Here is a 50,035-nt window from a genome sequence, read left to right on the forward strand (position 1 = left end):
CCGCCGCGGTCCCGCAGACCGTCGACAACGCGACGGCCCTGCGGCGGCGAACAGCCCGCCGCCGAGCCCGAGGGGCCTTCCTCCTGACTCTCGTGCTCCTGCTCGCCGTGCTGGCGGGCGGCGTCGGCTGGTGGTTCGGCTCCGGGCCGGGGTCTCTCGTGGCCGTGCCCGGCGTCGCGGGCCTGACTTACGCCGAGGCGGCGGACACGCTCACCGCCGAGGGCTTCGCGCCGCAGCAGGAGGACCGCTATGCGGTCGACGTCGAACCGGGCACGGTGATCGAGACCGACCCCGGTGAAGGGCAGCGGCTCGACAAGGGCGCCGCCGTGACGGTCATCGTCTCGGCGGGTCCCGCGCCGCACACGGTCGAGGCGCTGAACGGCAGGACCGAGGACGAGGCGCGCGAGTACCTCGAGGGGCTCAACGTGACCGTTGCGGATGCCTCCCCCACGCTCTTCTCGGACGCTCCCGAGGGCGCCGTCATCAACGCCTACGTCACCCCGCGCAGCGGCGGCGAGGTCTACGAATGCGGCGAGGGGTGCGACCTGTTCGAGGCGGATGCCGTGGAGCTGTACGTCTCCGCCGGAGCCTTCCCCGATGTCTCGGGCATGTCGGTGAGCGAGGCGATGACGACCCTCACCGACAAGGGTCTCGTGGTGACCAACGATCACTCCTACGTCTTCAGCTCCGACGTGCCCAAGGACGAGGTGATCGGCGTGAGCGACCGCGCCGAGGCCGGCAACTGGCGACCCGGCGACTCGGTGCAGCTCATCGTCTCGAAGGGGCCCGAGCTGTTCCCCGTCCCGGACGTCACCGGGCTCACCCGCGACGCCGCCGCTCAGGCGATCCGGGACGCCGGCTTCGAGCCGACGTGGAACGGCATCTGGAACGCCTTCCCCAACGACTTCACCGAGGTCTCGGGCTCCGATCCGGGCGCCGACGCCCAGCGCCCCAAGGGCACGAAGATCACGCTGCAGATCCGCAGCAGCGCTCTCTGATCCGTCCGCACGCAGAGAGGCCGCACCTCCGGCATCCGGGGTGCGGCCTCTGCGTGCAGCCGACGTCGACGGCTCAGCGCTTCTCGAGCTCCTCGGCCACGAGGAACGCGAGCTCCAGGGACTGCATGTGGTTCAGGCGCGGGTCGCACAGGCTTTCGTACCGGGTCGCGAGCGCGGCTTCGTCGATCTGCTCCGAACCGCCCAAGCACTCGGTGACGTCGTCGCCCGTGAGCTCGACGTGGATGCCGCCCGGGAACGTGCCGACGGCGCGGTGCGCCTCGAAGAACCCGCGCACCTCGTCGACCACGTCGTCGAAGCGACGCGTCTTGTAGCCGGTGGGCGTGGTGATGCCGTTGCCGTGCATCGGGTCGGTCACCCACAGCGGCGTGGCGCCCGCATCGCGGACGGCTTCGAGCAGCGGCGGCAGGGCGTCGCGGATCTTGCCCGCGCCCATCCGCGTGATGAACGTGAGCCGGCCCGGCTCGCGGTTCGGGTCGAGCTTGTCGATCAGCGCCAGCGCGGTCTCGGGTGTCGTCGTGGGGCCGAGCTTCACGCCGATCGGGTTGCGGATCTTCGAGAAGTAGTCGACGTGCGCGCCGTCGAGGTCCCGCGTGCGCTCACCGATCCACAGGAAGTGGGCCGAGGTGTTGTACGGGGTGTCCGTGCGCGAGTCGATGCGGGTCATCGGGCGCTCGTAGTCCATGAGCAGGCCCTCGTGGCCCGTGAAGAACTCCACGCGCTTGAGCTCGTCGAAGTCCGCGCCCGCGGCCTCCATGAACTTGATCGCCCGATCGATGTCGGCGGCCATGCGCTCGTAGCGCTGGTTGGCCGGGTTCTGCGCGAAGCCCTTGTTCCACGAGTGCACCTCGCGGAGGTCGGCGAAACCGCCCTGAGTGAACGCCCGGATGAGGTTCAGCGTGGACGCCGCGGTGTGGTAGCCCTGCAGGAGGCGCCCGGGATCCGCCTGCCGCGAGCCCTCGGTGAAGTCGTAGCCGTTGACGATGTCGCCGCGGTACGCGGGGAGCGTGACGTCGCCGCGCGTCTCGTGGTCGCTCGAGCGCGGCTTCGCGAACTGCCCGGCCATGCGGCCCATCTTGACGACGGGCATCGAGGCGCCGTAGGTCAGCACCACGGCCATCTGGAGGACGGTCTTGATCCGGTTGCGGATCTGATCGGCCGTCGCACCGGCGAAGGTCTCGGCGCAGTCGCCGCCCTGCAGGAGGAAGGCGCGCCCCGAGGCCGCGCGAGCCAGGCGGTCGCGGAGGTTGTCGACCTCACCGGCGAAGACCAGGGGCGGGAGAGCGGCGATCTGGCGCGAGACGTCCGCGACGCGGTCGCTGTCCGGCCACTGCGGCTGCTGCTTGATGGGAAGTGATCGCCATGCGTCCAGGGCGTCGATCTCGTGCGGGAGCATCCCCCCAGCCTAGCGGGCGGGAACCGGCGTCCCGGCGTCAGGAGCGTCGTGTGACGCGCGCGGGCAGGCGGTCCTTGACGGTCGACGCGTAGACGTCCTCGTACTCCTGCTGGCCGAGCCGCTGGAGGGCCACCATGATCTCGTCGGTGACGGAGCGCAGGATGTAGCGGTCGTTCTCCATGCCCTCGTAGCGCGAGAAGTCGAGCGGTTCGCCGATCACGATCCCGACCCTCTCCACGCGCGGGATGCGCTGGCCGATCGGCATGGCGGTGTCGGTGTCGACCATGATCACGGGGATCACCGGCACCTTCGCCTCGAGGGCCATCCGGGCGATGCCGGTGCGCCCGCGGTAGAGCTTGCCGTCGGGGCTGCGGGTGCCCTCGGGATAGATGCCGAGGAGGTCTCCCCCGCCCAGCACCTGCAGGCCGGTGTTCAAGGAGGCCTCCGACGCCTTGCCCCCCGAGCGGTCGATCGGGATCTGCCCCGTCGCCTTCATGAAGAACTTGGTCGCCCAGCCCTTGATGCCGCGTCCCGTGAAGTAGTCGCTCTTGGCGAGGAACGACATCGGTCGGTCGATGACGAGGGGCAGGAAGATGGAGTCCGCGAACGACAGGTGGTTGCTCGCCAGGATCGCCGCACCGCTCGCGGGCACGTTGTTGCGCCCCACGATCCAGGGACGGAAGATCGCCTTGACCGCGGGGCCGATCACGACGTACTTCATCAGCCAGTAGAACATCGTGGCGAGTCTAGCGCCGCCCGCGGCATCCGCCCCCGACGGGAGGAGACGACCCGCCAGATAGCGACCGAGTCTCACCCGCTGTGCGACTCGGTGTCATGCCCTAGACTCGCAGGAAACCCGTGCCCGACCGGTACCGAAGGAGCTGCCGTGGTCCAGTTTGAAGTTCCCGCGATCGTCCCCGCCGACCCGGACGCGAACGTCGCCGACCTCCTCGTCGAACGCGTCCGCGCCACCCCCGAACGCGCCCTGTTCGCCGTGCCCGACGGCGACGGCTGGCGGGACATCTCCGCCGCCGACTTCGAGGCCGCCGTGGTCGCCCTGGCCAAGGGCTTCGCGTCGGCCGGCGTGCAGCCCGGCGACAAGGTGGGCTTCCTCGCCCGCACCACCTACGAGTGGACGCTGGTCGACTTCGCGTTGTTCTACGCCGGCGCGGTCATGGTGCCGATCTACGAGACGAGCTCCCCCTCGCAGATCCAGTGGATCATGGAGGACTCCGGCGCCGTGGCGCTCATCGTCGAGTCGCCCGAGCACTTCTCCCGGGTCGACGAGGTGCGCGGCGACCTCCCCCTCGTCCGGGACGTCTGGCAGCTGCACCTCGGCGCCATCGACTCCCTCACCGCCCAGGGCGCCTCCGTCGACGACGCCGAGATCGCGCGTCGCCGGTCGCTGGCGGTCGGCTCCGACATCGCCACCCTCATCTACACGTCCGGGTCGACCGGACGCCCCAAGGGATGCGTGCTCACCCACAGCAACTTCGTCGAGCTCGCCCGCAACTCGGCGAAGGCGCTGAACGAGGTCGTGCAGACGCCCGGCGCCTCGACGCTCCTGTTCATCACGACGGCGCACGTCTTCGCCCGCTTCATCTCGATCCTCGACATCCACGCGGGCGTGCGCACGGGTCACCAGCCCGACACCCGCCAGCTGCTCCCCGCGCTGGGCAGCTTCAAGCCGACCTTCCTCCTCGCCGTGCCGCGCGTGTTCGAGAAGGTCTACAACTCGGCCGAGCAGAAGGCGGAGGCCGGCGGCAAGGGCAAGATCTTCCGCGCGGCGGCCGACGTCGCCATCGAGCACTCGCGCCTCCTGGAGGAGGGCAAGAAGATCCCCGTCGGGATGCGTCTCAAGTTCGCCCTCTTCAACAAGCTCGTCTACAGCAAGCTGCGCGACGCGATGGGCGGCAACGTCGCCTATGCGGTGTCGGGCTCCGCTCCGCTGGGAGCGCGTCTCGGCCACTTCTTCCACAGCCTCGGCGTCGTGATCCTCGAGGGCTACGGCCTGACCGAGACGACGGCTCCCGCGACCGTGAACCTCGCCGACAAGTCCAAGATCGGCACGGTCGGCCCCGCTCTCCCGGGAGTCGGCGTCCGGCTCGCCGACGACGGCGAGATCGAGGTGCGCGGTGTGAACGTCTTCAAGGAGTACTGGAACAACCCCGAGGCGACGGCGGAGGCCTTCAGCGACGGCGGCTGGTTCCGCACCGGCGACATCGGCAGCTTCGACTCCGAGGGCTTCCTCACCATCACCGGCCGCAAGAAGGAGATCATCGTGACGGCCGGCGGCAAGAACGTCGCCCCCGCCGCCCTGGAGGACCCGATCCGGGCAAACCCGATCATCGGCCAGGTCGTCGTCGTCGGCGACCAGCGTCCCTTCATCTCCGCACTGATCACGCTCGACTCCGAGATGCTCCCGACCTGGCTCGCGAACAACGGGCTGCCTGCCGACCTGTCGCTCGCGGATGCGTCGAAGAACGAGGCCGTGCGCGCCGAGATCCAGAAGGCGGTGGATGCCGCGAACAGCCACGTCTCCCGGGCGGAGTCGATCCGGAAGTTCACGATCCTCGAGACGGAGTGGACCGAGGCCTCCGGGCACCTGACGCCCAAGCTCTCGATCAAGCGGAACGTCATCATGAAGGACTTCGCCGACGAGATCTCCGCGATCTACGACGAGCCGGTCACGACCACGAACGTCGCCATCGGCGGCTGACGCCCCCGGGGCGCACGCCCCCTGACCCGGACGACCCCGTGCGCGAGTGCCGCACGGGGTCTTCCGCGTCGCGGGGTCGTCCGGCGGGCGGCGTGTCCGCCGATCAGAACCAGGTGCTCTCGCGCACCTCGCGCATCGCGAGGCGCCGGGTGTCCGGGTCGAGGCGCGAGAGGTAGAGCGTCCCGTCCAGGTGGTCGGTCTCGTGCTGCAGAGCCTGAGCCAGCAGACCCTCCCCCTCGAGCACGACCGGCTTCCCGTCGATGTCGATGCCCTCGACGCGCGCCCACGGGTGGCGGAGGGCGTCGTGCCAGAGCCCGGGGACCGAGAGGCAGCCCTCCCCCGTCGGCACCGGCTCCCCGCGCACCTCGGTGAGGACCGGATTGATCACGTAGCCGATGTCCCCGTCGATGTTGTAGCTGAACGCGCGCAGCGCCACCCCGATCTGCGGAGCGGCGACGCCGGCACGGCCGGGCAGCTCCACCGTGTCGAGCAGGTCCTGCACCAGCGCCCGCACGCCGTCGTCGATCTCCTCGATCGGCGCGCATCGGGTGCGCAGCACCGGGTCGCCGAAGATGCGGATCTCGCGCACGGTCATGCTGCCGCCTCCGCCCGCAGTCCCTCGACCAGCACGGCGGCCAGCTCACGCGCGGCCGCCCGGGTTCCCGGCTGCAGTCCGGCGAACACGATCGTGCCGCCCGCGGCGATCTGCGGGTCGTACGGCATCCGCACCACCCGGCGCCCACGCGTCGCGAAATGCGTCTCCAGCTCGCCGACCCGCACCAGCGGCGTGCCCGGGGTCGACTGGTTCAGGACCACCACGGCATCGCGGGCCTGAGCGGCGTAGCCGTTGGTCTCGAGCCAGGTGAGCGTCTCGGACGCCAGACGCGCCTCGTCGACGCTCAGACCGGAGACGACCACGATCTGATCGGCGAGGTCGAGGGTCGCCGACATGACCGAATGGACGATGCCGGTGCCGGTGTCGGTCAGCACGAGCGAGTAGTAGTGGGCGGCGATGTCGGCCACCTCGCGGTAGTCGCTGTCGCTGAACGCCTCGGCCGCCCGGGGATCGGCGTCGGAAGCGAGCACGTCCAGACGGGTCGCGTCGCGGGCGACCAGCGCGGACATGTCGCGGTAGCCGTCGATCTCTCCACGGCGGCGCACGAGGTCGCGCACCGAACGGGCCTCCTGCGGCCGGGCGACGCGATCGGCGAGGGTGCCGCGGTCGGGGTTCGCGTCGACCGCGATCACCCGGTCGTCGCGGGCATCCGCCAGCGCCATCCCGAGCAGCGCCGTCACGGTCGTCTTCCCGACGCCGCCCTTGCGGGAGAGCACGGGCACGAAGCGCGCGCCGCCGGGAATCGGGGCGCCGATGCGGGCGGTCAGCGCCTTGCGCTCGCGGGCGCGTCGACCGTCGCCGAGGTTGAGGCGGCGCCCGGTGAGCCTGTAGACGAGGTGGCTCCAGGTCCCCTCCGGCTCCGGCCGTGACCGACGGCCGGGGTCGAGCAGACGGTCCGGGGTCAGGAGGTCCGCCGACTCGCGAGCCGACTCGCTCAGGTCGCCGATCCGCTTCGCGGCCGGGACCTCCGGGCGGGCGGGACGCGGGGCAGCGGCGTCCGCCGCCGCACTCCGGGCCTCGACCTCCGGACGGACGGCGCTCGGGCGCAGGGATGCCGCGGGCACGGCATCCTCCTCGAGCTCGCCGTCGATCACGGCGTCGTCGCCGGCGAGGTCGTCCTCGTCGGCGGGCGGGAGCACGACGCTGATCTGCGCCGTCCCGTCGAGCGCGCCGATGCCGGCGGTGGCGACGGAGGCGGTGTCGTCGAGGACGCCCCTCGACTCGTCGTCCAGAGGATCGGCGGTGGTGTTCGGGTTCACGATGATGACACTCCAAGCTTGCACAGGCGAGGACGCGGAGATGTCCGCGTCCTCGCCGGTCAAGGTTAGTGCGCGGGGCGGATGACGAGCAAAAGGTCGCCGGCATCCACCTGCTGCGTCGCCGCGATCGCGTGCCTCTCGACCACCCCGTCGACGGGGGCGGTGATCGCGGCCTCCATCTTCATCGCCTCGATCGACGCGACCGGCTCACCCGCGCGGACCGTGGCGCCGACCTCCGCCTTGAGCGTGACGACGCCGGAGAACGGCGCGGCCACCTGACCGGGCACGGCCGTGTCGGCCTTCTCCGCCTCGTGCGCGTCGACGCTCACCGAGCGGTCCCGCACGAACACCGGGCGCAGCTGGCCGTTCAGGGTCGTCATCACCGTGCGGATGCCCTTGTCGTCGGCATCCCCGATCGCCTCGAGCCCCACGTAGAGCTGCACGCCCCGGTCGATCTCGACCAGGTGCTCCTGACCCGTGACCAGCCCGTACAGGTAGTCGCCCGTGTCGAGCACCGAGAGGTCGCCGAACAACTCCCGCCGCTGCGCGAACTCGCGCGTCGGGGCCGGGAAGAGGAGCGTGTTGAGGCGCGCGCGCCGGCTCGCGCTGTCGCCGGCCAGCGCCGCCTCGTCCTCCGCCGTGATCTCGGTGAGGCCGGTGCGCACCTCGCGACCCGCGAGCACCTTGGACCGGAAGGGCTCGGGCCACCCGCCCGGCAGATCGCCGAGTTCGCCAGCCATGAAGCCCACCACGGAGTCGGGGACGTCGTACTTCTCGGGGTTCGCCTCGAAGTCCGCGGGATCCGCCTTCACGGCCGCGAGGTGGAGCGCCAGGTCTCCGACCACCTTGGAGGACGGCGTCACCTTGGGCACGCGGCCGAGGATGCGGTCCGCCGCGGCGTACATGTCCTCGATGAGCTCGAAGTCGTCGGCGAGGCCGAGCGCCTTCGCCTGCTGCCGCAGGTTCGAGAGCTGACCGCCGGGGATCTCGTGGTGGTACACGCGTCCGGTGGGTCCGGGCAGGCCGGACTCGAACGGGGCGTACTGGTGCCGGACGGCCTCCCAGTACGGCTCGAGGTCGGAGACGCCCGCCAGCTCGATGCCGCTGTCGCGCTCGGTGTGCGCGAGCGCCGCGACGAGGGCCGAGAGGGAGGGCTGGCTCGTCGTGCCGGAGAGCGGCGCCGACGCGGCGTCCACCGCATCCACGCCCGCCGCGCTGGCGGCGAGGAGCGTCGCCAGCTGACCGCCCGGGGTGTCGTGCGTGTGCAGGTGGACGGGGATGTCGAAGCGCTCCCGCAGCGCGGTCACCAGCTTCGCCGCCGCGGCGGGACGCAGCAGGCCCGCCATGTCCTTGATGGCGATGATGTGCGCTCCTGCTTCGACGATCTGGTCGGCGAGACGCAGGTAATAGTCGAGGGTGTAGAGGTCCTCCGCCGGGTCCAGCAGGTCGCCCGTGTAGCAGAGCGCCACTTCGGCGATCGCGGTGCCCGTGCGCCGCACCGCCTCGATCGCGGGACGCATCTGCTCGACGTCGTTCAGGGCGTCGAAGATGCGGAAGATGTCGACTCCGCTCGCGGCGGCCTCGGCGACGAACGCATCGGTCACGGCGGTCGGATAGGGGGTGTACCCGACGGTGTTGCGCCCGCGCAGCAGCATCTGGATCGCGACGTTCGGGAGCGCCGCCCGCAGCTTGTCGAGGCGTTCCCACGGGTCCTCCCCCAGGAAGCGCAGCGCCACGTCGTAGGTCGCGCCGCCCCACGCCTCGACCGAGAGCAGGCCCGGGGTGAGGCGGGCGAGGTACGGGGCGGCCGCGACGAGGTCCTTCGTGCGCACGCGCGTCGCCAGGAGCGACTGGTGGGCGTCGCGGAAGGTCGTGTCGGTGATCGCGAGCGCGGTCTGCGCGCGGAGCTCCGCGGCGAAGCGCTCGGGCCCGAGCTCCTGCAGACGCTGACGGGATCCCGGCAGCGGCGCGGTGTCGAGATCGATCGCCGGGAGCTTGGTCCGGGGGTCGGCCGTTCCCGGGTGGGCGCCGTTCGGCTTGTTGACCGTGACGTCGACCAGCCAGTTCAGGATCTTCGTGCCGCGGTCCTTCGAGACGCGACCGCGCAGCAGCGCGGGACGCTCGTCGATGAAGGAGGTGCTCAGGTCGCCCGACACGAAGGCGTCGTCCTCGAGCAGCGCCTGCAGGAAGGGGATGTTGGTGGACACCCCGCGGATGCGGAACTCCGCCAGCGCGCGGCGCGCACGGGCGACGGCGGCGGGGAAGTCCCGGCCGCGGCACGTGAGCTTCGCGAGCATCGAGTCGAAGTGCGGGCTGATCTGGGCGCCCTGGTGGACCGTGCCTCCGTCGAGACGGATGCCGGCGCCGCCGGGCGAGCGGTAGGTGGTGATCTTGCCCGTGTCGGGACGGAATCCCTGGGTCGGATCCTCGGTCGTGATCCGGCACTGGAGAGCCGCTCCGCGCAGGTGCAGCTCGTGCTGCCGGAGGCCGAGGTCCGCGAGGGACTGCCCCGAGGCGATCCGCATCTGGCTCTGGACGAGGTCGACGTCGGTGACCTCCTCGGTCACGGTGTGCTCGACCTGGATGCGAGGATTCATCTCGATGAAGACGACCTCGCCCGCGCGCTCCCCCGCCGTCTCGAGGAGGAACTCGACGGTGCCCGCGTTCTCGTATCCGATGGAGCGGGCGAAGGCGACCGCGTGGGCGTGGAGCGCGGAGCGCGTGCCCTCGTCGAGGTTCGGCGCCGGGGCGATCTCGACGACCTTCTGGTGGCGGCGCTGCACCGAGCAGTCGCGTTCGAACAGGTGCACCGTCTCACCGGTCTTGTCGGCGAGGATCTGCACCTCGATGTGCCGCGGCCGGACGACGGCCTGCTCGAGGAACATCCGCGGGTCGCCGAAGGCGCTGGAGGCCTCGCGCATGGCCTCGGCGAGAGCAGGGGCGAGCTCGTCGGCGGTCTCCACCCGGCGCATGCCGCGTCCGCCGCCTCCCGCGACCGCCTTGGCGAACAGGGGGAAGCCGATCTCCGGCGCCTGGGCGACCAGCTCCTCGATGTCGTCGGACGCCTCCGTCGAACGGAGCACCGGGACACCCGCCTCGACGGCGTGGCGCTTCGCCTCGACCTTGTTGCCGGCCATCTCGAGCACGGCGGCCGGCGGGCCGATGAAGACGATGCCGTGGGCCGCGGCCTTCTCGGCGAGCTCCGGGTTCTCCGACAGGAAGCCGTATCCGGGGTAGATCGCATCGGCACCCGACTCGAGCGCCACGCGGATGATCTCGTCGACGTCGAGGTAGGCGCGCACGGGATGACCGCGTTCGCCGATCTCGTACGCCTCGTCCGCCTTGAGCCGGTGCACGGAGCCCCGGTCCTCATGCGGGAAGACCGCGACGGTCCTGGCTCCCACTTCGTACGCCGCACGGAAGGCGCGGATCGCGATCTCGCCGCGGTTCGCCACAAGGATCTTCTGGAACATGCACACCTCTGAGAGCTCGATGCGCGAGCGGGGGCACGCACATGGGGCGGGGCTGAGTGTCCCCCCAGACTAGGGCAAGGTAACGTGGAGGTCGTGCACGTACTCAGCGTCAGCTCTCTCAAGGGAGGCGTCGGCAAGACGACCGTGACCCTCGGCCTGGCCTCCGCGGCCTTCGCCCGGGGCGTCCGGACTCTGGTCGTCGACCTCGACCCCCAGTCCGATGTGTCCACCGGCATGGACATCCAGGTCGCGGGACGACTCAACATCGCCGACGTTCTGGCGAACCCGAAGGAGAAGGTGGTCCGTCAGGCGATCACCTCGAGCGGCTGGGCCAAGGTCCACCCGGGAACGATCGACGTGCTGATCGGCAGCCCCTCGGCGATCAACTTCGACGGCCCGCACCCGAGCGTGCGCGACGTCTGGAAGCTCGAAGAGGCCCTCGCGGCCGTCGAGTCGGACTACGACCTCGTGCTGATCGACTGCGCCCCGTCGTTGAACGCCCTCACCCGCACCGCGTGGGCGGCCAGCGACCGCGTCATGGTGGTCACCGAGCCGGGCCTCTTCTCCGTCGCGGCCGCCGACCGTGCCCTGCGCGCCATCGAGGAGATCCGACGCGGCCTCTCCCCGCGTCTGCAGCCGCTCGGCATCGTCGTGAACCGCGTGCGCCCGCAGTCCATCGAGCACCAGTTCCGCATCAAGGAGCTGCGCGACATGTTCGGCCCGCTCGTCCTCTCGCCCCAGCTCCCCGAGCGCACCTCGCTGCAGCAGGCGCAGGGTGCGGCGAAGCCCCTGCACATCTGGCCCGGCGACTCCGCGCAGGAGCTCGCCGCCGACTTCGACCAGCTGCTCGACCGCATCATCCGCACCGGGCGCATCCCCGTCGCGGAGAGCAGCGCGCAGGCCTGAGCACCGCCGAACGGAGACGGCCATCCTCGATCGAGGATGGCCGTTCGTCGTCGGTGCCGGGGGACCGGCCGGGGATCAGGCGGAGCGCTTGGATCGACGGGCCGCCAGCTCGTCGACCGGGTCGGGGGCGGTGGGGTCGAACTCGACCAGCGTCGACTCGACCTCGCGGAGCACCTTGCCGACCGCGATGCCGAACACGCCCTGCCCGCGGCTGACGAGGTCGATCACCTCGTCGTTCGACGTGCAGAGGTAGACGGAGGCGCCGTCGCTCATCAGGGTGGTCCCGGCGAGATCGCGGATGCCGGCGCGCCGCAGCTCGTCGACCGCCGTGCGGATCTGCTGCAGGGAGATGCCGGTGTCGAGCAGGCTCTTGACGAGCTTGAGGACGAGGATGTCGCGGAAGCCGTAGAGACGCTGCGACCCGGAGCCGCTCGCGCCGCGCACGGTCGGCTCGACCAGCTCGGTGCGCGCCCAGTAGTCGAGCTGACGGTACGTGATGCCGGCGGCGCGTGCGGCCACCGCGCCCCGGTAGCCGACCTCGTCGTCCATGGCGGGGAGACCGTCGGTGAAGAGGAGTTCGTTCACGAACCGCGGGTCGCCGGTGCGCTCGTCCGCATTCATCTGAATTCCTCTCTGGAACGGGTTATGTCCACGGTAGAGCAGCACCCCCGCACCGGCAACGACATCCGTGCCGCGCGTCAGGTGTGTCGCAACCAGTTCGTTACGAAAGCACGCGGGCCAGCGCGTCCTTGACGAAGATCCCGCGGACCTCGTCGATCTTGGCCGCCAGCTCGGGCGCCAGTTCCGCCGCCTTGCCGCGCGAGGCCGTGTCGGTGCGGCGCAGCAGCGTCGACAGGGCGGACTCGATCAGGGCGACCTCGCGCTCGGCCCCCTGGCGCAGGGAGCGCAGGTGGCGGGGCTCGATGCCGTGACGGTCGAGGGCGACGAGTCCGCGCAGCAGGGCGACGGCCGATTCGGGATACGTCTCCTGAGCGGTGACGACCCCGGTGCTGATCGCGTCGTTGAGCAGCTGCGGTCCGGCGCCCGCCGCGGCGAGCAGCTCCTCGCGGCGGTAGCGCCGCGGCGTCTGCACGATCGACGGCGGAGGCGCGAGTGCGGCGCCCGCGCCGCCGGCCTGGTCGAGCTGCTCCCGGATGACGCTGAGGGGCAGGTAGTGGTCGCGCTGGAGGGTGAGGCCGAGACGGAGGCGCTCGATGTCGGCCTGGGAGAACTTGCGGTACCCCGACTCGGTGCGCGAGGGGGTGACGATGCCCTGCACCTCGAGGAAGCGGAGCTTGCTGGAGGTGAGATCGGGGAACTCGGGGGTGAGTCGCGCCAGCACCTGACCGATGCTGAGAAGGCCCGCGGACGTGGAGCGTTCGCGGGCGTGGGACGCCGCCATCAGCCGTTCGCCGCGGCGCGGTCGACGGGTGACGCGAAGAAGTTCAGGCGGAACTTGCCGACACGGACCTCGGCGCCGTCCGCGAGCGGGCTGCGGTCGACACGCTCGCCGTTGACGTACGTGCCGTTGAGCGAGCGCTGGTCGATGATCTCGAACGCGGCTCCGTTGCGGGTGACCTCGGCGTGACGTCGGGAGACGGTCACGTCGTCGAAGAAGATGTCGGCCTCCGGGTGACGGCCGACCGTGGTGACGTCGGTGTCGAGAAGGTAACGGGCCCCGGCCAGGGCGCCGGACCGCACGAGCAGAAGGGCGGACCCCGACGGCAGGGCCGCAATGGCGGCCTGCTCCACGTCGGTGAGCTCGGCGCCGAACGGCACGAAGGACAGATCGGAATCGTGCCCGAACGTCTGTGTCACGTCGTGCTTCTGCTCGCCGGAGCGGTGGATCGCCGCGTCTCCGGCGGATCGGCTCTCGCTGTCTGTCACTTTGGCCTCCTGGTCGTCCAGACTAACGGATGCACCGGGCCAGACGGGAGCCGCATTCGCGCTCAGGCGGCCCACACCGGAATTTCCTAGGCTGGAGGGGTGAAGACCACCGCCGCACGCCGCCCTGTCGCCCCCCTCGCCCTCGCCGCGAGCCTCCTCGCCGCCTTCCTCGTGCTGTTCGCCCCGCTCCCGGCGTCGGCGCACGACGCCCTCATCTCCTCGTCCCCCGAGGCCGATGCGACCGTCGACACCCTCCCCGGCGAGATCACCCTGACCTTCAGCGCCGACCTCATCGCCGGCGAGGGCGCGACCGAGGTGGTCGTCACTGACGCCGACGGCGCCTCCGTCATCGACGGCCCCGCCGTGACCGAGGGCGCCGTCGTCACCCAGCCCCTCGTCGCCGAGGCCGCGGCGGGCAGTTACCACGTCGTGTGGAAGGTCGTCTCCAGCGACGGGCATCCGACGTCCGGCGAGTACTTCTTCACCGTCTCGCAGGGCTCGTCGGCGACCACGACGCCGTCGCCCGAGCCGACCCCGACCGTGACCGCGGCGGCACCCTCGGAGGAGCCCACGACCACCCCCGCTCCGGCGGAGACCGGCGACGACACGTCCGCGTCGGCCGCCTGGATCTGGGTGCTCGCAATCGTGGGCGTCATCGTGATCGCGGCCGCCGTCACGACCGCCGCGGTGCTCGCCCGGCGGGGCCGCCGGAACACCCCGCCGACCGATTCCGACCTCCCTGCGGCGCGATAGGCTGGACGCATGCCTCATTACGACGTCGTCATCCTCGGTGCAGGTCCTGGTGGATACGTCGCTGCGGTTCGCAGCGCGCAGCTCGGCCTGTCCACCGCCATCATCGAGGAGAAGTACTGGGGTGGTGTCTGCCTCAACGTCGGCTGCATCCCCTCCAAGGCCCTCCTGAAGAACGCCGAGCTCGCGCACACGCTGAAGCACAAGGCCGACTTCTTCGGCATCTCGGGTGAGTTCTCCCTCGACTACGGCAAGGCGTTCGACCGCAGCCGCGTCGTGGCCGAAGGCCGCGTCAAGGGCATCCACTTCCTGATGAAGAAGAACAAGGTCACCGAGTACGACGGCCGCGGCACCTTCACCGGCCCGAAGGCCATCTCGGTCGCCAAGTCCGACGGCACGACCGAAGAGGTCACGTTCGACAACGTGATCATCGCGACCGGCTCGACCGTCCGCCTGCTCCCGGGCGTGACCCTCAGCGAGAACGTCGTGACGTACGAGGAGCAGATCCTCTCGCGCGAGCTCCCCGAGTCGATCGTGATCGTCGGCGCGGGCGCCATCGGCATGGAGTTCGCCTATGTCATGACGAACTACGGCGTGAAGGTCACGATCATCGAGTTCCTCGACCGCGCCCTCCCCAACGAGGACCCGGACGTGTCGAAGGAGATCGCGAAGCAGTACAAGAACTACGGCGTCGACATCCTCACCTCCACCAAGGTCGAGACCGTCGTCGACAACGGCTCCTCGGTCACCGTGACCTACACCGGCAAGGACGGCCAGCAGGGCTCGATCGACGCCTCGAAGGTGCTCATGTCGATCGGGTTCGCCCCTCGCGTCGAGGGCTTCGGCCTCGAGAAGACCGGCGTCGAGCTCACCGAGCGCGGCGCGATCGCGATCGACGACTACATGCGCACGAACGTCGAGGGCATCTACGCCATCGGTGACGTGACCGCCAAGCTGCAGCTCGCCCACGTGGCCGAGGCGCAGGGCGTCGTCGCCGCCGAGACGATCGGCAAGGCCGAGACCATGCCGCTCGGCGACTACCGGATGATGCCGCGCGCGACGTTCTGCTCGCCGCAGGTGGCCTCGTTCGGCCTGACCGAGCAGCAGGCCAAGGCCGAGGGGCACGACATCAAGGTCGTCAGCTTCCCGTTCATGGCGAACGGCAAGGCGCACGGCCTCGGCGAGCCCGTCGGCTTCGTGAAGATGATCGCGGATGCCGAGCACCTCGAGCTCCTCGGCGCCCACATGATCGGCCCGGACGTCTCGGAGCTTCTGCCCGAGATGACCCTCGCCCAGAAGTGGGACCTGACCGCCCTCGAGCTGGCCCGCAACGTCCACACGCACCCGACCCTGTCGGAGGCGCTGCAGGAGGGCTTCCACGGCCTCGCCGGTCACATGATCAACTTCTGATCCTCGGATCACCCGACGAAGGCCCGGCCCGCTTCCCGCGGAGCCGGGCCTTCGCGCGTCAGAGCCCGCGCATGGTGATGAGACCGGCGGTCGCGCGACGCAGCGGGCGCGCGCCGAGCGTGCGGATGAGCGATTCGCGCGCCCGCGCCGCCGCCGGCGGCACCGGAGCCCCCATCGCCATGTAGAACAGGGACCGCCGTTGCGCCGCTCCGGCGGAGCGGCGGGCGCGCCGGTCCCAGCCGGCCAGCTCCGGCATCCGTCCCGGACGCGTCGACAGGATCTCGGCGGCGAGGCGGACGGCGTCCAGCCACCCCAGGTTCATGCCCTGCCCGCCGATCGGGCTGGTCTCGTGCGCCGCGTCGCCGAGCAGCACGATCCGACCGCGGACGAACGAGCGCGCCGCGTGCTGCGCGACCGTGAACGATGTCGGGTCCTCCCCCGGGGCGAGCCGGGGCCGGACGCCCGTGCGGGTCTCGATCGCGTGGCGGAACCGGTCGGCGGTCACCGTCCCGTCCATTCCGGGCGCATCCGTCCGCACGACCCAGCGGCGACGACCGCCCGGCAGCGGGAAGGACTCGACCAGACCGCCCGGCTCGCAGAAGAGCGTGGCGCGCCTCCCCGCCTCCGCGTCGTCGATGTCGGCCATCGCGTAGGCGCCGCTCCCGGGCCGGCGCCGCCAGCGGATGCCGAGCGACGCACGGAGCGGGCTGTGCACCCCGTCCGCCACGACCACCATGCCGGCGGTCTGCCGGGTCGGCGCCTCGGGTCCATCCGCGACGACCGTGACCTCGTCTCCCGCGTCCCGGAGACCGGTGACCGTGCGTCCTTCGAGGATGCCCCCGCCCGGCAGCTCCTCGAGCCGTCGACGCAGCAGGGCGTCGGTGCGGTGCTGCGGGAGCACGAGCACGGGCCGGTCCTCCGAGAAGGTGAGCGAGGCGAGCGTGCGGCCGCGGCTCACGACGTCGCCGCCGTCCAGCACGAGCGCCTCGGCGCGCACGGCCTGCCCGAGGCCCGCCGCGTCGAGCGCGTCGAGGCCGGGACGGTGGATGCCGATGGCCCGGGTGCGCGCGTCGGCGTCCACCCGTCGCTCGAGGATCGCGACGTTCACGCCGTCCTGCCGGAGGAGGCACGCCAGCAGCATGCCGACAGGACCGGCGCCGACGATCAGGACGTCATGGTCGGGCATCCGGATGCTCCCATCGAAGCTCCAGGCGGTACGGCACTCCCGAGCGGACGGACCACCGCTCGGGGGCGAGCGCCGACAGCTCGGCCGCGGTGAAGGACCGACGGATGCTGGTGAGCCCGTCGGCTCGGATGAAGGAGCCGGCCAGGACGTTCCGCGCGAACGGCGCCGTCCCCGCGGCGAACAGCGCGTACGCCGCGGCGCTGCGGGCGATGTCGTGGTGTCCGGCGACGCCGCCCGGGGCGACGAGCTTCTCGGAGTCCCCGAGGACCGCGGTCAGCTGCTCCGCGGTGAGATGGTGCAGCAGATGGTTCGAGACGACGATGTCGAAGAGCTCGCCGTCCGCCGCCAGCTCGGCGCTCGAGGCGCAGCGGTAGCGCACGCCCGCGCCGCCGTCGTGCGCCGCAGCCCAGCGCATCGCCCGTTCGTCGGGGTCGAGCGCCGTGATGTCGGCGGACAGCCCGTCGCGCCGCAGGCGCGCCGCCAGCGACCGGCACAGATCCGCCCCGCCCGCGCCGACGTCGAGGATCCGCACGCGCCCGCGACGCGCGCGCGGCAGGACGTCTCGCCGGTAGAGCAGACCGGGGCGCGACACCACGGCGTTGACCTGTCGGAAGCGCAGATAGGTGCGCTCCAGCATCCACAGGTCCGCGGCCGGGTCGTCCATGAGCTCGCGCGCGTCGACCGCGCGGGCCGAGAGGTCAGGAATCGTCGCTCCTGGGCGCTTCGACCGTCAGCAGCGCGCTCTCGGCGGTCAGCCCGGGCCCGAAGGCCATGGCCGCCACGCGGTCGCCGCGCTGCGAATCCTCCCTCTCGAGGATGTGCTTGAGCACGAAGAGGATGGTGGCGCTGGACATGTTGCCGTTCTCGCGCAGCACCTCGCGGGCCGGACGCAGCTGGTCGTCGCTGAGGTGCAGCCGCTCCTGCACCCGGTCGAGGATGCTGCGTCCGCCGGGGTGGATGGCCCAGTGCTCGACGCGCTCCCCGATGCGTCCCTCCTCGAACGCCATCGACATGTCGTGCTCGTGCACGTAGAGCGGCCGGATCGCGCCGATGATGGTCTCGCCGATGATCTGCGGCACGGCGGTCGAGAGGATCATCTCGAAGCCCGAGTCGCCGATGGTCCACGCCATGTCCTTCTCGCCCTCGGCGGCGATCGCGGTGTGGAAGCGGTCGAGGGTGAAGCCGCGCACCGGCGACGGCAGGTCCCGCGCCGTGACGATGCCTGCGGCGGCGCCGTCGGCGAAGAGGGAGGAGGCGACGATCGTGTCGGGGTCTTCGGACGAGCGCAGGTGGAGCGTGCACAGCTCCACGCTCACCACGAGCACCACGGCGTCGGGGTCGGCGGCGCAGAACTGGCTCGCGGCGCGGAGGGCGGGCATCGAGGCGTAGCAGCCCATGAAGCCGAGGTGGTAGCGGTGCGCGCTGTCGGGAATGCCCAGCGCCCGCACGATCTCGTACTCGGGGCCGGGCGCGTGGAAGCCGGTGCAGGAGACGGTGATGACGTGGGTGACGTCGGAGGCCCGCAGGTCGGGGTCCGCCTCGAGCGCCCGCTGGGCGGCGGTGACGAACAGCCGGGTGGCTTCGCGGACGTAGATGTCGTTGCGCACCTTGGTGCCCGGGGCCAGCAGCTGACGCGTCTCGAGATCGAAGAAGATCGGCGACTCCGACGGCTCGGTGAGCGACAGCTCCTCGATGACGGTGTGGCGGGTGTCGATCCCCGATCCGTTGAAGGATGCCGTGACGATCCGCTGCGCGAGGCGGCCGATGTCGGGCTGCTGTGCGAACACGTCGCGCACCGCGTCCTGCTCGAGGAGGGTGTCGGGGACGATGGTCTGCAGGGAGCGCAGCACAGCAGGACGACTCATGCGGTCACTCAATCATCCGCGCGCGGGTCCGGATAGGGGGTTGCGTCGGGGATCGCGCTCTGCGAAGACGCCGTCAGAAGCCGAGCGCACGGGCGAGCTTCGACCCCGACGCCGCGTCGCGACCGCCGGCGGCCTGGACCGCGCGCTCGACCGCCGCGAAGAACGCGGCCCGGCCCTCGGCGGTCGCCGGACCGGCGGGACCGAGCTCCATCTCCCACTCGCGCCATTCCCGCTCCACGCCCTGACGCAGGTCGGTGGCGCGGACGTGGTCGTCCACGAACTCCGCGACCACTCCCCCCGCCCCGGTGAGGAGGTACGCCGTGCGGTCGTTGCGGATGCGGGCGAGCGGGGCGAGCGGATCCGTGGTCCATCGTGCGATCGTCGCCGCGACGGCATCCGGCAGTCCTTCGCCCTCGCCGAGCGGCCAGCCGAGCTCGACCCGGCCGTCTCCTTCGCGCGGACCCTTCACGTGCCAGCCCTCGTCCGGTCCGCCGGTCCGTCGGCGCAGCGCGACGCCGGCGCGGGCGAGTGCCGCATCGGCCGTGTCGAAGTACCGGGCGTCCAGCGTCCGCGGCTCCCCGTCGCTGACCGCGTCGACGCCGGGGATCGCCTCCCAGACGGGCAACGGGGTCGTGACGTCGACGTCGAACTTGCGCTCGACCTCGACCGAGCGGCTGGGGTCAGTCATCGTCCGCGGTCGTCGTGAGGTTCTCGAGCGCCTCGTCGAACCAGTAGTCGATCTCGGTGGGTCCGTCGTCGGTGCCGGTGTTCTGCGGCTCGCCCCGGCGGTTGTACACCACCTGGGTCTCGCTGTAGGGGACGATCAGCTTGTCGTCCGCGTCGCCGAGGGGGATGATCTGCCCGTCCAGCGGGCCGCCGTGAAGTCGTGCGAGTGCCATGCCCTCACCCTATCCCCGCTCGACGGCGTCGGCACGGAGTGCGTCTCAGCCGACGCCCACGCCGATCACCGCGCCCAGGATCATCCACGGGCCGAAGGCGATGCGCGTGGTGCGATCGGCGCGCCGCAGGGCGAGCAGGACCAGGGCGTGCACGGCGCCGAGCACGAAGGCGGATGCCGCGCCCACGGCGAGCGCCGTCCACCCGTGCCAGGCGAGCACGAGGCCGATGACGGCCGCCAGTTTGACGTCGCCGCCGCCCAGCCCGTCGCGGCTGAGGAGGCGGAGCGCGACGTAGAAGCCGCCGAGGATCAGCATGCCGATCAGGGCGCGGATCAGGGCCACGCCCTCCCCCGTCGAGACGGCGTCGACGGCGGCGAGCACGAGCAGCGCGGCGAGGGTGGGCAGCACGATGCGATCGGGGAGGCGATGGGTGCGGGCGTCGATGACGACCAGCCAGCCCCCGATGCCGATCAGGGCGAGGTGGACGAGGACGACGAGGCTCTGACGCGGATCCATGCGCGAAGGCTAGAAGACCCCCGACGGGTCGGCGAGGACGCCTGTGGATAAGCGGTTCCGGGGCCGTTCTCCGGGCCGTTCCGGCAATGTCCCATGTACGACATAGCGTCGGAACATCACTTGATATATTAGAACATAACTTCGAGGATGGTGACATGGGGATCGGGCTCGATGCGGTGGCTGCGCTCTCTCCGGCCAGCGACTCCCGCGCCGGAGAGGTGCTTCGACTGCGCCGCGAGATCAGCCGGATGCAGCGGCGGCGCAGCGACCAGACGCTGCTCCCCCTGGACCCCGCGCTGGAGTCCCTCCTGCCCGACGGGGGCCTCGCGACCGGGACGTCGTACACCCTCTCCCCCTCGCCGAGCCTGGTGCTCGCCCTGCTGAGCGCCGCCTCGCAGAAGGGGCACTGGTGCGCGGTCATCGGCATGCCCACTCTGGGCGTGGAGGCGGCCGCCGGCTTCGGCATCGACCTGAGCCGTCTGATCCTCGTCCCCGATCCGGGCGATCGCTGGTTCGCCGCGACGTCCGCCCTCGCCGAGGTCGTGCCCCTGATCGCCGTGCACCCCGGCACCCGCCTGCGCGACGCCGACGTCTCGCGCCTGAGCGCGCGGCTGCGCGACCGCGGCAGCACCCTGCTCGTCACCGGCGTGTGGCCCCAGGCCGAGGGCTCCATCCGGGTCCACGATCCGCAGTGGAACGGACTCGGCGCCGGATGGGGCCTCCTCTCCGATCGCACCGTGACCGTGACCGCGCACACCCGGAACCGCCCGCTCCCGGCGAGCGTCCGCGTGCGCCTGCCCGGCCGCAACGGCGCCCTCGAGCCGGCGACCACCGAGCTCACCGCCCTTCCCGGGCTTCCCGCTCGTCCGGTCGTCGAGCCCGCTCCCGACCTCCTGCGCTGGGCGGAGGCAGGATGACCGAGCCCCTCCGCGTCCTCGTGCTGTGGTTCCCCGACTGGCCGCTGCGCGCCGCCCTCGGTGCGCCCCCGCATCCGCCCACCGCTCTGCTGCACGCCAACACGGTCGTCGCGTGCACGGCATCCGCGCGGGAGCACGGCGTGCGCAGCGGGCAGCGCCGCCGGGAGGCGCAGGGACGACTCTCCTCCCTGCAGGTGCTCCCGCAGGACACCGCGCGGGACGAACGCGTCTTCCTGCCGGTCCTGCAGCTGATCGAGAAGCACGCCCCCGGCGCGACCCTGCTGCGCCCGGGACTCGCCGTGCTCCGCGCCCGCGGCATCGCCCGCTACCACGGGAGCGAGGCCGCCGCGGCGGAGGCGCTCGCCGCCGTGCTCGCCGACGCCGGTTTCCCCGAGGTGCGCATCGGCGTGGCCGACGGCCCGTTCACCGCCGAGATCGCCGCACGCGGACCCCGCCCCTGCACGGTCGTGCCCGCCGGCGCCGCGAAGGAGTTCCTCGCCCCGTTCCCCGTGCAGGTCCTCCGCGACGACGAGATCACCGGCCTCCTGCTGCGGCTCGGCGTCCGCACGCTCGGCGACTTCACCGCCCTGCCGACGGCCGACGTGCGCAGCCGCTTCGGCGAGCGCGGCGCCCGGTTGCACGCGCTCGCCGCCGGTGCCGACTCCCGCCCCCTGACGCCCCGCCCTCCCGATCCGGAGCTGGCGCGGAGCATCGAGTTCGAGACGGCCCTGGGCGGGGCCGATCAGGTCGCCTTCGCCGTGCGGCAGACGGCGGATGCCGTGCTGCTGGCGCTCGGCGAGGCGTCGACGGTGTGCACCGAGGTGCGCATCGACCTCACCGACGACAACGGGCAGGTGTACTCGCGCACCTGGCTGCACCCGACCTGCTTCGACGCCTCGGATCTCGTCGACCGGGTGCGCTGGCAGCTGGAGTCGGTCGCCGCCGAGAACGCGACCGAGCCCGTCGACGAGGCCCGGGCGTTCGGCGGCATCGTCGCGGTCCGGATCCTCCCCGTGGCGGTGGACGACGCGGCGCACCATCAGCCGGGGCTGTTCGGCTCGGGCACCGATGAGCGCCTGCACCACGCGGTCTCCCGGGTGCAGACCATGCTGGGACATCAGGGCGTGGTGACCGCGGCCGTGTCGGGCGGGCGGTGGCTCGTCGACCGGCAGGTGCTGACGCCCTGGGGAGAGCGCAGCGTCGCACCCCGGGATCCCGTCTCCCCCTGGCCGGGCAGTCTGCCCGATCCCCTCCCGGCCGAGGTCTTCCGCCCGCCGCGCCCGCTGGGGGTGAAGGCGGCGGATGGCGACAGCATCCGCATCGACGAGCGCGGCGCCCTGTCGGCCGACCCCGCCTTCATCCACGGCGACCGGGTGCTCGCCTGGGCCGGCCCCTGGCCCGTGCACGAGCGGCGCTGGGCGAGCGACGGCGGGAAGCATGGGCATCGCTTCCAGATCGTGGACGACCAGGACCGCGCCTGGCTCGTGTTCTGCACGGGCGACCGGTGGTGGGCCGAGGGGAGGTATCGCTGATGGGCTGGCACAACCCTCCCCAGAAGTGGCAGGAGCTGGAGCGCACGCTCAGCGCCCTGGATCCGCCGACCGGACGCCCCGATCCCGGGCCGGTCAGCACGCGCCGTCGGCTCACCCCGCCGACCGAGATCGCCCGCCCGGAGGACGCGGTCCCCTACGCCGAGCTGCATGCGCACTCCTCGTACTCGTTCCTCGACGGCGCCTCCTCCCCCGAAGCACTGCTCGCCGAGGCCGAGCGCCTGGGCCTCACCGCCCTCGCGCTGACCGACCACGACGGCTTCTACGGCGCCGCCCGCTTCGCCGAGGTGGCGGAGCTCATGGAGCTGCGCCTGCAGACCGTGTTCGGCGCGGAGCTGTCTCTCGACCTCCCCGCCCCGCAGCGCGGCTCTCCCGACCCGGCGGGCGAGCACCTCCTCGTCCTCGCCCGGGGCATGGAGGGCTACCACCGGCTCTCCGGGGCGATCACCACGGCGCAGCTGCGCGGCGGCGAGAAGGGGCGGCCCGTCTACGACCTCGACGAGCTCGCGGCGAGCGCGGACGGCCACTGGACGATCCTCACCGGCTGTCGCAAGGGAGCCGTCCGGCAGGGGCTGGAACGAGGGGATGCCGCGACGCCGCTGCGCCGTCTCGTCGATCTCTTCGGCGCCGACCACGTGGCGGTCGAGCTCTTCGATCACGGGGACCCGCAGGACACCCGTCGCAACGATGCGCTCGCCGACCTGGCCCGGCGCCTGCGCCTGCCCGTCGTGGCCACGAACAACGTGCACTATGCGACGCCGCAGCAGGCCCCGCTCGCCGAGGCGGTCGCGGCCGTCCGCGCGGTGCGCAGCATGGACGAGCTCGACGGCTGGCTGCCCGCGCACGACGGCGCCCACCTGCGCAGCGGAGCGGAGATGGCCGCGAGGTTCCGGCGGTACCCCGGGGCGATATCGACCGGGCTCGAGCTGGCCGCGGCATCCGCCTTCCCCCTGCGTCGCGCCCGCCCCGCCCTGCCGCAGCAGAAGGTGCCGGAGGGGCACACGCCGATGAGCTGGCTGCGGCGCCTCGTGTGGGAGGCCGTGCCCGCCAAGTACCCCCGCCTCGATGCCGACGGTCGGAGCCGGATCGAACGCGAGCTGAACGTCATCGAGGAGAAGGACTTCCCCGGCTACTTCCTGATCGTGCACAGCATCGTCTCCGAGGCGCGTCGGCGCGGCATCCTCTGCCAGGGGCGCGGATCCGCCGCGGCGAGCGCGGTCTGCTACCTGCTGGGGATCACGGCCGTCGACCCGATCCTCTACGGCCTCCCCTTCGAGCGTTTCCTCGCCACCACGCGCACGGAGGAGCCCGACATCGACGTCGACTTCGACTCCCGGCGGCGCGAGGAGATCATCCAGTGGGTGTACGCCGAGTACGGTCGGGAGCGGGCGGCGCAGGTGGCGAACGTGATCCAGTACCGTCCGAAGAACGCCGTGCGCGACATGGCGCGGGCGCTCGGCCACTCGCCCGGGCAGCAGGACTCGTGGTCGCGGCAGGTGGACGGCTGGAGCTCGGGGGTGAAGCCCGCCGAGGGGCACGACATCCCCGAGAACGTGCTCGCCTACGCCGGCGAGCTGATGAAGGCGCCCCGCCACCTCGGCATCCACTCCGGCGGCATGGTGCTCACCGCGCGCCCCGTCGGCGAGGTCGTGCCCGTGGAGCATGCGCGCATGGAGGATCGCACCGTCATCCAGTGGGACAAGGACGATTCGGCGTGGATGGGGCTGGTGAAGTTCGACCTGCTGGGCCTGGGGATGCTCGCCGCCCTGCAGCACTCCTTCGACCTGATCCGGGAGGCGACGGGCGAGGAGTGGACGCTCGAGAGCATCCCCAAGGAGGAGCCGGGGGTCTACGACATGCTGTGCCGCGCCGACTCCATCGGGATCTTCCAGGTCGAGTCGCGCGCGCAGATGGGCCTGCTCCCCCGACTGCAGCCCCGCTGCTTCTACGATCTGGCGATCCAGATCGCCCTCATCCGCCCCGGGCCCATCCAGGGCGGTGCGGTGCATCCCTTCGTGCGGCGCAAGATGGAGAAGGACCGGGTCGACGAGGAGAACCGGGAGCGGGCGGCGCGGGGCGAGGCGCCGGTGGACTTCCCCATCCCCTACCCGCACAGCGATCTGGAGCCGATCCTGCGTCGCACTCTCGGTATTCCGATCTTCCAAGAGCAGCTGATCCAGATGGCGACGGCCGTCGGCGACTGCACGGCCGACGAGGCCGACCTGCTTCGTCGCGCCATGGGATCCAAGCGCGGCCTGGAGAAGATCGAGAAGGTGAAGGCGAAGCTGTACGCGGGGATGGCGCGCCGCGGACTCGACGACGCCACCTCCGACCGCATCTACGCCCAGATCCAGGCGTTCTCGAACTTCGGCTTCGCCGAGTCGCACTCCCTGTCCTTCGCCCTCCTCGTCTACGCCAGCTCCTGGCTCAAGCTGCACTACCCCGCCGCCTTCCTCGCCGGGCTCCTGCGCTCGCAGCCGATGGGCTTCTACTCGGCCGCCTCCCTGACGGCCGACGCCCGTCGCCACGGCGTAGAGGTGCGTCGCCCCGACCTGCAGGCCTCCGGCGCCACCGAGACCCTGGAACCCCTGGGCGACCGGGCGGAGAAGCGCCCGACCGGGCTCGACTCCTGCGCGGTCTCCCCGCAGCCGCCGACCCTGCGCTTCGATCGGGATGCTCCGGACGAGTCGGCCTCCCACCGACGCGACGGCGCCTACGCCGTGCGCCTGGGACTCAGCGGCGTCCGCGGGATCGGCGTGCCCCTGGCCGAGAGGATCGTCGCGGAGCGCGAGGCGCACGGCCCCTATCGCGATCTGCACGACCTCGTGCGCCGCACCGATGCCACGACCGCCCAGGTGGAGGCGCTCGCCACCGCCGGCGCCTTCGCCTCGCTGGGGCTGGAGCGGCGGGAGGCGATCTGGCTCGCGGGCGCCGCGGCCGACGACCGCTCCCGGTTCCTGCCCGGCACGACCGTGGCGGTCCAGCCGCCGCTGTTCGCCGATCAGACCAGCTACGAGCGCCTCTCCGCCGACCTGTGGGCCACGGGGGTGTCGACCGACGACCATCCGATGACGCACTTCCGCGCCGCCTTGCGGGAGCGGGGCGTGCTCTCCTCCCTCGACCTCCAGCATCACGAGGTGGGCCGGCGCATCGAGGTGGCGGGACTGGTGACCCACCGCCAGCGTCCCGCCACTGCGGCGGGCGTCACGTTCCTCAACGTCGAGGACGAGAGCGGGCTGATGAACGTCGTGTGCTCGGTCGGGGTCTGGAACCGCTACCTCCGGGTCGCCCGGGACTCCCCCGCCCTCATCGTCCGCGGCATCCTGGAGCGGTCCGAGGAGGGCGTGATCAACGTGCTCGCCGACGCGTTCGAAGACCTCCGCACCGGCGTCTCGCACCGCTCCCGCGACTTCCGGTGAGCGGCGCGCCTCACCAGAAGCGCTCGGGCTCCTCGGGCGGCGGACGATCCGCCCCGCCCCACCGGTCGGCCTCGGCCTTCGCGGCGTCGGCTGCGGCATCCGCCTCGCGCAGCGCGACCTTCGCCCCGATCGCCCCGGGGCCGGTCGCGTCGACGCGGAGCTCGGTGCGCGCCCCGCTGCCCGACACGACGATCGAGCACTCCAGCACGCGGCCCAGCCAGCGCACGTGCTCGGCCCCGGGAAGCTCCTCCGCGAGCCGGTAGCGCACGTTCGTCTCGAGGTCGCGCAGGGTCGCGATGACGGCTTCCCCCGTCACCTCGTCGAGGCGCTCGGACACCTCGACCCGGTGTCCCTGGGCGACGGCGACCTGTCCCGGCATCACGATGGATCTGTCCATGACTCCACCTTAGGAAGCCGGATCGCGGATGCCTAGGACGGATGCCGGATCACGAATTCCGAGAAATTTTGTCCCCCAAATGGCGGACAAGACGATTTGGCGATATTCTGCTTCCGTAGCGGGGGCTACAGGCTGAGGACTGGGGAATCAGCCACTCGAGACAGCGAGATGATCGCCGCCTCCCCCGCCGTCCGGGAAGGACGGTGAAGCCCTCTCGAGAAGGCCGATGGGGGCGGACTTCTCGAGAGGGCATCGTCTCCGCGGTCGATCAGGCGTCGTCGTCGTCCGCGTCCTCGTCGATCAGTTCGTCCTCGAGGTCCGCCTCCTCGGCGTCCCTCTCGTCCTCGACGGGGACCTCCCTCAACTGGTCGGCGACGTCCGCAGCATCGGCTTCGACCCCGACCACGGACTCCCACTCGGGGGCGGGACCGGCCGCGTCCTCCTCGAACGCGAGCTGCCGCTGCTCCTCGACGTCGGCCTCGGGCTTCGCCTCATCGATCCGGTCGGACGACGGCGTGGTGTTCTCCTGCATCTGTCTCCTCCGATCTGCGGGAATGCTCTTCTTCCAGCATCCCCTCGCCACGTCCGCCGATCCAGGTCTTGACACGTCGGCGGCTAGCGTCTGGGCGGTCCGCGGTCAATCCGGTGACGCACCGGATACCTGTTGCCTACCGTCGAGGCATGAGCGAACGGACGTCGGCGCCTCCCGGGCTCGCACGCGTGGGCGTATCGGGCTGGCGCTACCCAGGTTGGCGCGGGGACTTCTACCCGACCGGTCTGGCGCAGCGCCGCGAACTCGAGTACATCGGCCAGCAGATGACGAGCGTAGAGATCAACGGATCGTTCTACTCGCTGCAGCGCCCCGACAGCTATCGACGGTGGCGCGCCGAGGTCCCGCCCGAGCTCGTGTTCGCGGTCAAGGGTTCGCGGTACATCACGCATATGCTGCGCCTGCGGAACTTCGAGCAGGCCCTCGCCAACTTCTTCGCCTCGGGGGTGCTCGCGCTCGGATCGCAGCTCGGTCCGATCCTCTGGCAGCTGCCGGCGCGGCAGCACTTCGAGGCCGAGATCGTCGAGGCGTTCCTCGAAGCCCTGCCGAGGACCACCGGTCAGGCGCTCGACCTGGCCCGGCGGCACGACGAGCGACTGAAGGGCCGGGCGTGGCTGGAGATCGAGGCGGACGTGCCGTTGCGGTACGCGCTCGAGCCGCGCTCCGCGGGATTCGGCGACGAGCACTCGGTCGCCCTCCTGCGCCGGCACGGCATCTCCCTCGCCGTCGCCGACACGGCCGGCACCTGGCCGCGGTTCGACGAGCTCACCGCAGACTTCGTCTACGTGCGCCTGCACGGCGCCCACGACCTGTACGCCAGCGGGTACAGCGACGAGGAGCTGCGCGCGTGGGCGAGCGACGTGCGGGGCTGGTTGGACGGGGCGCCCGACGGCGTACCGCGCGACGTGTACGTCTACTTCGACAACGATGCGCGGGGGCATGCGCCGCACGACGCCCGCGCGCTCGTGGAGCTGCTGCCGCGTCCGTTCGGGGAGTGAGACGGGGCGATCAGTGGGTCTCGGGGGTGAGCGGTGCGGCGGACTCGTTCTCGACCGCACCGGCCCCACGCAGACGCACCATGACGACACCCGCGCCGGACACGAACAGCAGGACGACCAGCGTCAGAGCGACTTCGAACATGACCCCTCCCGGATGCTTTGTGGCCGGCGGCCCCCACGAGCAGGGAAGCAGATGCGGGGCCGCCAGCGCTGCAGGAGCGGTGTCGGCGGTCCGCGGATCGGGAGCGCCGGTGCCCCTGTGGGGGTCACTGTAGGAACGCGGCGGATGAGGGACGAGGGGGTTGCTCTGGGGTGAAGGGGTGCGGTATGGCGCCCCCTCTTCGCCGTCGATGCGCGCGGTCGTTACGCTTCGAGTGTGGGGTCTCACTGTTCGGACTGGTCGTCGCCGCAGCTGTACTCGCGCCCAACTTCCTTCTGGTGGTCTTCCCCGTGCGCGGCGGGATGCCGGTGGTGGCGGTGCCCGCCGTCTTGACGTGGGTGGAACGAGCCGGCCAGGCGTTGTGCCTGATGGTACCCGTGGTCACTGCGACAGGTTCCGTGTCCTGGTGGTGGCTGCCCGCGGTCGTCCTCGCGGTGGCGGCGTATTACGGGCTCTGGGGCAGGTATCTGGTCGGAGCACGTCGGTTCGCCGACCTCTACCGGCCACTGGGGAAGCTGCCGGTCCCGATGGCTCTCCTGCCTGTCGTGGCATTCCTCGCGACGGGAGCGTGGTTGAGCAACCCGTGGATAGCAGGCGCGGGCGTCATCCTCGCGGCGGGCCACATCCCCGCCGCTCTCGTCATCGCCCGCCACCTCACCGGCGGCCGCTGAGCCGGTGGTGCGCGTCGTCGGCACCCGCGTATGGTCGGAGCATGGCTGACAACGGGTGGACGTCTCGACTCCGGGAACAGCCGCCGGAGGACTGGCCGGCCTTCCTCACCGAGAACTCCGGCCTCCCCGGCCCTCGGGCCAACCTCACTCTCGTGGCTGCCGCTGCCACCACCGCCGAGCCCGACACGATCGCCATCCTGCTGGAGGACGGCGGCGAGTACACCGCGATGTGTGCAGCGGCTGCCCTCGCCCACCGTGCAGACGACCCGGCCGTGGAGGTTCGGGCCCGCACGCGTGCGACCGACGAACGCTGGAGAGTCAGAGAGGGTGTCGCGATCGGTCTCCAGCTCCTCGGAGACCAGAACCCGGGCGCCCTCGTGCGGATCGTGGAAGCGTGGATCGAGGACACTCACCCGCTCGTGCAAAGAGCCGCCCTTGCTGCGATCTGCGAGCCGCGCCTCCTGCGAGAACCCGCCACCGCTGTCGCGGCGCTGGACGCATGCCAGCGTGCCACCGCGGCGTTCGTCGCATTGCCGACGGCCAGGCGGACGGATCAGGACGCACGGTCCCTGCGCCAGGCGCTCGCATACTGCTGGAGCATCGCCGTCGCAGCACAGCCCCGCGAGGGTATCGACGAATCCTCCGCCCTCGACGCCGCCGATCCCGACGTCGCGTGGATCATCGCCCAGAATCGCCGGAAGAAACGGCTGGCCTCGCTTCTCTGAGCACGGGGCACGGGGCTGGGGGCACGTCAGTATGGGATTCGGGCGGCCCGGCCTCTGCGCGGCAGCGACCGGGGCTTGGCACCTTCGGATGTAAGCCTGGCAACGACAATCCCGGCACGAACGACGAAACCCCGACAAGAAGTATCTTCTCATCGGGGTTTTTCCGTCGGGCTGACAGGATTTGAACCTGCGACCCCTTGACCCCCAGTCAAGTGCGCTACCAAGCTGCGCCACAGCCCGTTGTTCTGCACTCTCGCGCAGGCAACTCCCCTATCTTAGCCCCAACCCGGGAGGCTCCGCGAACCGCGCGGCTTGCGAGTGTCGGAGGCCGGGCGTAGCGTGCCGCGCATGACGACGATCACGACCGAGGTGGCGACGATCGCGCGGTGGGACGACGTGCAGCACGCTCTCACCGGCGGCGGCGACGGCGCGAGCTGTCAGTGCATCTGGCCGATGCTCCGTGATAAGGACTGGGCGCGCACGACCACGCCGCAGCGCACGGAGATGTTCAAGGAGGAGGTGGTCGCCGGCCCTCCCCCGGGACTCGTCGCGTACGTCGACGGCGTGGCCGCGGGCTGGGTGCGCATCGGACCGCGCCCGCGCCAACAGCGCATCACGCACACGCGCACGATCCTGTCGGCGACCGCCGAACCGCTCGATGACGACTCGGTCTGGGCGGTGACCTGTTTCGTCGTGCGTCGTGAGTACCGCGGCACCGGGTTGAACGCCGAACTGCTGGCCGCCGCCGTCGATTATGCCCGCGGTTCGGGCGCGCGCGTGATCGAGGCGTACCCGGTCGACACGGCGGGCGAGAAGCAGTCCAGCAACGACCTCTTCCACGGAACGCTCGGCACCTTCCTGTCGGCGGGTTTCCGCGCGCGCGGTGAACTCAAGCCGGGCCGCCCGCTCGTCGTTCTCGACCTCGCCGCCGGAGATTCGGCAGGCGATAGCGTGGCGGTATGAGCGACGAGCGAACGACCCTCGACGACCCCGATCTCGGCGTCTTCACCCGCGCGACGACAGAGCTCGCCGACGGCTCCGTGCTCACGCACGACTGGTACGCCGGCACCCTCCCGCACGACGACGCCGACATCGAGCTCCTGCTCGAGGCGACCACGACCGAAGAGGCATGCGCACGGCTTCCCCGTCTGCGCTCCGTCGTGTCGGAGCTCGAGACGGTGCATCGGGCGGCGACGGATGCCGTGGTCTCGGCCTTCAGCCAGGGAGACCCGGATGCGCAGGAGCTCGACGCCGCGGCATCCGACCTAGCACTGGAAGCGATCGAGGTGTCCGCAGACGGATCGGTGGTCCTGCACCTGACCGACGTGTGCGGCGAGCACTTCCCCGAGGGGTACTGGCCTGCGGCCCACCTCGACGCCGGCGGGACCGTCCGGACCGTCACCGTGGAGTCCTGACACTCGGATGACGGATCGCCGACCGTACGATGAGAGGATGCAGCGCCGCCTCACGTCCCTCTCCTTGCTGTGGGCGTTCACCCCCTATGCCGCGGCGTCCGTGGTGCACGTGATTCTGCTCGCCGTCGAGAGCCCCGCCGCCGGGCCGACCAAGCTGATCCTGATGCCCTTGCTCGCCCTCCCGGTCATTCTCGCCGCCCGCTCCGTCGCGCGCCGGAGCGCCGTCGTGCTGCTCCTCGTCGCGCTGCTGTTCTCGTGGCTCGGCGACGGCGCGGGTACGTTCTTCCCCGCCGCACCGGAACTTCCTGTGATGCTGGGGTGTTTCGCCGCGGCGCACGTGGCCTACATCGCACTGTTCGTGCGACATCTCGCCCGCCGTCGGATGCCGTGGTGGACGCTCGTCTACGCAGCCTGGTGGATCGCGATGATCGTCGCACTCGGCCCGCACACGGGAGCGCTCCTGCTCGCGGTGGGGGCGTACGGTCTCGTGCTGGCGGGCACCGCAGCGTTCTCGGCACGCTGCCACCCATGGGTCGCGACCGGCGGCGCCTTCTTCCTCGCGAGCGACACGATCCTCGCCTTCCGCCTGTTCCTGCCCGAGGCTCTGCCGGCCTGGTCCAGCCCGGCCGTCATGCTCACCTACGCGGTGGGCCAGGGCCTGATCGTCGCCGGAGCGCTGGTCTCCCTCCGTCGAGGGAGCCGCGCATGAGCGACACTGTGCGGGTGGACAGCTGGCTGTGGGCGGTGCGTATCTACAAGACCCGATCTGCTGCCACCACCGCATGCCGCGCGGGGCATGTGCGGCTGGACGGCACCAAGGTCAAGGCGTCGCAGGCCGTGAAAGTCGGCGACGAACTGAGGGTGCGCATCGCAGGATTCGACCGGATCCTCGTCGTGAGGCAACTGCTGGTCAAGCGCGTCGGCGCACCGCTGGCGGCGCTCGCGTACGAGGATCGCACGCCAGCCCGAGAGCCCCAGGCAGCGCTGGGATTGCGGGACCGCGGCGCAGGTCGCCCGACGAAACGCGAACGACGGGACATCGACCGGCTTCGTGGCCGGTCCGTCGGCGATGGACCGGCATACTTCGACTGAATGCTTCCGACGTTCGAACATATGTTCTAATATCGATGCATGGCGACAACAGCGGCACCCCTCGACATGGAGCAACGTGCGCGTCTGTTGGACGAATGGGTCGAGGTGCGTCGGCGAATCGCGGCGCTCGAGGCACGCGCGTCCCGACTCCTCGAGGAGCGGATCGTGGAACACGACGCCGATGTGTCGCTCAGCCCGTCGCATCGTGACGCGATCTACCGTTCGATGATCGCGGAGTACTCCGCGGCCGGTCACCTGTCGACGGGCACCGTGGAGTGCGCCTTCGCCGATGCTCTGGCGCTGTCCCAGCAGTTCCCCGCCATCCGAGCGGCCTTCGCGCGGGGCGCGATAACCAGCGGGCATGTCCGCGAGATCGTCCGCGCCGGCGCGATCGTCGCAGAGGCGGTCCGCAACGGGCGCGCGGATGCCGAGGTGCTGCCGCTCTACGAGACGTCTGCGCTCGTGGTCGCCGAGGCCGACACGGCCGCACGCACCCGCGCGCACGTGCGCCAGGTGGTGGCGGCGCTTGTCGACGAGTCCGTGCGCGAGCGGCACGGCCGCGCGAACGCGGAGCGATGCGTGCGCGTGCGGTCGCTCGACGATGGACTCGCGATGCTGACCGCCGTCCTTCCGGAGACCCTCGCCGTGGCGATCCACGACCGCCTCGCCCGGATGGCCCGAGAGGTCGTCCGCGCCCGGCGCGAGTCCCGCTCGACACCCGACGGCACGGACGGATCCTGCCCCGTGCCGGACGAGGCCGTGTACCCCGAGGACTTCGCGCTGGACGATGCCCTGCATCCGACCAACCTCTTTGGTGACGGCTCGTCACCTGCGGCGATCTTCGGGGAGTCCGGCACGTTCACGACGGACCCTCACCCTCCCTGCGGCGATCAGCACGCCGACGATCAGCACGTCGTCGATCGGCGAACGGTCGATCAGGTGCGCGCCGACCTGTTCACCGATCTGCTGCTCGCTGCGAACCCGAGCGACGTCCTCGGCTCCGGACTCGACCGCGTGCAGGCCAGGATCCAGGTGACCGTAGCGGCGAGCACGCTCGCGGGCGCTGACGATCGTCTCGCGCCGCTCGCGGGCGCTGACGATCGTCTCGCGCAGCTCGACGGGCACGGTCCGCTCGATCCGGAGGTCGCGCGCGCACTGGCCGGTCGGCAGACGGGATGGAGCCGACTGTTCCTCGACCCCGGCGGGATGGTCACCGAGGTCGACACGTACACACCGACCGAGGGCATGCGCAGGTTCCTCCGGGCTCGAGATCAGCACTGCCGCTTCCCGGGATGCCGGATGCCGGTGCACCGCTGCGACATCGATCATCATCACGATCACGCCCTCGGTGGCCGCACCGCGCTCGACAACCTGAGCCACTTCTGCCGCGGGCATCACGCGCTGAAACATCCCGACGTCGAGGCGGGGTACCGCTGGCGCGCACGGGCGCTCCCCAACGGCGACGTCGAGTGGACCAGTCCGCTCGGCCGCGCGTACCCCGACCACCCCTCGAGACGGGTGATGTTCGTCTGAGCCGCCCGATGCCTGCCGAGAAACCTGGGGAGACCTGCCCCCTAGACGTGCGAGCCGTGGGCCGTCATCTCGGCGCGGGAGCGTCGAGGAGGGCGCGGAGCCATCCCGCCGACCGCACCGATGCCACGCCGACGCCGTGCAGCCTCTCGGTGAGCTCGCGGTCGCTGGTCACGGCGACGACCCGCTCCCCCGCTGCCACGCGGCGCTCGGCCTCGTCGACGATGGCGTCGTCCCCCGCTGCCTCGGCCTGGACGACCGCGACGGCATCGTGCGCCGCGCCGGCGGCGACTGCTCGCGCTGTGCCCTCGACGACGAGGGCGACGTCAGGGAACCACTCGGTCACGCCGAAGCCCAGATCGGACGCGGGGACCGCGAGACCGTCGAGCCGGGACAGGAGGCGTCCGGTCGCGCCGGCACGGTCCTTCCACCATCCGTCCGGCACCGAGCCGACGACGTTCGCGCTGTCGACGACGACCACGGCGCGCTCGTCCAGCAGCGCTCTCAGGTGCGGCCAGGCCGACGCGAAACCCGGGTGCAGCGGTCGCTCGGCGACCTCGTCGACCGGCACCCACTCCAGCGCGACGCTCTCGGGGTCGCTGATCACCGGATCGAACGCCTCGGCGACGTCCGCGACGACCGTCGTGTACGACCAGACGTCGAGGTCCAGGACGCTCGTGAAACGCGCACGGACGGCGCCGTCGGGCACACCCGCCTCCTCCTGCGCCTCACGCAGCGCGCCGACGATCGCGCCCTCACCCTCGTGCAAGGCCCCGCCCGGGAGCCCCCAGGTGCCGCCGAAGTGACTCCACGAGACCCGGTGCTGCAGCAGCACTCCGCGATCCGCATCGAACGCCAGCAGCCCGGCGGCCCCGAAGCGCCCCCAGTACCGCTCACCGCTCGGCGCGACCACCCACGCATCGCCCGGGTCGCGCACGCCCGTCGGGCGCCGCGGCTCGTCGGGGGCGGGAGGCACGATCGTCACCCCTCCAGCCTTTCACAGCCTCGGGGCATCGGCATCCGCACCGGTCACACGACGGAACAGTAGTCACCGGACGGGCGAGCCGCGCCGGAACGGCGACGGCCCGACCCACTCGGGTCAGCGCTGCCGCTTCTCCCGCACCCGCATGTTGATCACGATCGGTGTGCCCTCGAACGGGTAGATCTCGCGGAGGCGTCGCTGGATGAACCGGCGGTAGCCGGGGTCCAGGAATCCGGTCGTGAACAGCACGAACGTCGGCGGACGGGTCGTCGCCTGTGTGCCGAACAGGATGCGCGGCTGCTTTCCTCCGCGCAGCGGGTGCGGGTGCTCCGCCACCAGCTCCGCGAGGAAGGCGTTGAACTTGCCCGTCGGGATCCGTCGGTCCCAGTTCTCCAGGGCCGTCTCGAGCGCCGGGACCAGCTTGTCGAGGTGACGCCCGGTCTTCGCCGAGATGTTCACGCGCGGAGCCCACGCCACGTGCGCGAGGTCCTGCTCGATCTCGCGCTCCAGATAACGGCGGCGATCCGCGTTCTCCAGGTCGTCGTCGTTCAGACGATCCCACTTGTTGAACGCGAGCACCAGGGCGCGACCCGACTCGAGCACGAGGTCGATGATGCGCACGTCCTGCTCGCTGATGGTCTCGGAGACATCGAGCACGACGACGGCCACCTCGGCCTTCTCCAGCGCTGCGGACGTGCGGAGGGAGGCGTAGAAGTCCGCTCCCTGCGCCATGTGCACGCGGCGGCGGATGCCGGCGGTGTCGACGAGGCGCCACATCTTCCCGCCGAGCTCGACGACCTCGTCGACCGGGTCGCGGGTCGTGCCGGCGAGGTCGTTGACGACCACGCGCTCCTCGCCCGCGGCCTTGTTCAGGAGCGAGGACTTGCCGACGTTCGGCCGTCCGAGGATCGCCACGCGACGCGGTCCGCCGATCTCCTGCTTCGCGACCGCGGAGACCTCGGGGAGCTTCTTCAGCACCTCGTCGAGCAGGTCCGCGACGCCGCGGCCGTGGATGGCCGACACGGGGTGCGGCTCGCCGAGGCCGAGGTTCCAGAGGGCTGCCGCCTCGGGCTCCTGCCGCGCATCGTCGATCTTGTTCGCGACGAGGAACACCGGCTTCCCGCTCTTGCGCAGGAGCCGCACGACGTGCTCGTCGGTCGAGGTTGCGCCGACCATCGCATCCACGACGAACAGCACGACATCGGAGAGGTCGATCGCGACCTCCGCCTGCGCCGCGACCGAACGGTCGATCCCGCGGGCGTCGGGCTCCCATCCGCCGGTGTCGACGAGCGTGAAGCGGCGGTCGGCCCACTCGGCCTTGTACGTGACGCGGTCGCGGGTGACGCCGGGGGTGTCCTCGACGACGGCCTCTCGGCGCCCGAGAATCCGGTTCACGAGCGCCGACTTGCCGACGTTCGGACGGCCGACGATCGCGACGACGGGGAGCGCGGGAAGGAGCTCGATGCCGTCCTCGCCCAGCGAGACGCCGGCGAGGAGCGCGGCGTCCTCGTCGTCGAGCTCGTAGTCGGCGAGGCCCTGGCGCAGGGTCTCGGCGCGCTGTTCCGCGAGGTGCTCGTCGAGCTCCTCCATCTTCTCGACGAGGTGGTCAGGGCCGCCTTCGTATTCGGCGTCAGCCATGGTGTGCTCCTCGGAGTCGTTCGATCACCGTGAGAACGGCGTCGATGGTCTGGGGGAAGTCGAGGTCCGTCGAGTCGACGACCTCGACACCCTCGGCGGCGTTCAGGAAGTCGACGACGGCGCTGTCGGAGGCATCGCGCCGGTGCAGGGCGGCGGCGACGGCATCCGCGTTCTCGCCGGCGAGCTCACCGGCCCGACGGGCGGCACGCACCTCGGGCGCCGCCGTGAGCAGGATACGCACGGGCGCGTCGGGGGCGACCACCGTCGTGATGTCCCGCCCCTCCACGACGACGGCGGGATACGGCGCCTCGGCGACGAGGCTGCGGAACAACTCGTTCACCTGCTCCCGCACCTCCGGCACGCGGGCCACACCGCTCACGGCTCCCGACACCCGCGGCTCGCGGATGGCCTCGGTCACGTCGACGTCTCCGACGCGGACGGTGCGATCGTCGGGATCGAGGTGCAGGCGCACCGGGAAGTCGGATGCTGCGGCGAGCACCGCCTCGGCGTCCGCCGTGTCCGCGCCGCGGTCCAGGACGTGCCAGGCCAGGGCGCGGTACGCCGAACCGGTGTCGAGGTAGCCGAAGCCCATGCGACGCGCGATCGCCTTCGAGACGCTCGACTTGCCGGACCCGGCCGGACCGTCGATCGCGATGAACTCCGCCGGTACCGGCGAGGCCGGGTGGATCGTGTCCGTGGTGTTGCTGTCACTCATTGGTGCTCCCTGCGATGCGCCAGCCGCGCTCCTGGAGCCCGGCGATCGCGCCCTGCAGGGCGGCCGGCTCCACGCTGATCTCGGCGAGGCCGAACTGTGCTCCCGGCGAGTGCTCGAGCCGGAGGTCCTCGACGTTGACGCCGAGCTCGCCCAGTTCGCCGAACAGGCGTCCGAGCTGGCCGGCGGTGTCGTCGACCATGACGACGAGCGACTCGAACCGCCGGTTCTGGCCGTGCTTGCCCGGCAGGCGCTCGACGCCGTCGTTGCCGCTGCGGATGGTCTCGGCCACGATCCGACGGGCGCCCGGAGCGGCGGGCTGCCGGAGCGCCTCGGACACCGCGTGCAGGTCGGCGGCCAGGGCGTCGAGGATCTCCACGACCGGACCGGCGTTCGCGCCGAGGATCTGCACCCAGAGCTCGGGGGCGGATGCCGCGATGCGGGTCGTGTCGCGGACGCCCTGCCCGGCGAGGCGCAGCGCGCCGTCCTCCGCACCGGCGAGCCGTGCCGCGAGCAGGCTCGCCACGACCTGGGGCACGTGCGAGGTGAGCGCGACCGATCGGTCGTGCTCCTCCGGGGTCATCTCGAGCGGCATCGCACCGACGTCCAGGGCGAGCGCCTCCACGAGGGCGAGGTCCGCCGCACGGGTCTCCTCGTCGCGGCACACGACCCACGGCCGCCCGATGAACAGGTCGGCGCGCGCCGAGATCGCTCCCCCGCGCTCGCGCCCGGCGAGAGGGTGGGATCCGATGTACCGCGTGAGGTCCACACCGCGCCGCTGCAGTTCGCGGAACGGTTCGAGCTTGACGCTCGCGACGTCCGTGACGACGGCATCCGGGAAGCGTCCCAGCTCCGCTTGGACGACGTCGGCGGTGACATCCGGCGGCACGGCCACGACGATCAGGACGGGCTGATCGTCGTCCGCGGTCAGCCGACCGGCGCCGTAGTCGACGGCCAGGCGCAGCTGGGCGGGCGAGGAGTCGGTGAGTGCGACGTCCACGCCCTTCGCGCGCAGCGCATGGCCGACGCTCGCACCGAGCAGTCCGGCGCCCACGATGCGGACGGTGCCCGAGAGGCGCGGGGCGACGGCGCTCGCCGGTCGCACCGGAGGCGCACTCGTCGTGTCGGTCACTCGTTCTCCTGCTGCTCGCCTGGCGCCAGGGCGACACCGGATTCACGGCGCGACAGAGTCAGCAGCGCGCCGAGTTCGATTTTACTCAGTTCCCTGGTCTTTCCTGCCGGGAGGGTTCCCAGGTGGAGCGGACCGAACTGGCGGCGCACGAGTTCGGTCACGGGGTGGCCGACGGCGGCCATCATGCGGCGCACGATGCGGTTGCGACCCGAGTGGAGCGTCAGCTCGACCAGGCTCGATCCGCGCGAGGTGTCGAGGAGTCGGGCCTTGTCGGCCGCGATGGGACCGTCCTCGAGGTCGACCCCGCGGGTGAGCTTCGCGATCGTCTGGGCCGTGACCGCGCCCTCCACCTTGGCGATGTACACCTTCGTGACCCCGAACGACGGATGCGCCAGCACGTGGGCGAGCTCGCCGTCGTTGGTGAGGATGAGGAGGCCGCTCGTCTCGGCATCCAGGCGCCCGACGTTGTAGAGCCGTTCCTCGTAGTCCTTCGTGAACCGGCGGAGGTCGGGGCGGCCGTTCTCGTCGCGCATGCTGCTGACCACACCCGTCGGCTTGTTGAGCATGACGTAGCGCTTCGACACGTCGAGCTGCACGGCGGAGCCGTCCACGTCGACTAGGTCGGTCTCGGGGTCGATGCGACGGCCGAGCTCGGTCACGACCTCGCCGTTGACGCGGATCCGGCCCTCCTGGATGTACTGCTCCACCACGCGCCGCGAAGCCACGCCCGCTGCGGCGAGGACCTTCTGCAGCCGCACGCCCTCCGGCGCCTCGAAACCGCTCATCGCACTGCTCCCTCATCGAATCCGTCGGCGCCGTCGTCCAGCAGCGGCGAGATCGGCGGCAGCTCGTCGAGCGAGTTGATGCCGAGGTGCTGCAGGAGCGCGTCCGTCGTGCCGTAGTTGATCGCCCCGGTCTCGGAGTCCGCGAACAGCTCCGTGATCAGACCCCGCGCCACCAGCGTGCGCACCACCGAGTCCACGTTCACCGCGCGGATCGAGGCCACCTGGCTGCGGGTGACCGGCTGCTTGTAGGCGATGACGGCGAGGGTCTCCAGCGCTGCCTGCGACAGCCGGGCGGGCGCCTGGCCTCCGATGAACTCGGCGATCAGGTCGTCGTGGTCGTCGCGCACGTACAGGCGCCAGCCGCCGCCGACCTCTCTCAGCTCGAACCCCCGCCGCGGACCGCTGCCGCGTCCGTCGTAGTCCTCCACGAGCGCCTCGACCGTCTGCCGCACCGCCGGCACGGGCGCGCCGACGGCGGCGGCGAGAGCCACGAGTCCGATCGGCTCGTCGATCACGAGCAGGATCGCCTCGACCCGCTCGGAGAGGGGCGTCTCCGCCTGCTCCGTCGCGACCTCGGGCGAGGTCGGAGCGGATGCCGTCACATCATCGGTCATAGTCGGCCCCCAGGCTCGCGAGTGTCTCATCCGACCAGGTGTCGGTGGCCCAGCGGAGCGTCAGCTCGCCGAGCGGTTCCAGTTGTTCGAACGACAGCGCCGCGTGACGGTAGAGCTCGAGCACCGAGATGAAGCGGGCGACGACGATCCCCGGCTCGCTGACGCCCGCGACCAGCTCGCGGAAGCTCAGCGACTCGGTGCCGCGCAGCAGCGTCACGACGATCGCCGCCTGCTCGCGGATGCTGACCAGCGGCGCATGCAGGTGGTCGAGCCCGACGTGCGGGATCTCCTTCGGGGCGAACGCCAGCAGAGCGAGAGCGGCGAAGTCGTCCGGAGTCAGCGACCACACCAGCTCCGGCGTCTTGCGCCGATGCTTCTCGTCGAGCCGGACCGCGCGCACATGGCGCCGGTCCTCGCGCTGGAGGCACCGCGCGAACCAGGCGGACACCTCCTTGAACGCCCGGTACTGCAGGAGCCGCGCGAAGAGCAGGTCGCGGGCTTCGAGGAGCGCGACGGCCTCGGCGTCGACGAGCTCGCCCTGCGGCAGGAGGCCGGCGACCTTCATGTCGAGCAGGGTCGCCGCGACCACGAGGAACTCGGAGGCCTGGTCCAACTCCTCCTCGCCGTCGAGCTCGCGCAGGTAGGCGATGAACTCGTTGGTGACTGCGCTCAGCGACACCTCGGTGATGTCCATCTCGTGTTTCGAGATGAGATTCAGCAGCAGGTCGAACGGCCCGTCGAAGTTCGACAGCGAGACCCGGAAGCCGGGATCGGATGCCGCGGGCGCCTCGACGACAGGGTGCTCGGACTCAGGCGACGGCGCCACGGGCGACCAGCTCCCGCGCCAGCCGCAGGTACGCCTGCGCGGCGGCGTGCTCCGGCGCGAACTCGGTGATGGGCACGCCCGACACGGACGCATCGGGGAACTTCACGGTGCGGCCGATCACCGTCTCCAGCACGTCGTCGCCGAACGCCTCGACGACGCGCTCGAGCACCTCGCGGGAGTGCAGCGTGCGCGGGTCGTACATGGTCGCGAGCAGCCCGTCCATCGTGATGGAGGGGTTGAGGCGGTCGCGCACCTTGTCGATGGTCTCGATGAGCAATGCGACGCCGCGCAGCGCGAAGAACTCGCACTCGAGCGGGATGATGACGCCGTGCGCGGCGGTGAGCGCGTTGACCGTGAGCAGGCCGAGCGACGGCTGGCAGTCGATCAGGATGACGTCGTACTCGCCGGCGACCTGGCGCAGCACGCGCGCGAGGATCGTCTCGCGGGCCACCTCGTTGACGAGGTGCACCTCCGCGGCCGAGAGGTCGATGTTCGCGGGCAGGACGTCGAGCCCCTCGACGCCCGAGTGAACGATCGCGTCGTGCGCGTCGCGCTTGGTGTCGAGGAGCAGGTCGTACACCGTGAGCACGTCGTGGGTCTGGATGCCGAGTCCGGCCGACAGCGCGCCCTGCGGGTCGAAGTCCACGGCGAGCACCTTGCGCCCGTACTCGGCGAGCGCGGCGGCGAGGTTGATCGAGGTGGTCGTCTTGCCGACGCCGCCCTTCTGGTTGCACAGGGCGATGATGCGGGCCGGACCGTGCGAGGCGAGCGGCGCGGGGGTCGGGAAGCCGCGATAGGGACGACCGGTGGGTCCGATGGGGGTGTCGTCGGCCTTCTGTGCCTTCGCCCTGGACTTCGCCGCTTTCTCAGCCACCGGTTCTCCTGCTCCCTCGTGCTTGCTCGATTGTAGCGGCAGGCCTCTCGCCCGCCTCTCCGGCGCGCGGCGTATGGCCCACGGCGTGCGGCGGGGTCGAGCGTGTCGCCGTCAGCGCGCGCGGGGGTGCGAGGTCGCGTAGACGTCGCGCAGCGTGTCGACCGACACGTGCGTGTAGATCTGTGTGGTCGCGACGCTGGCGTGTCCGAGCAGCTCCTGCACGACGCGCACGTCGGCTCCGCCCTGCAGGAGGTGCGTGGCGAAGGAGTGCCGGAGGGTGTGCGGCGACACCTCAGCCGTGATCTGGGCGCGGTCCGCGGCGGCCCGGATGACGAGCCAGGCGCTCTGCCGCGACAGCGGGGCACCGCGGGCGCCCAGGAAGAGCCGAGCGGATGCACGCCCCTGAGCCGCGAGGCTCGGGCGCACCCGGGTGAGGTAGGCGTCGACCGCCGTCCGCGCATAGGAGCCGATCGGCACGATCCGCTCCTTGGACCCCTTGCCGCGCAGCCGCAGCACGTCGCCGTGCGCGAGATCGTCGACGTCCAGCCCGACGGCCTCCGACACCCGGGCGCCGGTGGCGTAGAGCAGCTCGAGCAGGGCGCGGTCGCGGATCCCGATCGGCTCCTCGGGCGACGGCGCGGCGAGCAGTCGCTCCACCTGCTCGATCGTCAGCGCCTTCGGCAGGCGGCGGGGAGCCTTCGGGGGCCGCAGGCGACCGCTCGGGTCGTCGCCCTCGATGCCTTCGCGCGCGAGGAAGCGGTGCCAGCCGCGCACCGACGACTGCAGCCGCGCGAGGCTCGTGGCGGCCGGCGGGGGCTCGGCGGAGGACCGTTCCGCGATGAACCGGGCGATGACCGCGGCATCCACCTCCGAGGTGTCGACGATGCCGTCGTCCTCCAGCCATTCGACGTACCCGCCCAGATCCCGTCGGTAGGCGGCGACCGTGTGCTCGCTCAGGCCGCGCTCGATCGTGATGTGGCGCAGATACGCGTCCAGGGCGCGCGCGACCCGCATTCGTCAGCTCCGATCGCGCGTCTTCAGAGCCGCCGCCATCACCCCGATGGCGAGGATGCCGTTGCGCAGCCGCCCCGTGAGCACACCGTCGACCGCGTCGTCCAGTGGGACCCACTCGACGCGGATGTCCGCCTCCTCGTCCGCCCGCGCGAACGCCGTCTCGGCCGACTCCAGCCCGGTCGCGAGGAACAGATGGATGATCTCGTCGTTGCCGCCCGGTGTCGTCCACGATGAGACGAGAGGTTCCCACGACGAGGCGACCAGATCCGCCTCCTCGGCCAGCTCGCGACGCGCCGCGGCGAGCGGCTCCTCCCCCGGGACGTCGAGCAGACCCGCGGGCAGCTCCCAGTCGCGGTGCCGGATCGGATGCCGGTACTGCTGAATCATCAGCACGCGCCCGTCATCGTCCATCGCGAGGATCGCGACGGCGCCGGTGTGGTCGACGTACTGCCGGCGGATCTCTCCGTCGCCGTAGCGCACGCGGTCGTCGCGGACGTTCCACACGGCGCCCTCGTACACGACGTCGCTGCGAACGACCTCGGGTTCGAACGGCTCGTCCCGCAGCGGGGCGCCCGCGCCGGTCTCAGGCATCGGCGACGTCGAAGAGCTCGCTGGCGCGGTGACGCTCGATGGCGGCGCCGATCAGACCACGGAACAGCGGGTGCGGGTCGGTCGGACGCGAGCGCAGCTCCGGGTGGGCCTGGGTGGCGATGTAATAGGGGTGCACGTCGCGCGGCAGCTCGACGTACTCGACCAGGTCGAGCTCGGGGTTGAGGCCCGAGAACCACAGCCCCGCCTCCGACAGCCGGTCGCGGTAGGCGTTGTTGACCTCGTAGCGGTGGCGGTGACGCTCCGACACCTCGTCGGCGCCGTAGACCTCGCGGGCGAGCGAACCCTCGGCCAGCGCGGCCTGGTAGAGCCCCAGACGCATCGTGCCGCCGAGGTCGCCGCCTTCGAGGATCTCGATCTGCTCCGCCATGGTCGCGATGACCGGCTCGGAGGTGGCGGGATCGAACTCGGTGGACGACGCGCTGTCGATGCCGGCGACATGGCGCGCGTACTCGATCACCATGCACTGGAGGCCGAGGCACAGGCCGAGGGTGGGGATGCCCTGTTCCCGCGCGAAGCGCAGGGCGCCGAGCTTGCCCTCGATGCCGCGGATGCCGAATCCTCCCGGCACGCAGATGCCGTCGAGCTGCGCGAGCTGTTCCTGCGCGCCCTCGGGGGTCTGGCACAGGTCGGAGGGGATCCAGCGGATGTTGACCTTGGTCTCCTGCGCGAAGCCACCGGCCTTGAGGGCCTCGGTGACCGAGAGGTAGGCGTCCGGCAGATCGATGTACTTGCCGACGAGACCGATCGTGACCTCGTGCTTGGGGTTGTGGACGGCGTGCAGGACGCGGTTCCATCGCGTCCAGTCGACGTCCTCCGCCTTCTGGTCGAGGCCGAGGCGGCGCACGATGTAGGAGTCGAGGCCCTGCTCGTTCAGCGTCGAAGGGATGTCGTAGATGCTGGGCAGGTCGACCGTGTTGATGACGCCCTCGACGTCGACGTCGCACATCAGCGCGATCTTGTTGCGATTGCTCTCGCTGACGGGGCGGTCGCTGCGCAGCACGAGCGCGTCCGGCTGGATGCCCACCTGGCGGAGGGCGGCGACCGAGTGCTGCGTGGGCTTGGTCTTCTGCTCGCCCGAGGCGCCCATGAAGGGCACGAGCGAGACGTGCACGAAGAACACGTTGTCGCGGCCGAGCTCATGGCGCAGCTGGCGGGCGGACTCGAGGAAGGGCTGGGACTCGATGTCGCCCACGGTGCCGCCGACCTCGGTGATGATGACGTCGGGCTGCGGGTCCTCGGAGGCCTGCAGGCGCATACGGCGCTTGATCTCGTCGGTGATGTGCGGGATCACCTGGACCGTGTCGCCCAGGTACTCGCCGCGGCGCTCGCGCGCGATCACCTGGGAGTAGACCTGACCCGTCGTCACATTCGCGGCCTCCGACAGGTTGATGTCGAGGAAACGCTCGTAGTGGCCGATGTCGAGGTCGGTCTCGGCGCCGTCGTCCGTGACGAACACCTCGCCGTGCTGGAACGGGTTCATCGTTCCCGGGTCGACGTTCAGATACGGGTCGAGCTTCTGCATCACGACGCGGAGTCCGCGTGCGGTGAGGAGGTTGCCCAGGCTGGCCGCCGTGAGCCCCTTGCCCAAAGACGAAACGACACCGCCTGTCACGAAGATGTGCTTGGTGGTGCCGTTGCTGCGTCCCGCAGAAGAAGAGTTCATCACGGGCTTCTATCCTAACAGTTCGCTCACCGGCCGAGGCCGAGGAGTTCGCGGGCGTGGGTGAGGGCGGCATCCGAATCGGTGAGTCCGGAGAGCAGACGGGCCATCTCAGCCTCGCGCTCGGGCCCCTCGAGGCGCCGCACACTCGAGGCGGTGACCGCTCCGTCGTTCGATTTCACGACGGAGAGGTGGTTGGTGGCGAATGCCGCGACCTGGGCGAGATGGGTCACCGCGATGACTTGGGACTTCTCGGCGAGTCGGGCGAGTCGGCGTCCGACCTCGATCGCCGCGGCGCCGCCGATCCCGGCATCCACCTCGTCGAACACGAAGGTCGGCACCGGATCCGTGCCGGCGATGACGACCTCGATCGCGAGCATCACCCGCGAGAGCTCTCCGCCCGAGGCGCCCTTCGCCACCGAACGGGGCTCGGCGCCGGGATGCGGGGCGAGGAGGATGGCCACGTCGTCGCGCCCGTGCGTGCTCTCGCCGCCGGGCGAGACGACGACCTCGAGCCGGGCGTCCGGCATCGCCAGGGCGTGGAGCTCCTCGGTCACGGCTGCCCCGAGGCGAGCTGCCGCCGTGGTGCGCTGCTCGGTGAGCGCCTCGGCGCGGGCGTCGAGGCGCTCACGCGCGGCGTCGCGCTCCGCGGTCAGGCGCTCGAGGCGGTCGTCGTCGTCGTCGAGCTCCGCCAGGCGCGCCGAGCCGGTCTCCCACAGCGCGAGGGCCTCCTCGAGCGATCCGTGCGCACGGATCAGCACGGCGAGGGCCGCGCGGCGCTCCTCGACGGCGGCGAGCTCGTGCGGGCCGGACTCGTCCAGGTCGGCGAGATAGCCCGAGAGCGAGCCGGCGGCGTCGGCGAGTCGGTACCCGATGTCGGCCAGGCCCTCCCCGATCTCCGCGAGCGCGGGATCCGACACGCGCTCGAGCGCGCGACGGGCTTCCGCGATCAGGCTCGCCGCGTCGGGAGCGCCCTCCTCGTTCGACAGCGCCGAGTGCGCGAGGGATGCCGCGATCCGCAGCTCCTCCGCGTTCGCGAGGCGTTCGGCGCGGGCGGCGAGCTCCTCGTCCTCCCCCGGTTCGGGCGCCGTCGCCTCGATCAGGGCGAGAGCCTCACGGAGGCGAGCCGCTTCCTCGCTGCGACGCTCGCGGTTGCCGCTGATGTCGGCGATCTCGGCCTCGAGCACCCGCCAGCGCTCGAACGCCTCGCCGTAGGCGGCCAGAGCCTCCGCGATCGCCGCGCCGCCGAAGCGGTCGAGCGCATCGCGCTGCGCGCTCGAGGAGCGCAGCCGCAGCTGATCCGACTGCCCGTGCACGACGACGAGCTCCTCGGCCAGCGCCGACAGCACGCCCGCCGGCGCCGCTCGACCGCCCACGCTCGCGCGGCTGCGTCCCTCGGCGCTCAGCGTGCGCGACACGTACAGCTCCGCGCATCCGTCGTCGAGCGGTTCCAGCTCTCCCCCGGCATCCGCGACGATCTCGGCGACGCGTCCGGTCTCGGGGGCGATCCACACGCCCGCGACCGAGGCCTGGGCGGCACCCGCCCGGACCGCTCCGGAGTCGGCGCGCTGCCCGAGCAGCAGCCCGAGTCCCGTCACCACCATGGTCTTGCCCGCACCGGTCTCGCCGGTGATCGCGGTGAACCCCGGGCCCAGAGGCAGCACGGCGTCGTCGATGACCCCGAGCCCCTGCATCCGCATCTCCTCGATCACGACGGCGCCCCCTGCTGCTCCTGACCTCGCCACCCCGCGACGGGCAGCTGGAACTTGCGCACCAGACGGTTCGTGAACGCGGTCGGATGCAGACGCGCGAGACGCACCGGACGGGAGGAGCGTCGTGCCACGACCCGAGCCCCGGGAGGCAGCTCGTGCGACCGGCGGCCGTCGCACCACAGGATGCCGGAGCCGTCGGTGCGCTCGAGCATCTCGATCGCCACGGCGGCATCGGGGCTCACGACCAGCGGCTTCGCGAAGAGCGCGTGCGCCGAGAGGGGCACGACCGCGATCGCCTCGACGGTGGGCCAGATCACCGGCCCTCCCGCGGAGAAGTTGTAGGCGGTGGAGCCGGTGGGCGTCGATATGACCATGCCGTCGCAGCCGAAGCTCGACAGCGGGCGTCCGTCGATCTCGAGGACGACCTCGATCATCCGCTCGCGGCTCGCCTTCTCGACGGTGGCCTCGTTCAGGGCCCAGGTCTCGTAGACCACGTCGCCCTGCGCGTCCTTCACCCGCACCGACAGGGCGAGCCGCTCCTCGACCTCGTAGTCGCGATCGATCACTCGACGCACGGCGTCGTCCATGTCGTCGCGGTCGATCTCGGCGAGGAAGCCGACGTGGCCCATGTTGATGCCGAGGACGGGCGCTCCGCTGTCGCGGACGAGCTCGGCGGCTCGGAGGATGGTGCCGTCGCCTCCCAGCACGATCGCCAGCTCCAGGTCCGCGAGGGCCACGGTGTCGCCCATCGCGTCGACATCGGCGAAGACCGAGTCGACGGCGGCCAGCTCCGTGCGGTCGTCCGCCGCGAGCACCGGGCGCGCACCGGCGCCGCGGAGAGCCTCGACCACGCGTCGCGCGGCCGCCACCGTGTCGGGGCGGCCCGCATGGGCGACGACCAGGATGTTGCGCTCGTTCATCGTCCTCCGGCCAGCTCGTTGATGCGGTCCCACCATTCTGTCGGATTGCTGCCGCGCCCCGGCGCGAGATGCACCAGGTATTCGGCGTTCCCGTGCGTTCCGAGGATCGGGGAGGAGAGGATGCCGAGCATGCCCAGACCCTGGTCCCATGCGCTCCAGATGCACCGGCCCACGGCATCCGCCCGGGTGGCGGGATCGGTGACGAGTCCGCCGCGGACGGCGGTGCGCCCCACCTCGAACTGGGGCTTCACGAGCAGAATGATGTCGGCGCCGGGCGCGGCCACGGCGGCCACCGCCGGCAGGACGAGCTCCAGCGAAATGAAGGACAGATCGCCCACGACGAGGTCGGGTGCGGCCTGCTCCCCTGTCGCCTCGGCGAGATTCTCGGGCGTCATGTACCGGACGTTGTAACCCTCGACCGGGACGACGCCGGGGTCGGCCGCGATGGCCGGCGCCAGCTGCCCGTGCCCGACGTCGACCGCGAGCACCCGGCGCGCACCGCGCTCCCGGAGCACCTGCGTGAAGCCTCCCGTGGACGCGCCCATGTCGAGCGCGAGGCGGTCCTGCGCGGAGACCTCGAAACCGTCGAGGGCCGCGAGGAGCTTGTGCGCCGCGCGTCCGACGTAGTGATCGGCGCCGGCGACCGAGAGCTCGGCGGTGTCCGACACGGAGGTGGACGCCTTCACGACCGGACGTCCGTCGACGGAGACGAGTCCGTCTGCGATGAGGGTGGCGGCGTGACTGCGGGAACGGGCGAGGCCTCGCGCGGCGAGAGCGGCGTCGAGACGCGTCATCGCTGCCCTGGTGCGTCCCGATGCTCGAGCTTCGCGCCGCTCTCGAGTCGGCGCGACAGCTCGTCGTGCAGAGCGGAGTACGCGTCGGCGCGATCGGCCAGCGGCTGACCCTCGATCAGGCGCAGCCGGCTCCAGAGGCCGTCCGTCGGCGTGCTGGTCGTGTCGTCGCTCACGGTTCCACTGTACGCGGGAGCGCCGACGGCGGACGAGCGCCACGTCGGGCCAGGCGGGTCAAGGGCGGTGGAACGGGTCCTCGTACAGACGCTCGGGCACCCGCAGCACGAACACCGGTGTCCCCGACGCCCAGATGGCGGCGGCTCCGGCGCGCAGCAGATCGATCTGGCTCCCCGACTCGGCGACGATCTCGACGTCCGCGCCGCGGACTCGCACGGCGGCTCCGCGCACGGAGAAGATGCCGTCGCGCTCCGTCGTCGTGGGATAGGGCTGATGCAGTTCGCGGAGGTCGCTGAGGATGAACGTCGGGCGCGAGCCCTCCGGTGCGGCGAGGACGTGCTTGGGGCGATCGATCCCGGTGAGCACCAGCGCCGAATCGATACCGGCGCGGCTCGCCCCGAGGATGTCGGTGTCGAGGCGGTCGCCGATGAACAGCGCCTTGCGGGCGCCGAATCGGGCCAGCGCCTCTTCGAAGATCGGCGTCTCCGGCTTTCCCGCCACGGTGGCGAGCCGTCCGATCGCGGTGTGGACGGCGGACACCAGCGTTCCGTTGCCCGGTGCGACGCCGCGCTCGCGCGGGATCGTCCAGTCGGTGTTGGTCGCGATCCAGGGGATGCCGCCCTCGTCCTCGGGCAGCTGCAGGGCGAAGGCCGCCTCCGCGAGGTCGGTCCAGGCCACCTCGGGCGCGAAGCCCTGGACCACCGCCCGCGGAGCGTCCTGGGCGCTGCGGGTGACCGTGTACCCCGCCTTCTGCAGCTCGTCGACGAGACCGTCGCCGCCCACGACCAGGATGGTCGCGGGCGGGGGCACGATCCCCGCGAGCAGCCGCATGGCCGCCTGCGGGCTCGTCACGACGTCCTGCGGTGCCACCGACAGTCCCAGACCGGACAGGTGCGCCGCGACGGACGCGTCGGTGCGCGAGGCGTTGTTGGTGATGTAGCCCAGCCGGACCTCTCGCGCCGCCTCGTTGAGGCTGTCCACCGCGAACGGCAGAGCGCCCGGTCCCGCGTACACGACGCCGTCGAGATCGGCGAGCACCGTGTCGACACCGTCGAGGGGCGTCGTCTCGGGGCGCTTGCGCGCGAACAACGCCACTACGCGTCCTCGCGGGGCTCGGAGTCCTGCTCCCCCAGCAACTCGCGCACCTCGTCCTCGACGGACATGTCGTCCGCGGACGCCGATGCCTCGGCCTCCTCCTCGGAGCCCCCGGCGAACGCGGGCTCGGGGTTGTCGGAGGCGGTGTCGTCGGTCGCGGTGCCGTCGGTCGCGGTCTCGTCGGAGGCGGTGTCGAGCGCGGTGCCGTCGACCTCCTCCTCGTCGTCGATGAGGCCGTCCTCGACGAAGATCTCCTCGTCGCCCGCCTCGTCGATGCCGAGGGCCTGCGCCGCGACCTCTGCGCGTTCGGCCCAGAACGCCGCTTCGTCATCGCGTCCGAGGTCTTCGAGAACCGCAGCGCGGGCAGCGAAGAGCGCGGGGCTCCACTCGAACGCCCGGTCCGGATCGAGCTCCGGAATCTCGAGTTCGCCCAGCGCGAGTTCCAGGTCGCCCTGGTCGAGGCGGGCTCCCGACATCGCGATCGCGAGCGAGACGCGCACGGGCGTGGTCAGCGACGCCCGATCGACGGCGCGACCGGTCTCGAGAGCGCGGTCGGGGCGTCCGATGCCCCGCTCGCTGTCGACCATCAGGGCGATCTGATCGTCCTTGCCGGAGATACGTCGGTAGGTGCGGAGCTCCCGCAGCGCCAGGGCGAAGTCGCCCGTCGCGTAGGCCGTGATGCCAAGGGTCTCTCGGACGATGGCGATGCGGCCCGCACGACGCGACGCCGCCAGGGCGTGCTCGTGGGCGAGCGCAGGATCCTCGTCGATGAGGCGCGAAGCCATCGCGAGGTGCCGGGCGACGTGCTCGGCGTTCTCCTTGCTCAGGGTCTTCAGTTCGTTGCGCGCGGCGCCGGGGAGGTCGCGCGCCGTGACGTCATCGGGGATGGCCGGCTCCGGGATGCGGACCCGATCCGTCGTCGCCTGGACCGGACGCTCTCGCCCGGCACCACCGCGCTGCGGGTAGGAACGACGAGAGTCGCCCTCGCCCTCGCGACGCGGCGCGCGGTTCCGGTCGAAGCCGCCCTCACGACGCTGGCCGGAGTCGCGGCTGTATCCGCCCTCACGACGCTGACCGGAGTCACGGTTGTACCCGCCCTCACGACGCTGACCGGAGTCACGGTTGTACCCGCCCTCACGACGCTGACCGGAGTCACGGTTGTACCCGCC

The 50,035-nt window shown here is 71.4% G+C and carries 49 protein-coding genes, 1 tRNA gene and 1 pseudogene (1 of these 51 cut by a window edge); 16 read left to right on the plus strand and 35 right to left on the minus strand.

Annotation, left to right across the window (positions count from 1 at the left end; all coding sequences use genetic code 11):
• On the plus strand, window positions 1-998 hold the 3' portion of the coding sequence (gene pknB, locus AB3M82_RS12365; protein WP_412958242.1) for a Stk1 family PASTA domain-containing Ser/Thr kinase. The gene continues 949 nt to the left of window position 1, outside the view; only the last 998 of its 1,947 coding nucleotides appear in the window; its start codon lies off the left edge, out of view; its stop codon occupies window positions 996-998.
• A gap of 73 nt (window positions 999-1,071) precedes the next feature.
• Here the strand turns inward: pknB and AB3M82_RS12370 are convergent, their stop codons facing one another.
• Both AB3M82_RS12370 and AB3M82_RS12375 read right to left on the minus strand, forming a co-directional pair.
• Complete coding sequence (locus AB3M82_RS12370; RefSeq protein WP_412958243.1) at window positions 1,072-2,412, minus strand: class II 3-deoxy-7-phosphoheptulonate synthase; 1,341 nt, start codon at window positions 2,410-2,412, stop codon at window positions 1,072-1,074.
• A 37-nt stretch (window positions 2,413-2,449) separates the two neighbouring features.
• On the minus strand, window positions 2,450-3,148 hold the full coding sequence (locus AB3M82_RS12375; RefSeq protein WP_412958244.1) for a lysophospholipid acyltransferase family protein: 699 nt from the start codon (window positions 3,146-3,148) through the stop codon (window positions 2,450-2,452).
• A gap of 150 nt (window positions 3,149-3,298) precedes the next feature.
• Here AB3M82_RS12375 and AB3M82_RS12380 point away from each other — a divergent pair, with 150 nt between their 5' ends.
• On the plus strand, window positions 3,299-5,131 hold the full coding sequence (locus AB3M82_RS12380; protein ID WP_412958245.1) for an AMP-dependent synthetase/ligase: 1,833 nt from the start codon (window positions 3,299-3,301) through the stop codon (window positions 5,129-5,131).
• 103 nt (window positions 5,132-5,234) lie between these two features.
• On the opposite strand, the gene def is transcribed toward AB3M82_RS12380, so the two are convergent.
• The 3 genes from def to AB3M82_RS12395 all read right to left on the minus strand — a co-directional run bounded on the left by def (window position 5,235) and on the right by AB3M82_RS12395 (window position 10,479).
• The gene (def, locus tag AB3M82_RS12385; RefSeq protein WP_412958246.1) at window positions 5,235-5,726 is read right to left on the minus strand and encodes a peptide deformylase; all 492 of its coding nucleotides are present in this window, start codon (window positions 5,724-5,726) and stop codon (window positions 5,235-5,237) included.
• Window positions 5,723-7,006, minus strand: a complete 1,284-nt coding sequence (locus tag AB3M82_RS12390) for a MinD/ParA family ATP-binding protein (protein WP_412958247.1) — start codon at window positions 7,004-7,006, stop codon at window positions 5,723-5,725. The genes def and AB3M82_RS12390 overlap by 4 nt, the downstream gene beginning before the upstream one ends.
• 65 nt (window positions 7,007-7,071) lie before the next feature.
• Complete coding sequence (locus AB3M82_RS12395; RefSeq protein WP_412958248.1) at window positions 7,072-10,479, minus strand: pyruvate carboxylase; 3,408 nt, start codon at window positions 10,477-10,479, stop codon at window positions 7,072-7,074.
• A gap of 93 nt (window positions 10,480-10,572) precedes the next feature.
• On the opposite strand from AB3M82_RS12395, the gene AB3M82_RS12400 reads away from it, so the two are divergent.
• Window positions 10,573-11,385 (plus strand): ParA family protein, encoded by an 813-nt coding sequence (locus tag AB3M82_RS12400; RefSeq protein WP_412958249.1) that lies wholly within the window; start codon window positions 10,573-10,575, stop codon window positions 11,383-11,385.
• A gap of 75 nt (window positions 11,386-11,460) precedes the next feature.
• On the opposite strand, the gene AB3M82_RS12405 is transcribed toward AB3M82_RS12400, so the two are convergent.
• From AB3M82_RS12405 to AB3M82_RS12415, 3 genes are all read right to left on the minus strand, one after another.
• Window positions 11,461-12,006 carry a MerR family transcriptional regulator gene (locus AB3M82_RS12405; RefSeq protein ID WP_412958250.1) on the minus strand — a complete coding sequence of 182 codons (546 nt, stop codon included), beginning with the start codon at window positions 12,004-12,006 and terminating at the stop codon, window positions 11,461-11,463.
• 100 nt (window positions 12,007-12,106) lie between these two features.
• A complete protein-coding gene (gene ftsR / locus AB3M82_RS12410; RefSeq protein WP_412958251.1) occupies window positions 12,107-12,787 on the minus strand; it encodes a transcriptional regulator FtsR in 681 nt (226 codons plus the stop codon).
• The gene (locus AB3M82_RS12415) at window positions 12,787-13,272 is read right to left on the minus strand and encodes an FHA domain-containing protein (protein WP_412958252.1); all 486 of its coding nucleotides are present in this window, start codon (window positions 13,270-13,272) and stop codon (window positions 12,787-12,789) included. Before AB3M82_RS12415 ends, ftsR begins: the two co-directional genes overlap by 1 nt.
• 99 nt (window positions 13,273-13,371) lie before the next feature.
• Between AB3M82_RS12415 and AB3M82_RS12420 the strand changes: the two genes are divergently transcribed.
• Complete coding sequence (locus AB3M82_RS12420; protein ID WP_412958253.1) at window positions 13,372-14,025, plus strand: copper resistance CopC family protein; 654 nt, start codon at window positions 13,372-13,374, stop codon at window positions 14,023-14,025.
• A 9-nt stretch (window positions 14,026-14,034) separates the two neighbouring features.
• Window positions 14,035-15,432, plus strand: coding sequence for a dihydrolipoyl dehydrogenase (gene lpdA / locus AB3M82_RS12425; RefSeq protein WP_412958254.1), 1,398 nt, complete (start codon window positions 14,035-14,037; stop codon window positions 15,430-15,432).
• A 58-nt stretch (window positions 15,433-15,490) separates the two neighbouring features.
• On the opposite strand, the gene AB3M82_RS12430 is transcribed toward lpdA, so the two are convergent.
• The 6 genes from AB3M82_RS12430 to AB3M82_RS12455 all read right to left on the minus strand — a co-directional run bounded on the left by AB3M82_RS12430 (window position 15,491) and on the right by AB3M82_RS12455 (window position 19,898).
• Entirely contained in the window at window positions 15,491-16,618 is a 1,128-nt protein-coding gene (locus AB3M82_RS12430) for an FAD-dependent oxidoreductase (protein WP_412958255.1), read from the minus strand.
• Window positions 16,605-17,282, minus strand: a complete 678-nt coding sequence (locus tag AB3M82_RS12435; protein WP_412958256.1) for a methyltransferase domain-containing protein — start codon at window positions 17,280-17,282, stop codon at window positions 16,605-16,607. The genes AB3M82_RS12430 and AB3M82_RS12435 overlap by 14 nt, the downstream gene beginning before the upstream one ends.
• A 34-nt stretch (window positions 17,283-17,316) precedes the next feature.
• Window positions 17,317-18,483: a type III polyketide synthase gene (locus AB3M82_RS12440; protein ID WP_412958257.1), complete on the minus strand. Its 1,167-nt coding sequence runs from the start codon at window positions 18,481-18,483 to the stop codon at window positions 17,317-17,319.
• A 73-nt stretch (window positions 18,484-18,556) separates the two neighbouring features.
• Window positions 18,557-19,171 carry a CYTH domain-containing protein gene (locus AB3M82_RS12445; protein WP_412958258.1) on the minus strand — a complete coding sequence of 205 codons (615 nt, stop codon included), beginning with the start codon at window positions 19,169-19,171 and terminating at the stop codon, window positions 18,557-18,559.
• Window positions 19,164-19,382 carry a response regulator gene (locus AB3M82_RS12450; protein WP_412958259.1) on the minus strand — a complete coding sequence of 73 codons (219 nt, stop codon included), beginning with the start codon at window positions 19,380-19,382 and terminating at the stop codon, window positions 19,164-19,166. Before AB3M82_RS12450 ends, AB3M82_RS12445 begins: the two co-directional genes overlap by 8 nt.
• Before the next feature lie 45 nt (window positions 19,383-19,427).
• Window positions 19,428-19,898: a prepilin peptidase gene (locus tag AB3M82_RS12455; protein ID WP_412958260.1), complete on the minus strand. Its 471-nt coding sequence runs from the start codon at window positions 19,896-19,898 to the stop codon at window positions 19,428-19,430.
• 155 nt (window positions 19,899-20,053) lie between these two features.
• Here AB3M82_RS12455 and AB3M82_RS12460 point away from each other — a divergent pair, with 155 nt between their 5' ends.
• Genes AB3M82_RS12460 through AB3M82_RS12470 form a run of 3 tightly spaced genes read left to right on the plus strand, consistent with a single transcriptional unit; the run spans window position 20,054 to window position 25,784 of the window.
• Window positions 20,054-20,815, plus strand: coding sequence for a hypothetical protein (locus tag AB3M82_RS12460; protein WP_412958261.1), 762 nt, complete (start codon window positions 20,054-20,056; stop codon window positions 20,813-20,815).
• A complete protein-coding gene (locus AB3M82_RS12465) occupies window positions 20,812-22,347 on the plus strand; it encodes a DNA polymerase Y family protein (protein ID WP_412958262.1) in 1,536 nt (511 codons plus the stop codon). Before AB3M82_RS12460 ends, AB3M82_RS12465 begins: the two co-directional genes overlap by 4 nt.
• Complete coding sequence (locus tag AB3M82_RS12470) at window positions 22,347-25,784, plus strand: error-prone DNA polymerase (RefSeq protein ID WP_412958263.1); 3,438 nt, start codon at window positions 22,347-22,349, stop codon at window positions 25,782-25,784. Before AB3M82_RS12465 ends, AB3M82_RS12470 begins: the two co-directional genes overlap by 1 nt.
• A gap of 10 nt (window positions 25,785-25,794) precedes the next feature.
• Here the strand turns inward: AB3M82_RS12470 and AB3M82_RS12475 are convergent, their stop codons facing one another.
• Both AB3M82_RS12475 and AB3M82_RS12480 read right to left on the minus strand, forming a co-directional pair.
• The gene (locus tag AB3M82_RS12475) at window positions 25,795-26,181 is read right to left on the minus strand and encodes a hypothetical protein (protein ID WP_412958264.1); all 387 of its coding nucleotides are present in this window, start codon (window positions 26,179-26,181) and stop codon (window positions 25,795-25,797) included.
• 268 nt (window positions 26,182-26,449) lie between these two features.
• Window positions 26,450-26,713 carry a hypothetical protein gene (locus AB3M82_RS12480; RefSeq protein ID WP_412958265.1) on the minus strand — a complete coding sequence of 88 codons (264 nt, stop codon included), beginning with the start codon at window positions 26,711-26,713 and terminating at the stop codon, window positions 26,450-26,452.
• Window positions 26,714-26,862: 149 nt separating this feature from the next.
• Here AB3M82_RS12480 and AB3M82_RS12485 point away from each other — a divergent pair, with 149 nt between their 5' ends.
• Window positions 26,863-27,729, plus strand: coding sequence for a DUF72 domain-containing protein (locus tag AB3M82_RS12485; RefSeq protein ID WP_412958266.1), 867 nt, complete (start codon window positions 26,863-26,865; stop codon window positions 27,727-27,729).
• A gap of 10 nt (window positions 27,730-27,739) precedes the next feature.
• On the opposite strand, the gene AB3M82_RS12490 is transcribed toward AB3M82_RS12485, so the two are convergent.
• Window positions 27,740-27,871, minus strand: a complete 132-nt coding sequence (locus AB3M82_RS12490; RefSeq protein ID WP_412958267.1) for a hypothetical protein — start codon at window positions 27,869-27,871, stop codon at window positions 27,740-27,742.
• 395 nt (window positions 27,872-28,266) lie between these two features.
• Here AB3M82_RS12490 and AB3M82_RS12495 point away from each other — a divergent pair, with 395 nt between their 5' ends.
• Window positions 28,267-28,560, plus strand: a complete 294-nt coding sequence (locus AB3M82_RS12495) for a hypothetical protein (protein WP_412958268.1) — start codon at window positions 28,267-28,269, stop codon at window positions 28,558-28,560.
• Between the two features lie 41 nt (window positions 28,561-28,601).
• Complete coding sequence (locus AB3M82_RS12500) at window positions 28,602-29,285, plus strand: HEAT repeat domain-containing protein (RefSeq protein ID WP_412958269.1); 684 nt, start codon at window positions 28,602-28,604, stop codon at window positions 29,283-29,285.
• Window positions 29,286-29,451: 166 nt separating this feature from the next.
• Here AB3M82_RS12500 and AB3M82_RS12505 read toward each other — a convergent pair.
• Window positions 29,452-29,525, minus strand: a tRNA-Pro gene (locus AB3M82_RS12505).
• A 108-nt stretch (window positions 29,526-29,633) separates the two neighbouring features.
• Between AB3M82_RS12505 and AB3M82_RS12510 the strand changes: the two genes are divergently transcribed.
• Genes AB3M82_RS12510 through AB3M82_RS12530 form a run of 5 tightly spaced genes read left to right on the plus strand, consistent with a single transcriptional unit; the run spans window position 29,634 to window position 33,325 of the window.
• On the plus strand, window positions 29,634-30,248 hold the full coding sequence (locus AB3M82_RS12510; protein WP_412958270.1) for a GNAT family N-acetyltransferase: 615 nt from the start codon (window positions 29,634-29,636) through the stop codon (window positions 30,246-30,248).
• Window positions 30,245-30,700 (plus strand): hypothetical protein, encoded by a 456-nt coding sequence (locus AB3M82_RS12515; protein ID WP_412958271.1) that lies wholly within the window; start codon window positions 30,245-30,247, stop codon window positions 30,698-30,700. The genes AB3M82_RS12510 and AB3M82_RS12515 overlap by 4 nt, the downstream gene beginning before the upstream one ends.
• A 37-nt stretch (window positions 30,701-30,737) precedes the next feature.
• Complete coding sequence (locus tag AB3M82_RS12520) at window positions 30,738-31,409, plus strand: lysoplasmalogenase family protein (protein WP_412958272.1); 672 nt, start codon at window positions 30,738-30,740, stop codon at window positions 31,407-31,409.
• Window positions 31,406-31,792: an RNA-binding S4 domain-containing protein gene (locus AB3M82_RS12525; protein WP_412958273.1), complete on the plus strand. Its 387-nt coding sequence runs from the start codon at window positions 31,406-31,408 to the stop codon at window positions 31,790-31,792. The genes AB3M82_RS12520 and AB3M82_RS12525 overlap by 4 nt, the downstream gene beginning before the upstream one ends.
• Before the next feature lie 39 nt (window positions 31,793-31,831).
• Window positions 31,832-33,325, plus strand: a complete 1,494-nt coding sequence (locus AB3M82_RS12530) for an HNH endonuclease signature motif containing protein (protein WP_412958274.1) — start codon at window positions 31,832-31,834, stop codon at window positions 33,323-33,325.
• 64 nt (window positions 33,326-33,389) lie between these two features.
• Here the strand turns inward: AB3M82_RS12530 and AB3M82_RS12535 are convergent, their stop codons facing one another.
• The 17 genes and pseudogenes from AB3M82_RS12535 to AB3M82_RS12615 form a co-directional block, all read right to left on the minus strand.
• Window positions 33,390-34,307: an NUDIX domain-containing protein gene (locus AB3M82_RS12535; protein WP_412958275.1), complete on the minus strand. Its 918-nt coding sequence runs from the start codon at window positions 34,305-34,307 to the stop codon at window positions 33,390-33,392.
• 114 nt (window positions 34,308-34,421) lie between these two features.
• Complete coding sequence (der, locus tag AB3M82_RS12540; protein ID WP_412958276.1) at window positions 34,422-35,942, minus strand: ribosome biogenesis GTPase Der; 1,521 nt, start codon at window positions 35,940-35,942, stop codon at window positions 34,422-34,424.
• Window positions 35,935-36,657, minus strand: a complete 723-nt coding sequence (gene cmk / locus AB3M82_RS12545) for a (d)CMP kinase (protein ID WP_412958277.1) — start codon at window positions 36,655-36,657, stop codon at window positions 35,935-35,937. The genes der and cmk overlap by 8 nt, the downstream gene beginning before the upstream one ends.
• Window positions 36,650-37,786 (minus strand): prephenate dehydrogenase, encoded by a 1,137-nt coding sequence (locus tag AB3M82_RS12550; RefSeq protein WP_412958278.1) that lies wholly within the window; start codon window positions 37,784-37,786, stop codon window positions 36,650-36,652. The genes cmk and AB3M82_RS12550 overlap by 8 nt, the downstream gene beginning before the upstream one ends.
• Window positions 37,783-38,571 (minus strand): pseudouridine synthase, encoded by a 789-nt coding sequence (locus AB3M82_RS12555; RefSeq protein WP_412958279.1) that lies wholly within the window; start codon window positions 38,569-38,571, stop codon window positions 37,783-37,785. Before AB3M82_RS12555 ends, AB3M82_RS12550 begins: the two co-directional genes overlap by 4 nt.
• A complete protein-coding gene (gene scpB / locus AB3M82_RS12560; protein ID WP_412958280.1) occupies window positions 38,568-39,185 on the minus strand; it encodes an SMC-Scp complex subunit ScpB in 618 nt (205 codons plus the stop codon). Before scpB ends, AB3M82_RS12555 begins: the two co-directional genes overlap by 4 nt.
• Window positions 39,175-40,011, minus strand: a complete 837-nt coding sequence (locus tag AB3M82_RS12565; RefSeq protein WP_412958281.1) for a segregation and condensation protein A — start codon at window positions 40,009-40,011, stop codon at window positions 39,175-39,177. Before AB3M82_RS12565 ends, scpB begins: the two co-directional genes overlap by 11 nt.
• Window positions 39,995-40,885 (minus strand): ParA family protein, encoded by an 891-nt coding sequence (locus AB3M82_RS12570; protein ID WP_412958282.1) that lies wholly within the window; start codon window positions 40,883-40,885, stop codon window positions 39,995-39,997. Before AB3M82_RS12570 ends, AB3M82_RS12565 begins: the two co-directional genes overlap by 17 nt.
• Window positions 40,886-40,996: 111 nt before the next feature.
• Window positions 40,997-41,899, minus strand: coding sequence for a site-specific tyrosine recombinase XerD (gene xerD / locus AB3M82_RS12575; RefSeq protein ID WP_412958283.1), 903 nt, complete (start codon window positions 41,897-41,899; stop codon window positions 40,997-40,999).
• A gap of 3 nt (window positions 41,900-41,902) precedes the next feature.
• Window positions 41,903-42,490 carry an NUDIX domain-containing protein gene (locus AB3M82_RS12580; protein ID WP_412958284.1) on the minus strand — a complete coding sequence of 196 codons (588 nt, stop codon included), beginning with the start codon at window positions 42,488-42,490 and terminating at the stop codon, window positions 41,903-41,905.
• Complete coding sequence (gene pyrG / locus AB3M82_RS12585; RefSeq protein WP_412958285.1) at window positions 42,483-44,174, minus strand: CTP synthase; 1,692 nt, start codon at window positions 44,172-44,174, stop codon at window positions 42,483-42,485. Before pyrG ends, AB3M82_RS12580 begins: the two co-directional genes overlap by 8 nt.
• 26 nt (window positions 44,175-44,200) lie before the next feature.
• Window positions 44,201-45,883 (minus strand): DNA repair protein RecN, encoded by a 1,683-nt coding sequence (gene recN / locus AB3M82_RS12590; protein ID WP_412958286.1) that lies wholly within the window; start codon window positions 45,881-45,883, stop codon window positions 44,201-44,203.
• Complete coding sequence (locus AB3M82_RS12595) at window positions 45,880-46,803, minus strand: NAD kinase (protein ID WP_412958287.1); 924 nt, start codon at window positions 46,801-46,803, stop codon at window positions 45,880-45,882. Before AB3M82_RS12595 ends, recN begins: the two co-directional genes overlap by 4 nt.
• The gene (locus AB3M82_RS12600) at window positions 46,800-47,597 is read right to left on the minus strand and encodes a TlyA family RNA methyltransferase (RefSeq protein WP_412958288.1); all 798 of its coding nucleotides are present in this window, start codon (window positions 47,595-47,597) and stop codon (window positions 46,800-46,802) included. Before AB3M82_RS12600 ends, AB3M82_RS12595 begins: the two co-directional genes overlap by 4 nt.
• Entirely contained in the window at window positions 47,594-47,770 is a 177-nt protein-coding gene (locus AB3M82_RS12605; protein ID WP_412958289.1) for a hypothetical protein, read from the minus strand. Before AB3M82_RS12605 ends, AB3M82_RS12600 begins: the two co-directional genes overlap by 4 nt.
• A gap of 58 nt (window positions 47,771-47,828) precedes the next feature.
• Complete coding sequence (locus tag AB3M82_RS12610) at window positions 47,829-48,866, minus strand: HAD-IIA family hydrolase (protein WP_412958290.1); 1,038 nt, start codon at window positions 48,864-48,866, stop codon at window positions 47,829-47,831.
• Window positions 48,866-50,035, minus strand: a pseudogene (locus tag AB3M82_RS12615) (primosomal protein); the annotation flags it as partial. The gene AB3M82_RS12610 and the pseudogene AB3M82_RS12615, both read right to left, overlap by 1 nt.

Origin of the sequence: Microbacterium californiense (assembly GCF_047246625.1) — a bacterium.
In the GTDB taxonomy this organism is placed as follows: Bacteria; Actinomycetota; Actinomycetes; order Actinomycetales; family Microbacteriaceae; genus Microbacterium.

What these genes read in the sequence shown, in the direction of transcription:
- AB3M82_RS12370 (WP_412958243.1), bottom strand. Translation starts at nt 2,412, where the DNA reads ATGCTCCCGCACGAGATCGACGCCCTGGACGCATGGCGATCACTTCCC.
- AB3M82_RS12375 (WP_412958244.1), bottom strand. Translation starts at nt 3,148, where the DNA reads ATGTTCTACTGGCTGATGAAGTACGTCGTGATCGGCCCCGCGGTCAAG.
- def (WP_412958246.1), bottom strand. Translation starts at nt 5,726, where the DNA reads ATGACCGTGCGCGAGATCCGCATCTTCGGCGACCCGGTGCTGCGCACC.
- AB3M82_RS12395 (WP_412958248.1), bottom strand. Translation starts at nt 10,479, where the DNA reads ATGTTCCAGAAGATCCTTGTGGCGAACCGCGGCGAGATCGCGATCCGC.
- AB3M82_RS12405 (WP_412958250.1), bottom strand. Translation starts at nt 12,006, where the DNA reads ATGAATGCGGACGAGCGCACCGGCGACCCGCGGTTCGTGAACGAACTC.
- ftsR (WP_412958251.1), bottom strand. Translation starts at nt 12,787, where the DNA reads ATGGCGGCGTCCCACGCCCGCGAACGCTCCACGTCCGCGGGCCTTCTC.
- lpdA (WP_412958254.1), top strand. Translation starts at nt 14,035, where the DNA reads ATGCCTCATTACGACGTCGTCATCCTCGGTGCAGGTCCTGGTGGATAC.
- AB3M82_RS12430 (WP_412958255.1), bottom strand. Translation starts at nt 16,618, where the DNA reads ATGCCCGACCATGACGTCCTGATCGTCGGCGCCGGTCCTGTCGGCATG.
- AB3M82_RS12435 (WP_412958256.1), bottom strand. Translation starts at nt 17,282, where the DNA reads ATGGACGACCCGGCCGCGGACCTGTGGATGCTGGAGCGCACCTATCTG.
- AB3M82_RS12440 (WP_412958257.1), bottom strand. Translation starts at nt 18,483, where the DNA reads ATGAGTCGTCCTGCTGTGCTGCGCTCCCTGCAGACCATCGTCCCCGAC.
- AB3M82_RS12445 (WP_412958258.1), bottom strand. Translation starts at nt 19,171, where the DNA reads ATGACTGACCCCAGCCGCTCGGTCGAGGTCGAGCGCAAGTTCGACGTC.
- AB3M82_RS12450 (WP_412958259.1), bottom strand. Translation starts at nt 19,382, where the DNA reads ATGGCACTCGCACGACTTCACGGCGGCCCGCTGGACGGGCAGATCATC.
- AB3M82_RS12455 (WP_412958260.1), bottom strand. Translation starts at nt 19,898, where the DNA reads ATGGATCCGCGTCAGAGCCTCGTCGTCCTCGTCCACCTCGCCCTGATC.
- AB3M82_RS12460 (WP_412958261.1), top strand. Translation starts at nt 20,054, where the DNA reads ATGGGGATCGGGCTCGATGCGGTGGCTGCGCTCTCTCCGGCCAGCGAC.
- AB3M82_RS12465 (WP_412958262.1), top strand. Translation starts at nt 20,812, where the DNA reads ATGACCGAGCCCCTCCGCGTCCTCGTGCTGTGGTTCCCCGACTGGCCG.
- AB3M82_RS12470 (WP_412958263.1), top strand. Translation starts at nt 22,347, where the DNA reads ATGGGCTGGCACAACCCTCCCCAGAAGTGGCAGGAGCTGGAGCGCACG.
- AB3M82_RS12475 (WP_412958264.1), bottom strand. Translation starts at nt 26,181, where the DNA reads ATGGACAGATCCATCGTGATGCCGGGACAGGTCGCCGTCGCCCAGGGA.
- AB3M82_RS12480 (WP_412958265.1), bottom strand. Translation starts at nt 26,713, where the DNA reads ATGCAGGAGAACACCACGCCGTCGTCCGACCGGATCGATGAGGCGAAG.
- AB3M82_RS12485 (WP_412958266.1), top strand. Translation starts at nt 26,863, where the DNA reads ATGAGCGAACGGACGTCGGCGCCTCCCGGGCTCGCACGCGTGGGCGTA.
- AB3M82_RS12490 (WP_412958267.1), bottom strand. Translation starts at nt 27,871, where the DNA reads ATGTTCGAAGTCGCTCTGACGCTGGTCGTCCTGCTGTTCGTGTCCGGC.
- AB3M82_RS12500 (WP_412958269.1), top strand. Translation starts at nt 28,602, where the DNA reads ATGGCTGACAACGGGTGGACGTCTCGACTCCGGGAACAGCCGCCGGAG.
- AB3M82_RS12510 (WP_412958270.1), top strand. Translation starts at nt 29,634, where the DNA reads ATGACGACGATCACGACCGAGGTGGCGACGATCGCGCGGTGGGACGAC.
- AB3M82_RS12515 (WP_412958271.1), top strand. Translation starts at nt 30,245, where the DNA reads ATGAGCGACGAGCGAACGACCCTCGACGACCCCGATCTCGGCGTCTTC.
- AB3M82_RS12520 (WP_412958272.1), top strand. Translation starts at nt 30,738, where the DNA reads ATGCAGCGCCGCCTCACGTCCCTCTCCTTGCTGTGGGCGTTCACCCCC.
- AB3M82_RS12525 (WP_412958273.1), top strand. Translation starts at nt 31,406, where the DNA reads ATGAGCGACACTGTGCGGGTGGACAGCTGGCTGTGGGCGGTGCGTATC.
- AB3M82_RS12530 (WP_412958274.1), top strand. Translation starts at nt 31,832, where the DNA reads ATGGCGACAACAGCGGCACCCCTCGACATGGAGCAACGTGCGCGTCTG.
- der (WP_412958276.1), bottom strand. Translation starts at nt 35,942, where the DNA reads ATGGCTGACGCCGAATACGAAGGCGGCCCTGACCACCTCGTCGAGAAG.
- cmk (WP_412958277.1), bottom strand. Translation starts at nt 36,657, where the DNA reads ATGAGTGACAGCAACACCACGGACACGATCCACCCGGCCTCGCCGGTA.
- AB3M82_RS12555 (WP_412958279.1), bottom strand. Translation starts at nt 38,571, where the DNA reads ATGAGCGGTTTCGAGGCGCCGGAGGGCGTGCGGCTGCAGAAGGTCCTC.
- scpB (WP_412958280.1), bottom strand. Translation starts at nt 39,185, where the DNA reads ATGACCGATGATGTGACGGCATCCGCTCCGACCTCGCCCGAGGTCGCG.
- xerD (WP_412958283.1), bottom strand. Translation starts at nt 41,899, where the DNA reads ATGCGGGTCGCGCGCGCCCTGGACGCGTATCTGCGCCACATCACGATC.
- AB3M82_RS12580 (WP_412958284.1), bottom strand. Translation starts at nt 42,490, where the DNA reads ATGCCTGAGACCGGCGCGGGCGCCCCGCTGCGGGACGAGCCGTTCGAA.
- pyrG (WP_412958285.1), bottom strand. Translation starts at nt 44,174, where the DNA reads ATGAACTCTTCTTCTGCGGGACGCAGCAACGGCACCACCAAGCACATC.
- AB3M82_RS12595 (WP_412958287.1), bottom strand. Translation starts at nt 46,803, where the DNA reads ATGAACGAGCGCAACATCCTGGTCGTCGCCCATGCGGGCCGCCCCGAC.
- AB3M82_RS12600 (WP_412958288.1), bottom strand. Translation starts at nt 47,597, where the DNA reads ATGACGCGTCTCGACGCCGCTCTCGCCGCGCGAGGCCTCGCCCGTTCC.